This is a genomic window from Kitasatospora sp. NPDC054939, from assembly GCF_053610105.1.
This window is the reverse complement of record NZ_JBSGXP010000034.1, coordinates 1-56193: the sequence shown is the minus strand read 5'-3', so window position 1 is coordinate 56193 and position 56193 is coordinate 1. Positions and strand designations below refer to the sequence as shown.

The 56193-nt window shown below is 71.3% G+C and carries 53 protein-coding genes and 3 pseudogenes (1 of these 56 only partly in view); 24 read left to right on the top strand and 32 right to left on the bottom strand.

The features are described from left to right. The 11 genes from ACWGB8_RS12985 to ACWGB8_RS12935 all read right to left on the bottom strand — a co-directional run. A protein-coding gene (locus ACWGB8_RS12985) for an HORMA-1 domain-containing protein (RefSeq protein ID WP_452213038.1) crosses the window boundary here: on the bottom strand, positions 1-367 show its 5' portion. Its footprint begins 143 nt before the window's first position; 367 of the gene's 510 nt are visible here — the first part of the coding sequence; its start codon is at positions 365-367; its stop codon lies beyond the left edge, outside the window. 2 nt (positions 368-369) lie between these two features. After that, positions 370-1374, bottom strand: coding sequence for a CBASS oligonucleotide cyclase (locus ACWGB8_RS12980; RefSeq protein WP_452213036.1), 1005 nt, complete (start codon positions 1372-1374; stop codon positions 370-372). A gap of 300 nt (positions 1375-1674) precedes the next feature. Next, on the bottom strand, positions 1675-1962 hold the full coding sequence (locus tag ACWGB8_RS12975) for an ATP-binding protein (RefSeq protein ID WP_452213034.1): 288 nt from the start codon (positions 1960-1962) through the stop codon (positions 1675-1677). Between the two features lie 516 nt (positions 1963-2478). Then, on the bottom strand, positions 2479-3810 hold the full coding sequence (locus ACWGB8_RS12970) for a Helicase associated domain protein (protein WP_452213053.1): 1332 nt from the start codon (positions 3808-3810) through the stop codon (positions 2479-2481). 216 nt (positions 3811-4026) lie between these two features. Then, entirely contained in the window at positions 4027-4656 is a 630-nt protein-coding gene (locus ACWGB8_RS12965) for a hypothetical protein (protein ID WP_452213032.1), read from the bottom strand. A 92-nt stretch (positions 4657-4748) separates the two neighbouring features. Next, positions 4749-5771, bottom strand: a complete 1023-nt coding sequence (locus ACWGB8_RS12960) for a hypothetical protein (RefSeq protein ID WP_452213030.1) — start codon at positions 5769-5771, stop codon at positions 4749-4751. Next, positions 5738-6139 carry a replication-relaxation family protein gene (locus ACWGB8_RS12955; RefSeq protein ID WP_452213051.1) on the bottom strand — a complete coding sequence of 134 codons (402 nt, stop codon included), beginning with the start codon at positions 6137-6139 and terminating at the stop codon, positions 5738-5740. The genes ACWGB8_RS12960 and ACWGB8_RS12955 overlap by 34 nt, the downstream gene beginning before the upstream one ends. Before the next feature lie 861 nt (positions 6140-7000). Continuing rightward, complete coding sequence (locus tag ACWGB8_RS12950) at positions 7001-7528, bottom strand: hypothetical protein (protein WP_452213028.1); 528 nt, start codon at positions 7526-7528, stop codon at positions 7001-7003. Between the two features lie 16 nt (positions 7529-7544). After that, positions 7545-13028: an RHS repeat-associated core domain-containing protein gene (locus tag ACWGB8_RS12945; protein ID WP_452213026.1), complete on the bottom strand. Its 5484-nt coding sequence runs from the start codon at positions 13026-13028 to the stop codon at positions 7545-7547. A 98-nt stretch (positions 13029-13126) separates the two neighbouring features. Further along, the gene (locus ACWGB8_RS12940) at positions 13127-13681 is read right to left on the bottom strand and encodes a hypothetical protein (RefSeq protein WP_452213024.1); all 555 of its coding nucleotides are present in this window, start codon (positions 13679-13681) and stop codon (positions 13127-13129) included. Then, positions 13681-15618, bottom strand: a complete 1938-nt coding sequence (locus tag ACWGB8_RS12935) for a polymorphic toxin-type HINT domain-containing protein (protein ID WP_452213022.1) — start codon at positions 15616-15618, stop codon at positions 13681-13683. The genes ACWGB8_RS12940 and ACWGB8_RS12935 overlap by 1 nt, the downstream gene beginning before the upstream one ends. Positions 15619-15645: 27 nt before the next feature. Here ACWGB8_RS12935 and ACWGB8_RS12930 point away from each other — a divergent pair, with 27 nt between their 5' ends. From ACWGB8_RS12930 to ACWGB8_RS12910, 5 genes are all read left to right on the top strand, one after another. After that, the gene (locus ACWGB8_RS12930; RefSeq protein WP_452213020.1) at positions 15646-16074 is read left to right on the top strand and encodes a hypothetical protein; all 429 of its coding nucleotides are present in this window, start codon (positions 15646-15648) and stop codon (positions 16072-16074) included. A 638-nt stretch (positions 16075-16712) separates the two neighbouring features. Next, positions 16713-17777, top strand: coding sequence for a D-alanyl-D-alanine carboxypeptidase family protein (locus ACWGB8_RS12925; RefSeq protein WP_452213019.1), 1065 nt, complete (start codon positions 16713-16715; stop codon positions 17775-17777). Positions 17778-18010: 233 nt separating this feature from the next. Then, a complete protein-coding gene (locus tag ACWGB8_RS12920; RefSeq protein ID WP_452213049.1) occupies positions 18011-18871 on the top strand; it encodes an endonuclease/exonuclease/phosphatase family protein in 861 nt (286 codons plus the stop codon). A gap of 266 nt (positions 18872-19137) precedes the next feature. Then, positions 19138-19923 (top strand): response regulator transcription factor, encoded by a 786-nt coding sequence (locus ACWGB8_RS12915; RefSeq protein WP_452213017.1) that lies wholly within the window; start codon positions 19138-19140, stop codon positions 19921-19923. Between the two features lie 4 nt (positions 19924-19927). Further along, on the top strand, positions 19928-21211 hold the full coding sequence (locus tag ACWGB8_RS12910; protein ID WP_452213015.1) for a sensor histidine kinase: 1284 nt from the start codon (positions 19928-19930) through the stop codon (positions 21209-21211). Positions 21212-21569: 358 nt separating this feature from the next. Here ACWGB8_RS12910 and ACWGB8_RS12905 read toward each other — a convergent pair whose 3' ends face one another. Then, positions 21570-21953, bottom strand: coding sequence for a hypothetical protein (locus tag ACWGB8_RS12905; RefSeq protein WP_452213013.1), 384 nt, complete (start codon positions 21951-21953; stop codon positions 21570-21572). 195 nt (positions 21954-22148) lie between these two features. On the opposite strand from ACWGB8_RS12905, the gene ACWGB8_RS12900 reads away from it, so the two are divergent. Beyond that, complete coding sequence (locus ACWGB8_RS12900; RefSeq protein WP_452213011.1) at positions 22149-22541, top strand: hypothetical protein; 393 nt, start codon at positions 22149-22151, stop codon at positions 22539-22541. A 242-nt stretch (positions 22542-22783) separates the two neighbouring features. Continuing rightward, the gene (locus ACWGB8_RS12895) at positions 22784-23554 is read left to right on the top strand and encodes a hypothetical protein (RefSeq protein ID WP_452213009.1); all 771 of its coding nucleotides are present in this window, start codon (positions 22784-22786) and stop codon (positions 23552-23554) included. Positions 23555-24208: 654 nt separating this feature from the next. Here the strand turns inward: ACWGB8_RS12895 and ACWGB8_RS12890 are convergent. Then, positions 24209-24541 carry a hypothetical protein gene (locus tag ACWGB8_RS12890; RefSeq protein WP_452213007.1) on the bottom strand — a complete coding sequence of 111 codons (333 nt, stop codon included), beginning with the start codon at positions 24539-24541 and terminating at the stop codon, positions 24209-24211. Positions 24542-25385: 844 nt separating this feature from the next. Here ACWGB8_RS12890 and ACWGB8_RS12885 point away from each other — a divergent pair. Continuing rightward, positions 25386-25571 (top strand): hypothetical protein, encoded by a 186-nt coding sequence (locus ACWGB8_RS12885; RefSeq protein ID WP_452213006.1) that lies wholly within the window; start codon positions 25386-25388, stop codon positions 25569-25571. A 299-nt stretch (positions 25572-25870) separates the two neighbouring features. Here ACWGB8_RS12885 and ACWGB8_RS12880 read toward each other — a convergent pair whose 3' ends face one another. Further along, a complete protein-coding gene (locus ACWGB8_RS12880; protein WP_452213004.1) occupies positions 25871-26173 on the bottom strand; it encodes a hypothetical protein in 303 nt (100 codons plus the stop codon). 411 nt (positions 26174-26584) lie between these two features. On the opposite strand from ACWGB8_RS12880, the gene ACWGB8_RS12875 reads away from it, so the two are divergent. Further along, entirely contained in the window at positions 26585-27202 is a 618-nt protein-coding gene (locus ACWGB8_RS12875) for a hypothetical protein (RefSeq protein WP_452213002.1), read from the top strand. Between the two features lie 498 nt (positions 27203-27700). Here the strand turns inward: ACWGB8_RS12875 and ACWGB8_RS12870 are convergent, their stop codons facing one another. Continuing rightward, the gene (locus ACWGB8_RS12870) at positions 27701-28576 is read right to left on the bottom strand and encodes a LysR family transcriptional regulator (protein ID WP_452213000.1); all 876 of its coding nucleotides are present in this window, start codon (positions 28574-28576) and stop codon (positions 27701-27703) included. Between the two features lie 93 nt (positions 28577-28669). Between ACWGB8_RS12870 and ACWGB8_RS12865 the strand changes: the two genes are divergently transcribed. From ACWGB8_RS12865 to ACWGB8_RS12840, 6 genes and pseudogenes are all read left to right on the top strand, one after another. After that, a complete protein-coding gene (locus tag ACWGB8_RS12865) occupies positions 28670-29407 on the top strand; it encodes an SDR family oxidoreductase (RefSeq protein WP_452212999.1) in 738 nt (245 codons plus the stop codon). 625 nt (positions 29408-30032) lie between these two features. Continuing rightward, on the top strand, positions 30033-30236 hold the full coding sequence (locus ACWGB8_RS12860; protein ID WP_452212998.1) for a cold-shock protein: 204 nt from the start codon (positions 30033-30035) through the stop codon (positions 30234-30236). A gap of 195 nt (positions 30237-30431) precedes the next feature. Beyond that, positions 30432-30584, top strand: a pseudogene (locus ACWGB8_RS12855) (IS3 family transposase); the annotation flags it as partial. Next, positions 30527-31381, top strand: coding sequence for a DDE-type integrase/transposase/recombinase (locus ACWGB8_RS12850; RefSeq protein ID WP_452212996.1), 855 nt, complete (start codon positions 30527-30529; stop codon positions 31379-31381). The pseudogene ACWGB8_RS12855 and the gene ACWGB8_RS12850, both read left to right, overlap by 58 nt. Before the next feature lie 47 nt (positions 31382-31428). Next, entirely contained in the window at positions 31429-31770 is a 342-nt protein-coding gene (locus ACWGB8_RS12845) for a VOC family protein (protein WP_452212994.1), read from the top strand. A gap of 92 nt (positions 31771-31862) precedes the next feature. Beyond that, entirely contained in the window at positions 31863-32114 is a 252-nt protein-coding gene (locus tag ACWGB8_RS12840; protein ID WP_452212993.1) for a hypothetical protein, read from the top strand. 955 nt (positions 32115-33069) lie between these two features. Here the strand turns inward: ACWGB8_RS12840 and ACWGB8_RS12835 are convergent. The 4 genes from ACWGB8_RS12835 to ACWGB8_RS12820 all read right to left on the bottom strand — a co-directional run bounded on the left by ACWGB8_RS12835 (position 33070) and on the right by ACWGB8_RS12820 (position 35395). Beyond that, complete coding sequence (locus ACWGB8_RS12835) at positions 33070-33876, bottom strand: class I SAM-dependent methyltransferase (RefSeq protein WP_452213047.1); 807 nt, start codon at positions 33874-33876, stop codon at positions 33070-33072. A gap of 246 nt (positions 33877-34122) precedes the next feature. Further along, positions 34123-34344: a helix-turn-helix domain-containing protein gene (locus ACWGB8_RS12830; RefSeq protein ID WP_452212992.1), complete on the bottom strand. Its 222-nt coding sequence runs from the start codon at positions 34342-34344 to the stop codon at positions 34123-34125. Continuing rightward, a complete protein-coding gene (locus ACWGB8_RS12825) occupies positions 34344-34835 on the bottom strand; it encodes a DUF2975 domain-containing protein (RefSeq protein WP_452212990.1) in 492 nt (163 codons plus the stop codon). The genes ACWGB8_RS12830 and ACWGB8_RS12825 overlap by 1 nt, the downstream gene beginning before the upstream one ends. Positions 34836-35188: 353 nt before the next feature. Next, complete coding sequence (locus ACWGB8_RS12820; protein WP_452212989.1) at positions 35189-35395, bottom strand: hypothetical protein; 207 nt, start codon at positions 35393-35395, stop codon at positions 35189-35191. Between ACWGB8_RS12820 and ACWGB8_RS12815 the strand changes: the two are divergent. Further along, positions 35374-35571 (top strand): annotated as a pseudogene (locus ACWGB8_RS12815) (IS5/IS1182 family transposase); the annotation flags it as partial. The gene ACWGB8_RS12820 and the pseudogene ACWGB8_RS12815 overlap by 22 nt on opposite strands. A 15-nt stretch (positions 35572-35586) precedes the next feature. Here ACWGB8_RS12815 and ACWGB8_RS12810 read toward each other — a convergent pair. Together ACWGB8_RS12810 and ACWGB8_RS12805 are read right to left on the bottom strand one after the other, a co-directional pair. Continuing rightward, a complete protein-coding gene (locus ACWGB8_RS12810; protein WP_452212987.1) occupies positions 35587-36492 on the bottom strand; it encodes a S8 family serine peptidase in 906 nt (301 codons plus the stop codon). A gap of 347 nt (positions 36493-36839) precedes the next feature. Continuing rightward, complete coding sequence (locus ACWGB8_RS12805) at positions 36840-37841, bottom strand: cyanobactin maturation protease PatG family protein (RefSeq protein WP_452212985.1); 1002 nt, start codon at positions 37839-37841, stop codon at positions 36840-36842. A 715-nt stretch (positions 37842-38556) separates the two neighbouring features. Here ACWGB8_RS12805 and ACWGB8_RS12800 point away from each other — a divergent pair. After that, complete coding sequence (locus ACWGB8_RS12800) at positions 38557-38841, top strand: hypothetical protein (RefSeq protein ID WP_452212984.1); 285 nt, start codon at positions 38557-38559, stop codon at positions 38839-38841. 471 nt (positions 38842-39312) lie between these two features. Here the strand turns inward: ACWGB8_RS12800 and ACWGB8_RS12795 are convergent, their stop codons facing one another. After that, complete coding sequence (locus tag ACWGB8_RS12795; RefSeq protein WP_452212982.1) at positions 39313-39660, bottom strand: deazapurine DNA modification protein DpdA family protein; 348 nt, start codon at positions 39658-39660, stop codon at positions 39313-39315. Positions 39661-39762: 102 nt separating this feature from the next. Here ACWGB8_RS12795 and ACWGB8_RS12790 point away from each other — a divergent pair, with 102 nt between their 5' ends. Next, entirely contained in the window at positions 39763-40827 is a 1065-nt protein-coding gene (locus ACWGB8_RS12790; RefSeq protein ID WP_452212981.1) for a helix-turn-helix domain-containing protein, read from the top strand. On the opposite strand, the gene ACWGB8_RS12785 is transcribed toward ACWGB8_RS12790, so the two are convergent. The 5 genes from ACWGB8_RS12785 to ACWGB8_RS12765 form a co-directional block, all read right to left on the bottom strand. Continuing rightward, positions 40758-41414, bottom strand: a complete 657-nt coding sequence (locus tag ACWGB8_RS12785; RefSeq protein ID WP_452212979.1) for a S26 family signal peptidase — start codon at positions 41412-41414, stop codon at positions 40758-40760. The two genes, ACWGB8_RS12790 and ACWGB8_RS12785, sit on opposite strands and share 70 nt — an antisense overlap. 93 nt (positions 41415-41507) lie before the next feature. Continuing rightward, complete coding sequence (locus tag ACWGB8_RS12780) at positions 41508-43385, bottom strand: ABC transporter ATP-binding protein (RefSeq protein WP_452212977.1); 1878 nt, start codon at positions 43383-43385, stop codon at positions 41508-41510. Continuing rightward, positions 43385-43933, bottom strand: coding sequence for a TlpA family protein disulfide reductase (locus tag ACWGB8_RS12775; RefSeq protein WP_452212975.1), 549 nt, complete (start codon positions 43931-43933; stop codon positions 43385-43387). Before ACWGB8_RS12775 ends, ACWGB8_RS12780 begins: the two co-directional genes overlap by 1 nt. Positions 43934-43945: 12 nt before the next feature. Then, the gene (locus ACWGB8_RS12770) at positions 43946-44566 is read right to left on the bottom strand and encodes a MauE/DoxX family redox-associated membrane protein (RefSeq protein ID WP_452212973.1); all 621 of its coding nucleotides are present in this window, start codon (positions 44564-44566) and stop codon (positions 43946-43948) included. Between the two features lie 57 nt (positions 44567-44623). Then, complete coding sequence (locus tag ACWGB8_RS12765; protein ID WP_452212971.1) at positions 44624-44824, bottom strand: hypothetical protein; 201 nt, start codon at positions 44822-44824, stop codon at positions 44624-44626. A gap of 832 nt (positions 44825-45656) precedes the next feature. On the opposite strand from ACWGB8_RS12765, the gene ACWGB8_RS12760 reads away from it, so the two are divergent. The 3 genes from ACWGB8_RS12760 to ACWGB8_RS12750 all read left to right on the top strand — a co-directional run bounded on the left by ACWGB8_RS12760 (position 45657) and on the right by ACWGB8_RS12750 (position 48533). Beyond that, positions 45657-46070 (top strand): hypothetical protein, encoded by a 414-nt coding sequence (locus ACWGB8_RS12760; RefSeq protein ID WP_452212969.1) that lies wholly within the window; start codon positions 45657-45659, stop codon positions 46068-46070. Positions 46071-46710: 640 nt separating this feature from the next. Next, entirely contained in the window at positions 46711-47757 is a 1047-nt protein-coding gene (locus ACWGB8_RS12755; protein ID WP_452212967.1) for an alpha/beta hydrolase, read from the top strand. Continuing rightward, a complete protein-coding gene (locus ACWGB8_RS12750; RefSeq protein ID WP_452212965.1) occupies positions 47754-48533 on the top strand; it encodes a helix-turn-helix transcriptional regulator in 780 nt (259 codons plus the stop codon). Before ACWGB8_RS12755 ends, ACWGB8_RS12750 begins: the two co-directional genes overlap by 4 nt. Before the next feature lie 9 nt (positions 48534-48542). Here the strand turns inward: ACWGB8_RS12750 and ACWGB8_RS12745 are convergent, their stop codons facing one another. The 3 genes from ACWGB8_RS12745 to ACWGB8_RS12735 all read right to left on the bottom strand — a co-directional run bounded on the left by ACWGB8_RS12745 (position 48543) and on the right by ACWGB8_RS12735 (position 50538). Beyond that, entirely contained in the window at positions 48543-49076 is a 534-nt protein-coding gene (locus ACWGB8_RS12745) for a hypothetical protein (protein ID WP_452212964.1), read from the bottom strand. 104 nt (positions 49077-49180) lie between these two features. After that, on the bottom strand, positions 49181-49624 hold the full coding sequence (locus ACWGB8_RS12740) for a hypothetical protein (protein WP_452212962.1): 444 nt from the start codon (positions 49622-49624) through the stop codon (positions 49181-49183). A gap of 257 nt (positions 49625-49881) precedes the next feature. Next, entirely contained in the window at positions 49882-50538 is a 657-nt protein-coding gene (locus ACWGB8_RS12735; RefSeq protein WP_452212960.1) for a hypothetical protein, read from the bottom strand. 392 nt (positions 50539-50930) lie between these two features. Between ACWGB8_RS12735 and ACWGB8_RS12730 the strand changes: the two are divergent. Then, a pseudogene (locus ACWGB8_RS12730) lies at positions 50931-51083 on the top strand (glutamate--tRNA ligase); the annotation flags it as partial. A gap of 137 nt (positions 51084-51220) precedes the next feature. Here the strand turns inward: ACWGB8_RS12730 and ACWGB8_RS12725 are convergent. Continuing rightward, on the bottom strand, positions 51221-51709 hold the full coding sequence (locus tag ACWGB8_RS12725) for a hypothetical protein (RefSeq protein WP_452212958.1): 489 nt from the start codon (positions 51707-51709) through the stop codon (positions 51221-51223). Between the two features lie 711 nt (positions 51710-52420). On the opposite strand from ACWGB8_RS12725, the gene ACWGB8_RS12720 reads away from it, so the two are divergent. After that, positions 52421-53461: an LGFP repeat-containing protein gene (locus ACWGB8_RS12720; RefSeq protein WP_452212956.1), complete on the top strand. Its 1041-nt coding sequence runs from the start codon at positions 52421-52423 to the stop codon at positions 53459-53461. 326 nt (positions 53462-53787) lie between these two features. Further along, the gene (locus ACWGB8_RS12715; protein WP_452212954.1) at positions 53788-54570 is read left to right on the top strand and encodes a VOC family protein; all 783 of its coding nucleotides are present in this window, start codon (positions 53788-53790) and stop codon (positions 54568-54570) included. Between the two features lie 302 nt (positions 54571-54872). Here the strand turns inward: ACWGB8_RS12715 and ACWGB8_RS12710 are convergent, their stop codons facing one another. After that, positions 54873-56057 (bottom strand): zinc-dependent alcohol dehydrogenase, encoded by a 1185-nt coding sequence (locus tag ACWGB8_RS12710; protein ID WP_452212952.1) that lies wholly within the window; start codon positions 56055-56057, stop codon positions 54873-54875. Positions 56058-56193 lie beyond the last annotated feature (136 nt).

Sequence of the window (56193 nt, the reverse complement as noted above, 5' to 3'; positions counted from 1 at the left end):
CGCTGCTGGTCAGCAGCAGGAACTTGGTGCTGTAGGTGAGGAAACTGTGGAAGCTGTAGCTGGTGAGGTCGGCGGAATCCGGGAGATTGCCGGCGCGGGCGTCGGTGAGCTGGCCGCCGAGTGTGGCCGTGTACCGCAGGCGCAGCTTCCAGCTGTTGGTGGCGGAGTCGCGGAAGCCGTAGTCGACGGTGTTGAGGTAGCCGTCCCGCAGCAGGAGCGCGACCTCCTCGACGTACTCCTCGATATGGGTGAGGGAGGGCTTCCCGTAGTAGTTGTGCAGGATGCGCAGATCCGCGCCGATCTTCCCGCCGACGTAGCGAGCGTCGGTGATCGTGAAGGAGGCGGATCTGGTGTACGAGCCGGTCATGGTCACACTCCGGGGAAGGCGGGACCGAACAGCTCGCGCCAGCAGTCAAGGGCCGCACCGTTCGAACTCGCGTAGGCAGCCAAGACGAGGATGTCGAGCGTGCTCTTCGCGTGGTTCACCAGCCGCTGGCGGTCGAGCTCGGTGTAACCGCGCGCGACGCTGTTCTCCGGGTTGACCGGGTCCCAGACCTGGATCGGGTCCGAGGAGGAGGCGACGGCGTCGGTGCCGTAGTAGTCGGTGAACACGATCGGGTTCTTCAGCCCGGTGCGCGTGATGTAGGCGAGTACCTGCTCGATTGCCCGCGGGTAGTCATCGACCTGGAGCTTCTCGCCGTTCCAGCCGTTGTCCCACAGGTGAGCGACCACGAGCTCGATCAGGAACGACTTGCAGCGCAGGTCCGGGTCGGCGCTCTTGCTCTCGCGGATCCACGCCTTCAGCAGACGGATCAGCTCCCGGTAGCCGTCGCCGGCCGCGCCCTTCCGCTTCTTCATGAACTGCAGGTGCAGGGTGACGGAGGTGAGCACCTGGGTTCCGTCCCGGGTGACCAGGTAGCCGCGGTCGTCCGGCTCGCCGGTGTAGAGCACCGGCACCACGTCGATCTTCAGTCCGCTGCCCCGCATGGTGATGCCCACCGCGTGGTTCGAGATCACGAAGTCGTCCGCGACCTTCGTCTGGCCGTAGACCTCGATGCAGCGGTCCCGCAGCCAGGTCAGCATGGTCGAGACGTCTATGTCGGTGCTGGTGGTGCGCAGGTAGGCGGCGACGTCCGCGTCGGAGCCCTCGCTCTTGCGGCGGCGGATGGCGGTGTGCTTGGCGGTACTGCCGGACGCCCGGAGCTTCACCAGGTCGAAGTCCGGGTGGTCCTTGATGTGGCCCTCCAGCCGCTCCCGCAGATGTTTGACCTGCCGGCGGCGTTCCTGAGCCTGGTCCTTCGGAACGTTCACCTTGTTCTGCGCGAAGGCCTTGAGGACGTCGTGATCGACGTACCGCTCGCCTGCCATACTCATCCACCCTTCGCTAGCGGGGCGGCCCAAACGGGTCGTATGACAGGGATACCACCCACCACCGACAAACAGGGCACGAGCTTGACAGTGGCGCACCCGTTCTATCAGCCAAGGTAGTTGGCGTTTCCTGAACTGAACATCTCGCAACGGACAGCGACAGCTGCCGGGTTGAGCGGAGTCGGCAGGGCGGCCTCGGCCCACACGCACTTCCCGGTGCTGGCCGGAGCGGTGCCCCACCGGGCGGCAAGAACGACCACCATCAGCAGGCCCGGCCGCCAGCAGCCTCGTCGTCGCTGGGGCCGGTCACCTGGCGGGGGCGGCTTGGTCGTCCACCTCGATGCGCAGTCGGTCACCGGCCGGGCCCAGCCACAGCCGGACTGGGGGCCGGTAGGAGCCCGCGTGCAGGGCTGCGTTCGCGAGCAGCTCCCCGGCAACGGTGACCAGGTCGTCCAGCACGGGACCGGTGGCGCCCCAGTCGGTGATGACGGTGCGCAGCACGGCCACGGCCGGGGAGATGCAGGCGGCCCGCTCGGCCGGGTCGGCGGCGGTGGCGGACACCGTGAGCCGGTAGAAGCCGACGGGGCCGGTCACCGTTCCTGGCCCTGGTTCTCGACCGGGGGCTGGGTGCAGGTGGCGCCCGCCGACAGTGACCAGAGCGATGCCGTACCCGGCCAGGCGGGCCGGTGGCACCGATCATCGGCCGGGTGATGGTGACGACCGCGCCGATCCCGCCGCAGGCCGCCAGCGCGATGACGCGCTGCCGGCCGGGCCGCTCGTCCTGCGGCTGCAGTTCGTCGGTGTCGGCAACGACCGCGGTGAACGCCCAGCCTCGGCGGCCGCGCGGTGCGCGCGCCAGTTGGCGAACAGCTCGTCGGAGGCCCCGTCGGGCTCGGCACGGACGTAGCCGACGGCGGCCGCCGGACGGGGGGTCCCTGCTCGGGTAAGCCGCGTGGCTTCTGCGCCGGGGATGGCTCCGGCTCGGCGGGTACGTTCACGTCGGCTTGGGGTGGCAGCAGGCACTCTGCGGTAACGGATTCTCCATCCTCAGCAGGGCTTGCCGTTGGGGCCTATGCCCTCCCTCAGCTCGGTTCAATTCGACGCGGTGCGTTACAGACGGAAGGTGACGGCACGGGTGGTGGCGTCCGGCTGGCGGTTCAGGCAGCATCCGGGAGTTCTGGTTCCAGGAACCGCGGCACGACCGGCAGGCCAAGTGCATGGAGTGCCGCAGCTTGTTGCGGGGTGAGCTGGGCGGCGTCGCTCCGGCGCTGGTCGATCCAGGTGTCCAGTCTGACGTGGTCGACGTCGACGGTCTCGACGTGTCCGTTCGGGGACCTGAAGGTGGCCTTCGCGGCGGAGGAACTTGCGCGCGGCGCGCAGGCCGCGCGCGAAGCTCATCGCTGGCCCGGTGGTCTGCCGCGACAGCAGCAAGGCGTGGGGGTGGAGGTCCGGGTGATGGCGTGCCAGGAGGGTGAGTTGGGCGAGCTGCCCTGGCTCCAGGGTGTGTTGCCGTTCGATCTGGCGGTCCAGCCAGGCGTCCAGCGAGGGATCTGCTTCATCATCGGCGGGCTGGTAGGCGGGGCGCCAGGTGCTGGTGGCAAGGCGGTGACGCAGTCGGGCGCAGGTGTACTGCCAGTCGATGCTCCAGGCCGGGTTCCAACAGGGGTCGACGGCATTGAGTGCTTCGAGGCGCTCAGGGGGCAGTTCGTCCTCACGAGTCAGGGCTCGCACCTGGTCGAGCCATTGGGCCAGGCCGGAGTCCACGTCGGGGGTACCGGCGTGGACTGCGAGGGTGTGGTGGGCGGTCGCGAAGTCGCGGGCCAGGGCGAGGTAGTGCTCGAAGCTGACGGGTGGGTGGGGCCAGGAGATTCGCAGCGCGTACAGGGCGAAGGCCTGGTCGGGGTCGAGGGTGCCCTCGGCGTAGCGGTTGCGCTGCTCGCCGATCCAGGAGCCGAGGTGGACGCCAGCGGAGTCCCGGTGGTCGGTGGGGACTTCGAGATGGCCGTGCTCCTCGTAGAAGCGCATGGCGGCCTCGTAGCCGCTGTTCCAGCCGTCGCCCTGGAATTGGTGGGCTCGTAGGGAGAGTACGCCGGCGATCTCGTCGGGGCGCTCGGGCTCGGTCAGGACCGGGTCCTCGGAGCGGCGGCCGGAGCCGCGGCGCAGGCGGGTGTAGAACTTGCTGTCAGCGGTGCGCAACCCGTCCAGGATGGCCCACAGGTCGCGGAAGTCGGAGGATTCCATGGCCTCGCGGGTGGTTTGTCCCGGGCGGATGTACACGGGGATGATCAGTGTGGCGATCTTGCCGCTGCCTGGCGGCTGGCGCAGGGCGCGGCCGAGGGTCTGGATGATGTCGACGACGCTGCGTTTGGGGTCGGCGAACAGCACCGCGTCGGCTTCGGGCATGTCGACGCCTTCGCCCAGGCATCTGACGCTGCTGAGGATGTGTGTGTGGGTCTGTCCGGGCAGGAGAGCGGTGCGGCTCTGCCAGGCACTTCCCGCGAAACGCCAGAGTATTGGTGTTGCGCTCAGAACGGGGCTGGCGGCTGTCGACAGCGGCAGCCCACAGTTTCATCGGCTGGTCGCCCTGGGTGAAAGCCGTGGCGGTGCGCGGCAGGGTGCGGGCGAAGGTGCGAGCGGCCGCGATCAGGCGGTGGAACGTCAGGACGCGGCTGAGGCGGTAGTCCTGTACCGCGCGCAGCAGTCCCACCTGCATGGCTGCCAGGCGCAGTCCGTCCAGGTGAGGGGTCGTCTCGGCCGTGGTGAGGATGTCGTACAGGTCCTCCGCGGTACGCCAACTCCTCGCAGCAGGTTCAGGATCCGCTCGTTGCGCTCCGGATAGACGTCCAGGGGTGCCTGGACCAGCTTCGCCTTCTTCTCCATGCTCGCAAGGTCCGCGAGGTGCATGGTCAGGCAGCGGCGCACCCGTTCGCTCCGGGCTGCCGGGCCCAGCAGCCAGACCGCGCGAGCGGCGTTCTCGAGCGCGGCGCGCAGCAGGGTGAACGGGGCGTAGGAGTGCAGCTGCATCTCGCGTACGCCGTCCTTCTCGGTGCCGCGAACCAGGGCGGCGAGGGCCTGAAGATGGTCGGCTGCCACGACGAGGGCATGGTGTGCGCTGTGGGAGAGCTGGTGGGGGTCGGTCTTGGCGTCGTCGCCGGCAAGGGGACTGCCCGGGGCGACCCTCCAGTGGGACGAGTTCGTCATGGTGTGCTCGGCCAGCACATCCACACGCTGGAAGCGAGCAAGCAGAGCGTGGAGGAAGCGATCGTCGGTGGTCTCGCTGGTGGTCATGGCGCATGAGGCTAGGGTGCTTCGCCTGATCGTCACCACCGGGTTTCCGCCAGTTCCCGCCGCCGGGGTAGGAGGAGAGGAGCCACGGGTGCTCATACTCGGTCCTTGGCCGGGTAGAGGGTGGCGTGCTGCACCCGCAGGTTCCACCACGGGTCGGCCGGGGCCGAGACCCGGGCCGCCAGCAGCTCCCACCGGGTGGGCAGCGGCAGCACCAGCGGGCCCAGCTTCTTGTCCGCGCGGGTCTTCTCGCAGTGCGGGCACTCCAGCCGGTTCGGGCCGGCCTTCTCGATCAGCTCCAGGAACGAGCCCGCCTTCCCGCCAATCGAGCCCCGGCACGTCCAACACGGGCGCAGCGCGGCGTTGGCCGTGCGGGCCGTCTCCAGTTGGGCCTGGGCCTTGGCCTCCTGCTCGTCCTTGCGGCGCTGTTGGTCCTTCTCGTGGCAGGTCCAGCAGCGGCCGCCGGGGCGGCGGGTCCGCCTGCGGTGGATCGCGTACACGTAGGTGCTCTCCTCCTTGGGGATGTCGCCGCAGTCGGTGCAGGCCAGGGTGAGCATCAGCTCTTGGTGGGCCTGCTCGGCCTGCTTGTCCCGGGCGTCCTGGCGCTCGGCGTAGGCGTCGCGGGTGAACGGGTTGTCCAGTGCCTCGATCAGGGAGTGCCGCCCGGCGCGGCCGTGCCGCCACCAGACGGGGCCGAGCGGGCCGTGCTCGGCCAGCAGCTGAAGGGTGGTGGCGACGACGGGCACGGCGTCGTCGTAGGTCCGCCAGCCGTCGTCCGTGTCGTCGCGGTCGAACCCCCACCACTGGCCGCGCCAGCAGGGCGCCGACAGGTCGGCCACGGCCTGCTGCCGGTTGGCCAGGGCGAGGGGTCCGGCCCCGGTGAAGACCAGGGCGACGGGCGGGTAGCCCTCGCGGGTGTGGCCGGGCCAGGTCCGCCGCCACCAGTGGACCATCCGGTCGGCCGCGTCCTCATCGGCCAGAGCCGGGTCGTTGTCCTTCACCTTGACGCGGAACAGCTCGCGGTAGGCGGTGAACTTCTGCGCGACCCGCTCCGGCGACATGGTGGAGCGGTCGACCTCCACCATCAGCACCGGCACCCCGATCTCCGGGGCCGCCACACCGCATCCGGGCGCACCTTGCGCCGGCCGCCCGGCAGAACGAACTCCACCTCCGTCGCCCAGTCCGCGAGCGTGCCGACCCCACCCGGCGCGCCCGGCGCGGTGCCGCCCAGGACGAACGCGGCGATCGTCTCGTTGACCGCCATCGCGTGCTGCGCACCCGAGCGCCCCGTGCCCCGCGCCGTGGAGCCCATCTCGGAGCGAGGCAGGCCCAGCACCTGCCCGGCCGCCTCCAGCCCGGCCGTGCCCTCCAACCGCCACGTCTTGTGCCCCGCCCGGGTGTTGCCGTCCGAGGCGACCAGGCCGTGCCCGGCGAGATCACGCAGCGCCTGGCGGATCACCGTGTTCGATGCCGCACCGGGGCGCAGCAGGCGCTGGAGCTGGTCGGCGGTGGCGACCTTGAGAACGCCCAGCGCGCCGAGGACGTCCGAGCGCAGCCGGGCCGTGGAGCTGTTGGGCCAGAGCCTGCCACGCCGGTAGGCGGTGCGGCCCAGCGGGGACCGCCAGCCCAGTAGGCCGGCTCAGGCTCAGCCGACGCGTCCGGCTCGGCCGGCTCGGCGGCGTGCTCCTGGCCGTCGTCCTCGCGGTCGCTGTCGGCTTCCGCCACCGCCTGCGCCAGGTCGTCGTCAGGGGCAGCGAGGGCATCACGCAGCGCGCCGAGCCGCAGCAGGTCCTGCCGGCCCCCCGGGACGTCGAGCAGCTGCACCAGCTCCCGGCCGCCGCGATCAGCGCCAGCACACCCGGCCCGCGATCACATCTGCCATTGCCTCGGGCAGCGCGGCGCGCACCCGCAGATACGCCTCGTAGAGCACCCCTCGCCGTCCAGGCCAGCGGCCAGCGGCGCGACCGGCTCCTCGCGGTCCTCGCCGGGCGCGGGACGCAGCTGGAGCAGCAGGGCATCCTCCAGCCTGCGCGCCGCCCTGGAACGCCCCGGCACGCTCGACAACGCCGCGTTTTCCGCATCATCGCGGCCAGCTCCGCACTGTGCGCCCGCGAACGCGAGATCGCCGACCACGCCGAGACCGCCCTCGCCGCCACCTCCTCGCTGGCCGCCCCGCACCGCGGACGGTGCCATCGCCACCGACCCGGACACAGAATGACCCTCAGTCTGGCGGGTTACGGGACAGCTCTCAAGCATCGGCAACAGTTCCGCACGGGTTCGATACCAGGTAGAGGAGGAACGTCAGCACACGCTTCGGCGCTGAACGGCAACATCCTCAGCCTTGCACTCAATTCCGCCGAGGGAGGAATGAAAATGAATCCATCCTTCCACCAATATACATGCCACCCATTTGCCCATCCGTCATAACCCGATACAGAAATTCAGGAATGGACATCTCGTAAACTAGCCACGTAAACTCACCCTCCTCTTTTACTACAATCTCCCACTTGTCGGGATTTCGGCTACTAGTATTCCAGAAGAAGCTATCCCCAATCTCGGATGCACCCCATTCGATCAAGCCCCCTCGATTCGGGTAGACCTTATAGGGTTCATACAAGTCGGCAATCCAGGCATTTCCAGCCACTCGATCGGCAAGGTCCCTGACCTTCTCCACCAATCCGCGCGTACTGCCAGCTGACTCCGGGACATAAACGTCAATCAATCCACAGAGGCTGCCTGGACCGAATACCTCCGAATATTCTTTATACGAGTCAGGAAGAGCGATTCCAAGCTGCCCCTCCACCACTTCCCAGTCAATCGAAGTGCGGAGACCACGCCACCCCACCACATCCTGCAACTGCGCCAGCCAGTCCAATTGGCCACCTCCACACTTAAGGAACATTGCGTATCGGAATATCGACTTCTGTGCCACGATTGCCTACGGCAGTAATGGCGATGATGTCAGGCAACGGATTCCTTCCATCATAATCAGGCCGAGAGGTGAAGTATATCGACTCCCCGGAATTGAGCGCCGAAAAGATTCGAGCCTCTACTGCCGCCATGTCCACCCGGTTCGGCCTAGAATACATTACAACAAGGTTTCGCCGATCCTCACCGTCCCCGCCCAGGATCCTCGCGAGGAGGTGGCCTCGATTTAGGTCGGCACCGCCCTTGTAGCCCGGAGGGACATTCCAGTGATTCTCGATTGGCCACTCAGTGGGAGTGCCTATAATATTTGTCGGACCCGTAGCCTTCGGATTCTCCAGCTCCCCGGTCACAAAGGTCTTCTTCTTACTCGCCCAATTTATACTAGATATATTTAGACACGCCTGGACGCCCGTAGCGCGACCAACCTTATCCAGGGGCTGATAGTAGACGGCAGTCGGGCCCCCGTTAAGGCAATCCCTTTGAGCTTTACTATCATCAAAGCTCACATTCTCCGCCAAAGTCTCAGAATCCCGATGCAGGAGAAGCCCTGATGAATTCCTTGACCCGGCACTGAAGCGCTCCACTGGCTGCCCACCGAACGCAGTGGTCTGATCCATTGTCGGCTCGGCATTCGGCTCCGACTCCAACAGGTCGAGCAGGGTCGCGGCATGAATGACAGCACTAATGATTCTGATGACATCGCCAGGTTTTGGCGGCTGCCAGTCAGGCTTCGGAGTCGGGCGCTCGACTACAGGCCTCGCCTTGTCGAATACAGGCTTAGGGTCGATCTTCGGCTTCGTTACGCGTGGCGGCTTGGAAGCCACCTTGCACACGGTCATGCAGCCTTGGGGGGAAGGTCCGGGGCCGGGGCCGGGGCCGGGGCCGGGGCCGGGGCCGGGGCCGGGGCCGGGGCCGGGGCCGGGGCCGGGGCCGGGGCCGGGGCCATCTTCAGCACGAGGGCGATTTCGCGCACGGTCACGCGCAGTCTGCTTCTCCGAACCAATACTGTCGTAAACACCGGAACTGACCGACACGGTTTGCGCCCCTGTCGCGGCTTCGGGTGTAAGAAGGTCGATCGTTGAAACCGCGATCGTCGCGCCGGCTGCCGCGCTCGACACCCCCCACGATACGATCCGCGTTCCGGTCGGACTCCATACGCGCATGCTGCCACCAAGCATGCTGAGATTGACCTTTCCGATATTGGGCCCAATTGCCTCAGCACCGATGAATGCCATATGCCCCGTCGGGTCGGTGCCGGTGAGGGGGCTGGCGTTGGCGTAGGTGTAGCGGTTGGCCTGGGCGGAGGGGGTGGGGTCGAGCTGCCAGGAGTCGCGGGCGGTGAAGCCGCCGGTGCCGGGGCGGTACCAGCGGGCGTGCATGTTGACGTCGCCGGTGGCGGGGTCGGTCCAGCCGGACTGGTAGCCGAGGCTGGTGCGGGTGCCGCTGGTGGTGACGGGCTTGCCGAAGGGGTCGTAGGTGGTGGCGCCGGTGACGCTGGTGCCGTTGGTGTCGAGGGTGGCGGTGGCGTCGGTGTGCTGGTCGGTGCGCAGGCGGTGGCTGCTGGTGCCGTCGGTGGCGGACAGCAGGGTGCCGTTGCCGTCGCGGGTGTAGCGCCAGGTGCCGTCGCCGGTGAGGTTGTTGCTTCCTCCGTCGTAGGTGAAGGTGGCGGCGTTGCGGGTGCGCACCCGGTCGAGGCCGTCGTAGGTGTAGGTGATGGAGCCCTCGGTGATCAGGCGGTCGAAGGCGTCGGAGGTGCGCAGGGTCTCGGCGGCGCCGGTGGTGGTGGCGGCGAGGGAGCCCCTGGGGGTGTAGCGGTAGGTGCTCGTGCCGTCGGTCAGGACGCGGTTGCGTTCGTCGTAGGTGGCGCTCTCGGCGCCGTTGCCGGTGCGGTTGCCGGCCGCGTCCCAGGTGTAGGCGACGGTGGTGGGCCCGGAGGTCCAGGAGGTGAGCCGGCCGGCCTGGTCGTAGCCGTAGCGGTTGTCGGTGACCGGGTCGGTGGCGGTACCGGTGACGGTCTTGCGGGTGAGGCGGTCGTCGAGGTCCCACTCGTAGGCGGTGCCGGTGAGCGGGGTGCTGGTGCCGACGCCGGTGAGGACCTGGTCGCCGGTCAGGCGGCCCATGCCGTCGTAGCTCAGGCGCCGCTCGGACATGGCCTTGAGCTTGCTCGCGTCGGCGGGGTCGGGGGCGACGTACCACTGCTTGGACAGGCGGCCGTTGCCGTCGTAGCCGTACCAGTTCTGGGACTGGGTCTGGGGGTTGTGCGCCCAGTCGGCCTGGCCGTCGGCCTTCCAGCCGAAGAAGGTGGAGCCGGTGTCCTTGTCCCAGCGCTTGGTGACGCGCCCGTCGTCGTCGTACTCCCAGGTCTGGTCGGCGGTGAGTTCGGAGCCGACGCGCAGCAGCTGGCCGCGGTCGTTGTAGCTGTAGGACTTGGCGGTGGGGCCGGGGGCGTCGTGCTGGAGCAGGCGCCCGGCCTTGTCGTAGGTGAGGATGCGGTCGGCGGTGGCGGCTTCGGCGCCTTCGCCGCTCTCCTTGACGAGCCGGCCGAGGGGGTCGTGGCTGCGGGTGCGCACGACGGCGCCGGGTTCGGTGAGCTTCACGGCCTGGCCGGCGATGTCGTAGGACGTGGTCCAGGTGCGGTCGCCCGCTGCCGGGTGGGCGGCGGTGGACGGCTCGATGGTGGATTCGGGCAGGCCCCAGGGGTTGAAGGTGTAGACGGTGGTGTTGCCGCGTCCGTCGGTGAGGCGGGTGCGGTTGCCGGTGGCGTCGTGGCCGAAGGTGGTGGTGATGGACTGGCCTGCGGCGACGGGCTCGGTCAGCTTCACCGTGCGCCCCAGTGCGTCGTACTGGGTGCTGGTGACGGCGCCGGTGGTCGGGCTGGTCGAGCTGACGACGCGGCCTTCGAGGTCGTAGGCGGCGGTGGTGGTGCGCAGGACGGTGCCGTCGGGGGCGAGGTTGTCGGTGGCCACGGGGTTGCCGAGGGCGTCGAAGCGGGTGCGGGTGGCTTCGCCGGCCGGGGCGAGGGCCTTGACGGCCCGCCCGAGGCCGTCGTATTCGATCCGGCTGACGCGGCCCAGCGGGTCGGTGCTGGTGACGACCTGGCCTGCCGTGTTGTGGGTGGCGGTGCTGGTGTGGCCGGCCGGGGTGGTGGTGGCGGTGCGGTTGCCGGCGTCGTCCCAGGTGAGTTTGGTGGTCAGGTTGCGGGCGGTCGGGTGGCGCTCGACGACGGTGGCGGTCAGGGGGCGGCCGAGCTGGTCGTAGGTGGACTCGGTGCGGGCGCCGACCGGGTTCGTCGCGGACAGCTGGAGGCCGGTGGGCGTCCAGGTCGCGCTCCACGTGGGCGGGTTGTCGTCGATGGACGGCTGGAGGTGGCCGAGGGAGTTGGGTTCGGTGCGCCGGATCTCGTGGCCGAGGCGGTCGTAGCCGTAGGTGGTGCGCCGTCCTGCCGGGTCGACGGCCGCGGTGACGCGGGAGAGCTTGTCGTACTCGGTGCGGCTGACGGCGGCCAGCGCCGTGGTGGTGCCGGGCGGGGTGTAGGCGGGCAGGTGGGTCTCGGTGGTGCGGCCGAGCTTGTCGAGGGTGGCGCGGGCGATCCGCCCGAGCGGGTCCTTGACGCTGGTGCCCTCCCCGAAGGCGTTGTAGCCGACGGTGGAGACGGGGCGGACGTTCGCTGCCGGCTGCCCGTTGCTCTCCGCTGCGACCTGCGGGCCGGTGGTGCTGATGCGCCGTCCGAGCAGGTCGTACTGGTGGGTCGTGGTGTGGGCGGCGGGGTCGGCGCCGGCGGCGTTGCCGTTGGGCGTGGTCTCGGAGGTGAGCAGGCCGCGCTGGTCGTAGGTGAAGGTGGCGGCGGCGGTGGGGCCGCCGGTGGAGGAGGCGAGCTGGCTGCGGGTCAGGCGGCCGGCGGTGTCGTAGGTGAGGGTCTGGACGCTGTTCTCGCCGTCGCCGACCTTGAGGGTGGTGGAGGTAACGCGGTCGTCGGCGTCGTAGCCGGTGGTGGTGGTGCGGCCCAGGCCGCCGGGGTCGAGGACGCTGGTGGTGACGCGGCCCGCGGTGTCGACGGTGTTGGCGACCGTGGTGCGACCGCCTCCGGTGGTGCGCTTGGTGAGGTGGCCCGCGCCGTCGTACTCGTTGGCTTCCAGTGTGACGGGCCTGGTGGTGCCGTCGGCCTGGGTGACGGCCTGGGCGGTGACCGTGGCGGGCAGGCCGTCGTCGTAGTAGGTGTAGGCGGTGGTGGCGCCCATGGCGTCGGTGACGGAGGCCAGGCGGCCGGCCGGGTCGTAGGCGCGGGATTCGACGGTGAGGTCGCGCGGGGCGCCGCCGTCGCCGTTCCAGCCCTCGATGACGGTGGTGGCGGGCTGGCTGCGCGGGGTGTAGGTGTGGCGGGTGACCTGGCCGAGCGGGTCGGTCACGGTGACCAGGCGGCCGAGGGCGTCGTAGGCGTAGCGGGTGGTGGCGCCCTCCGCGTCCGTCTCGCTCTCCACCCGGCCCGCGGTGTCGAAGACGGCGGAGGTGGTGCGCGCACCGTCGGGGCCGACGATGTCGGCAGTGGTCTCGCGGACGGTGCGGCCGTCCTCGTCGTAGGTCAGCGTGGTGCGGCTCTGGTGCTCGGTGCCGGTGACGGCGTCGGTGACCTTGGGCCCGGTGCTGGTGAGGAGGCGGTTGCTGTCGTCGTAGGTGTAGGTGCTGGTGACCCCGGCGGGCTGGGCGTCGGAGGTCTCGGTGGCCGAAGTCCGGCGCCCGGCGGCGTCGTAGGCGAAGGTGATCTTCAGGCCGCTGGGCATGGTCGTCGTGGCGACGTCCCCGGAGGCGTGGTAGGCGTAGCTGGTGACGGCGCCGCCGGCGGTGGTCTCCGAGGCGAGCAGGCCGGGCGGAGTGGTGCCGCCGCCGACGGCGGGCTCGGTGCCGGTGGTGTAGGAGGCGCGGGTGGTACGGCCATCGGGGCGGGTGGTGGACTCGGGCAGGCCGAGTGCGTTGTAGGCGACCTTGGTGCGGTAGGCGGTGTCGGCGGGGCCGGTGGATCGGGCGTCGCGGGTCTCGACGGGCTTGTCGTTGCGCGGGTCGCGCGGGTTGTCCTTGTTGAGGTGGTAGCTGGTGTAGGAGGTCCAGCAGGAGTTCTTGTCGCGGCAGGTGGTGAGCGAGACGGTGTTGCCGCGCGCGTCCTGGCCGCTGACGGTGGAGTGCCCGTTGGGGTCGGTGACGGTGTGGACGTAGCCGCCGACGTCGTAGGTGTAGCTGGTGGTGCCGCCGGCGGCGTCGGTGCGGGCGATCAGGCGGTTGCCGCGGGTCACGTCGTGGACGTCGGTGGAAGTTTTGCCGTCGGGGTCGGTGAGGGTGACCAGGGAGGCGACCTCCGCGCTCGCGGAGAAGGCGCGGGCCTGGTAGTGCGCGGCGATGCGTTCGGCGCTCAGCGGGTGCTGGTAGAACGCGACCTCGACGAAGGGCCCGATCACCCTGCACCCCCCACCAACTCCCACCCCAGTGGGGCCCCGCCGGAACATCATTCGGGCGGGGCCACACTGATTACCTATATGACCATTCCATGCAGCCGCTACAAATATTCTTGCTGCATTATCCAGTTTATCGAACTCTGCACGTCCAGCCGACTGGCCGAAACCGCCCCTGCAACATAGACGAGCCATCGAAGATTATGAGAGGCAATCACAGGTTCGCCATTAGTGTCAACCCAAATGACTACCTTGTCCTGCGTGACTACGCCATCCCACCAGGCCCAGGGGCGCCGCTCAGGATCGAACGAGAACAGCCATTCTTGCAGCTCCCATGGGTCTTCATCATGAGACTCCTGATACCTACGGGCGGCGCGAATAGCAATCTGTCCAGCAAGCTCTCCAAAGTTCGCATCTTCGCGCGAAACATCAGCGAACCACCCAGGGATCGAATCCTCAGGGAGTTCCTCGCTATCGAAGTCGCTTGTTTCCGCCATGGACACGGCGGCAGCAAGTACCGCCTTTACCCGAGCCAGGTACTCGGACGGACTGACACCCTGGTCAACCGTTACCTCAATCGCAGCGAGGACCTGGGGGGGCATCTGGTCGGATGCCCCATCACGGATTCGACGCAACTCGCCACTGACCGACTCTGACATCACGACCCACCTCCAGCAATAATTCGACCAGACCCAGGGATGATCATACCCTCAAGCTCATCGAGCATACTGCCCGGTATTCCATACAAGCCGGGCTCGTCCGATTTCTGCACGCTCGACGATACATACCTGTTCCAGTCGCGCGGAGATCCGGGCCAGCCACGTGGCTTGCGCTGCGGGGCAACAGAGGAGGTGATCCTGTTCGCATAATCAGAAGGAATATCGAAGGCGACGATATCGGACCTGCCTCCCCTGAATCCGAGCGAATGGCGAATGTCGCCAGACATATTCAGATACAGGTAGCCATCGCCAGAGATCGAGACATTCCCTGAATCATCCACAGCCAGCCGCTGACTATCCGGATGACTGGTCTGAGCCCGATACACAGTCACCGTATTGTCTGGCCCACAGGAATTGTGGACCAAGATCGGGACGCCGCCTGCCAGCACATAGTACGTGTGGAGTTCCGCGACCGTCAGGTTGTACATCCGGGCTTCGCCGCGGACCGCGCGCACGGCCGTGACGGTGACGGACTCGCCCTTGTCGGTGGTGAGGGAGTGACCTGGTACCAGCTCGCCGGCGGGGACCCACTTGTGGGCGGTCTTGTCCCAGAACGGGTGGTTGGCGGTCGTCTTGACGGTGCTGGTGACACCGCCCGCCTTGAGGCGGAGGTCGACGAGGTTGTTGTCGTTGTGCGCCCAGGTGGCGGTGACCTTGCGTCCGCCCTTGTCGGTCCCGGTCCACTGGTCGGCGGCCTGGACCTGGTCGCCGGACTTGATGGACGATATCGCCTTGGTCGAGCCGTCGGCCATCAGGACCGGGGCGTCGGGTGTGAAGCTGCAGGACCCGCCGACGGGCTCCGCGGGTGATGTCGGCCTGGCCGTGGGCGTGGCCGGGGCCTTGGGATCTGCCGGGCTGGTCTTGGGAGCCTGGGGTCCGGACGTCGGCCGGCCCCCGCCGCCGGGCTTGGGTGAGCCCTTGGTGGGCAACAGCTTGGTGAGGGCGTTTTTGATGCCGCCGGCGTTCTTGACGCCTGCGGTGGCGGCCTTGATGCCCTTGGCGGCTACCTGGACTATGCCGACGCCGCCGGTGAAGACCGATGCGACGACTGCCGTGACGCGGCCGACGGTGTAGGCAGGGTCGTTCGTCGGGATACCGAAGAAGTCCGCCATCGGGGTCGGGCTGGCCTGCATCGGAGTGATTCCCGGGAACACCTGCACCCCGGTCTGCTTGCCGATCGCCCCGTTGACGCCCGCGAGGGTGTTGTTGCCCGCCGCATAGAAGTTGTTCTCGTGGATCCAGCCGATCTTCTCGTCCACGAATCCGGCGACCGCCTTGCCCACGGAGGAGCGCACCGAATTCCAGCTCGGCAGCTTCGGCAGCGGAATCGGCACCGGCCACAGGCCGTCCGGGTCCATCTGGTTGATGGGGTCGTTGTTGGCGTAGGTGTAGCCCCCCATCTGGTCGGGGTCACCGGCTATCAGGACCGGGTCGACGCTGAGGAAGCGGCCGAGTGAGGCGTCGTAGTTGCGGGCGCCGAGCAGGTTGAGGCCGCTGGCTGCGTCAAGGGGCTTGCCGAGGTAGCCGCGGTTGTCGGACCAGGCGGCGGGGCTGGGTCCGCGCGGGGCGCCGTACGGGTCGAAGGCGCGCCGGGTGACGGCCTTGGTCGCGGCGTCGATCTGCAGGGTGGAGGTGTTCTGCGGGTCGCGCAGCTGGTAGGTGAGGGCTCCGCTGCCGGCCCGGCAGGAAGCGACCGCCAGGGCGACGGCGATATGGGTCTTGCCGACCCCGGGCGGCCCCAGCAGGGCGGCGTTGGCCTTGGCCTCCGCGAAGGAGAGCGTGGCGAGGACCTGGACACGCTGCTCGTCACCGAACGGATCTTCGGCCCCCTCGGCGCGGCCGTGCAGGCATCCCGATTCATCGCGCTGGCCACCCATCCCGAACTCCGGTCCGACTCCGACCGGGTGGACGCCGTCGAAGAAGCACTCGACGACACCGTCGCCGTCGACGACCCGCGCGTCGCCGAAACGGCCGCCCAGCGCCACGCGTTCGAGAGGACCCTGATGACGGTCCTCGAAGAATCAGGGATCGAGGAGGCGGAAGCGGCCCTCCTCGACGCCGCCCTGTTCACCGCTCACCCGCAGGCCACCGAGGACAATGCGGAAACGGATGCCAGGGACGGTGGCATGAGCGTGTTCGAAGCCGTCACCAAGCTGCCCCACGGCCTCTCCCCCGCCCGGGTGCGCTGCGCAGAACTGGCCCCTCGCCGACCGCGGCTGACCACCCACCCACGGGTCGACCCGGCGAAGCCCGGGGGCCGCACCGGGCGCCACGGCTCCCGGCCGCGTCCTACCCCCACACGGCGAGCCGGATCCCCGGCACTCGGGCGGTAGCAGGATCGGCAGCCCGGGCGTCCACCTTCAGCCGAACCACCCCTCACGCTCCGGCGGACGGTACGGGGACCCCTGCGACCAGGCGCAGCAGCTGCCCGCCCGCGTCACGTCGACCCCTCGGTCCCCGGTTCACCGACCGGCCACAGGCCTGCCACGGGACCCGCCGTCGCGACGGTGTCCTCGACGCGGACATGCGGCGGGAGGTCAGCGACGCTCACCTGTGGACGAAACCGCGGGGTGCTGTCAGCAGACGGTCCTGCCCCCTCCACGCTTCAGGCCGCCGGCACGACGGCCGGGCCCGTGTCCACCGTCCGCCGCGGTACCCGCGACGCGGGCGCTGGGAGGCCGCCGTTGGCAGCCCGTCAACGCCTGCGGGCGCGGGCCGGTTCGGAGGGCGAGGCGGCCGCGCAGGCGTGACCAGCCACCCCCACGTCGACCGGCCGCCCCTGCGCTCGTGGGGAGGACGCTCGTGCCCCTGCGTTGCGCGTCACCGGTACGTGGTTGATACACGATCGCGTGCTTGAGGAAGTCCGGTGACGACCGGCTCGAAGCAGCCGTCCAGGAGTCTGTGGGCACACCCCGGGTGGCCGTCCGTACCACCGGGGCTCCGTGTTCCTCTGCTTCGGGAGGCAGTTGCCGTGTCCGCCGTGACGAAACGTGAAGACCACGACCCCCGCACTGTGCCGGGCCGTCGCCCGGCGCCCCGCCGCAGGGTGCTACAGCTGCTGGCCGCGGTGCTGGTCGCGGGCGTCGGCGGTGGCATGGCGGCGGCCCTGCCGGACGGGCCTACGGCCGGCGGCACCGGGAAAGGAGGCGTGCGGGTGGAGGGGCCGCCGACGCTGCCGGCGCCGGCGCCCGTCGTCGATCTCGATCTGCCGTGGCCGCAGGAGGGGCAGTCGGCGATCGCCGTGACCAAGGTCGGCGTCCTGGGGGTGAACGGGCCGCAGCAGCCGGTGCCGATCGCGAGTGTCACCAAGGTGATGACGGCGTACGTCGTTCTGCGGGACCACCCTCTGCGGGAAGGCGAGGACGGCCCGACGATCACGGTGGACGCACAGGCGGCGGCCGAGTCGGCGTCGACGAGCGAGTCGACAGCTCCTGTGGCTGCGGGCCAGCGGCTCACCCAGCGCAAGCTGCTGGAGGTGATGCTGCTCCCGTCCGCGAACAACGTGGCCCGGCTGCTGGCCCGTTGGGACGCAGGCAGCGAGGAGGCGTTCGTCAAGCGGATGAACGCGGAGGCGGCCCGGCTGGGGATGACCGCGACGACCTACACGGGGGCCAGCGGGATCGAGGCCACGACCGTTTCCACGGCCGCCGACCAGCTGGTGCTGGCCCGCGAGGCGATGAAGGACCCGGCGCTGCGCGCCACCGTGGCCCTGCGCAGCACCGCGCTGCCGGGCCGCGCGGCGCCGTTGCACAACACCAACGCGCTGCTCGACCGTCCCGGGGTGGTGGGGCTGAAGACCGGTTCGAGTACCCCGGCGGGCGGCAACCTGATGTGGGCCCTGGAGGTGCCGGAGAGCGGGGCCGGAACGGGACGTCGCCTCGTCCTCGGCGTGGTGCTGGGCCAGCGCGCCGGTACGACGCCCGCCGAGGGCATGCGGGCGGTGTTGGAGAACAGCGGGCGGCTCGTCGACGCGTTGCGGCAGAGGTTGCCGCAGGTCCTGCCCGCCCTCGATGGCGGCCGCCGGGAGTGGGCGTGAACACGAACACGGACATGGACACGGACACGGCCCCGCCGGCCGCCGCGACGGGGCGCCCCGGCGCAGGGACGTCCGGCTCCGGCGCGTCCTCCCGCTGCCGTCCCCGCCGCTCCCTGCGCCCTTCCCCTGGCCCCCTCCCGCGCCGTCCGGCCCGCCGCAGCCCGGGGCGGCGAGGACGGTACGGGCCGCGCGGGTGGCTGATCGCCGTGGCCGCGCTGCTCGCGGCCGCTCCCATGGCCCTGAGCTCCCACCTGCCGAACGCCGTCGGCAACCTCGGCAGCCTCTGCCAGACGATGCTGCCGTGGTCGGGGCTGGGCGCCCTCCTGCTGCTGTGCTGCGCGGCGGTGCGCCGCTCGGCCCTGGCGACGGTCGCCGTGCTGGTCCCCGCCCTGGTGTGGACCGTCCTGTTCGGGCCCGCTCTCGTCGACAAGAGGTCCGACGGCGGGGACCTCACGGTGGTGAGCCACAACGTGAACGAGGACAACCCCGACCCGGGCCGCACCGCCCGCGCGCTGGCGGCCTCGGGCGCCGACGTCCTGGCGGTGCAGGAGCTCGCGAGCCGGGCACAGGAGACCTTCCGGAACGAACTCGCGGCCGCCTACCCCTACTCCCAGGTACGGGGAGGTGTCGGAGTGTGGAGCAAGTACCCCGTCGAGGAGGTCGAGCCGGTGGAGATCATGCCCTGGACCAGGGCGCTGCGCGCCACCGTACGGACGCCGAAGGGACCGGTCGCGCTCTACACGGCGCACCTCGCCTCCGTCCGGGTGCACCCGGCCACCGGGTTCGCCACGGCCCGCCGCAACGAGGCGGCGGCCCGACTGGCCGAGGCCCTCCGGGCGGAACGGCTTGGGCGGATCGTGGTCCTGGGGGACTTCAACGGTTCGGTCGACGACCGTGCGCTGCGCGGGCTCACGGGGTCGCTGCGCTCGGCGCAGCAGGAGGCCGGCGACGGCTTCGGCTTCACCTGGCCCGCATCGTTCCCGGTGGTCCGGATCGACCAGATCCTGGTGTCCGGCGTCACGCCGCGCGCGGCGTGGACCCTGCCCGCCACCGGCAGCGACCACCTGCCGGTCGCGGCGTCCCTGCGGCTGTGACCGGTCCGCGCGGCCGTCCGAGGGCCCGTACGACCGCGGGCCTCACCCGCCTGCCTGCCGGCCGCATGCGACCCCTGCCCCGCCCGCCAACGTTCCGGCCGCATCCAGGGCCCCGACCCCGGACCCTGACCCCGGGCCCGGACCCCGACCCCGGGCCCGAAGGCCGGTCCTCGGCCCCGGTGCCGCCCCGTCGCCCGTACGGTTACGATCGATCACCCGCGGACCCGGACGGGTGTGGCTGCCCGGGCGAACACATCGGAGAACTCTTGTCCGCCATTCGCGTGCCCGACCCGGTCGGCGTACTGCTCGTCGAGGACGACGCGGTCATCCGCCGCTCGGTGCAGCTGGCCCTGGAACGCTACGGCTACCAGGTCGACGTCACCGGCGACGGACTCGACGGCCTGGACGCGTTCCGGGCGGGGGCGCACGACGTGCTGATCCTGGACGTGATGCTCCCGGGCCTCGACGGCATCAGCCTGTGCCGACGGATCCGCGAGGAGAGCCTGACCCCGATCCTGATGATGTCCGCCCGCGGCGACGCCCTCGACGTCGTGGCCGGACTGGAGGCCGGCGCGGACGACTACGTGGTCAAGCCCGTGGACATCCCCGTCCTCGTCGCCCGCATCCGCTCCCTGCTGCGCCGCGCCACCTTCCACCGGGGCCCCGCCCCGCAGCCCACCCACGACGAACGGGCCGCGGACGCGCCGGCCGCCCCCGCTGGAACGGCGCCGCCCCCGGAACCCCCGACGGCCCCCTCCTCACCCGACCTCCTCGTCTTCGGCACCCTGAGCGTCGACCTGCGCGGCCTGGAGGTGCGCCTGGACGGGCGACCCGTCCCACTGACACCCACCGAACTGCGCCTGCTGCTGGCCTTCGCCGAGAACCCCGGCGCGGTCCTGGACCGCCGTCGTCTGCTGCGCGACGTCTGGGACTACGGCTGGGAGGGCGACACCCGGGTCGTCGACCTGTGCGTGGTGCGGCTGCGCAAGAAGATCGGAGCGGACCGGATCGAGACCGTCCGGGGCTTCGGCTACAAACTCGTACGGAGCTGAGCGGATGGCCACGCGGCTGTTCGACCCGCGTTCCCTGCGATGGAAGGTCGCGGCCCTGGTCGCACTGGCCTGCTGCGCGGTCGCCGCCGTGATCGGGGTGCTCGTCCACCGGGCGACCGCCCAGAGCGGTGAGCGGGCCGGCCGCGACCTGGCGGCCGCGCAGGTGGCCGCCGCGCAGAAGGAGTTCTCCCTCACAGGCCGCCGCCCGGCCTTCGCGGACCTGCGGACCGTGGCCGATCTGCCGGCACCGCTGGCGCAGGCCGTCGCCGGCCTGGAGGCACCCGGGTCCGGGTCGTATGCGCTCTGGTACGACGTCAAGGAGCCGAACTGGTACTGGCTCTGGGCAGCGGCCCCGGTCGGCGACGACCAGGTGATCGTCGTGCGGACCGACAGGAGCGCCGAGGTGCGCCGTCTCCAACTCCTGGACCGCAGCATCGTCAAGGCCGCGCTCGCCGCGCTCGTGGTCGTCGTGCCCGCGGCTGCTCTCGTCGCGGAGCGGATGAACCGGCGGCTGCGCCACGGTTCCCGTACCGCCCGGCGGATCGCGGACGGGGACCTCGACGCCCGGATCGGCAGGCGGGGCCGGGCCCGCGACGAGATCACCGAGATGTCGGCGGCGGTGGACGCGATGGCGGCCGCACTGCAGGCGCGGCTGGCCGCGGAGAAACGCTTCACCGCCGACGTCGCCCACGAGTTGCGCACTCCCTTGATGGGCCTGGTCACGGCGGCTGGCCTGCTCCCGGAGGACGACGAGGCAGCGGGCCTGGTCCGCACGCAGGTGCGCGCGCTGCGGGTCCTGGTCGAGGACCTGCTGGAGGTCTCACGCCTGGACGCCGGTGCCGAGCGGGCACGGGTCGACGAGGTTCCCCTCGGCGAACTCCTCGCCCACGCGGCCGGACAGGCCGACGGCGACACCCGGCTTCGACTGGAGGCCCCCGCCGTCGTCCCGACCGACCCGCGCCGGGTGGAGCGCATCGTCACCAATCTCGTGGCCAACGCCCACCGGCACGGCGCGCCGCCCGTCGAGGTCACCGTCACCGGCGCCCGGATCACGGTGCGCGACCACGGCCCCGGCTTCCCGGACGACCTCCTCGCCGACGGGCCGCAGCGCTTCCGCACCGGCGCCGCCGAACGCGGCCGCGGCCACGGCCTGGGCCTCACCATCGCCGCCGGCCACGCCGCGGTGCTCGGCGCCGTTCTGACCTTCACGAACGCCCCGGACGGCGGCGCCCTCGCCACCCTCGTCCTCCCCCATCCACCCGCCCCGCCCCAGGCGCAGGACACCTGAACCCGCCGTTGAACCCGCCGCCCGACACCCGAACCCTGACACGCTCCACCGAAACGACACCCCGCCGGAGGCACGAACCACCCACCACCCCCGAGCGGGTTCAGCAGGATCGCGAAGGCTCTGCCCACCCGCCCACCCGGCCAACCGCCCGTCCACCCGGACGAAGCAGCCCCGGGCCGGTGAGAACGGCACCGGTCCCGTTCTCATCGGCCCCTGGCCTGTGCAGATCTCCGGGGCTCGCTGGCCGGTGGCCGCCCGGGCCGGGCAAACTCACCGATCCCGGACGCAGAACCCAGCGACTGGACGGCGAAACTCACCACCGCAGGTCAGCGGGGGTGCCCGAACTCCCCGCCGCAGGTCAGCGGGGGTGTGGCGGGGAACGATCGGTCAGGGGCGGCGCTGTCGTGTGAGGACTCAGGACATCTCGTACCCTCGGGAACCAGTCGGTCTCCTCCTCCTCGAGCAGGAAGACCGACGCGAGGTGGTGGGCGTCCTGGACCTCCGGCACCCGCCCGCCACGCGCTCCCTTCTCCAGCAGCATATTGCGCCCTTTCAGCCACTGGGTCAGGAGAGAGCCGTCGATTCTCGGCTTCACGTCCCTGAGCCGGGCAAGAACGGCCTGGCGAGAGGGCAGGCGGTCCTGGAGCACCCCTCCAAGGCAGGACGCCCAGGCGTCGAGAGCCTGGACCAGTGCATGGGCCGAGTCGATGAACTCCGTCTCCCCCGCCGTGCGGTCCTCCATACGACGTTCCCCCTTCCGCGCGACCTGTTGCAGTCCGGTGGTGAAACAGCAGGTCGCAGATGGTGCAACTGGCACTGCAACCGACCGTCCACCGCAGGGTCTGGAGAAGTCCCCTGCCTGGGATCAGGGTTGATCGCAGCGGGCAGCACGCACTGGTCCACCATCAATTCCCTTCTCGCAGAAGGAGATCCTCGCATGTCCCGATCGACGTTCCGAACGCGTCGCACAGTCCTGACCGTCCTCGCCGTGGCGCTCTCCGGCGCAGTCGCACCGGTGATCGCCGCCGGCAGCGCCGAAGCCGCCGGCGGCGGAAAGGTGTGCCTGATCCTGGCACCCAACTCCGTCGACCTCGACGGCCGCCTCCCCGCCCGCCCGGTCGGCCACATCGGGTGGGCCTTCCGCTCGGCCCGCCTGCCCGACCCGAAGCCCGCGGGCATCTCCCTGTTTCCCGAACCACTACTACAACAACCTCCTGCCGAAGGCCGGCTGGAGCGGCACCGTCAACCTGTGACAGCACCGAACCGGGCGTTCGGGAACGACCCGGCCACCACCCGATTCACCAACGAGACGAGGACTGACCATGTGTAAGCGCTGCAGCGGCAAGGGGAAGTGCACGACGTGCGGGGGCTCCGGCTTCCGCGGTGTGTGGAAGTGCGACAGCTGCCGCGGGAGCGGCGACTGCAAGGCGTGCGACGGCCGCGGCCGCTGAGCCGGCCGCCTCATTGCGACCTCCCGGGGCCCCGCCGACAGCGGGGCCCCGGCCCACCCCCGCACTGTCGTCGCTCCCGGCCCCCGCGGGTCCGGAGCCCTGAGATGGGAGAGAACAAGCGGTGGCGAACCTCGCCGAGAACGCAAGTCTGCTGCCGGACCCACTGCAGGTCTGGGACATCATCCGCGGCCTCACCGGCTCCTGGCTGGGGGCAGGCAGCATGATCGCCGTAGTCATCGCCACGGCGATCACGGCCAGGATGTGGTACCTGAGCTGCCGTGACGGCTACCGGGCCGCACGTCGAGGCGGGCGCACGATCACGGCCGCCGTCCGTTTCAGCGTCCGGCACCTGGGTCGCATCCCGGTACACCAGAAGGTCTTCGCGTCGCTCACGACGGTGTCGGTCGTCCTTCTTCAGGCCCTGTGGCTGGCAGCGACGTACTTCTTCGTCAGCGTCCTCGCCGCCAACCTGCGGTCCATCTTCGGTGGCCCGCCTGTCGGCGACGTGCCGGACCTCCTGCGCTGGAACGGCGCCAACAGCTCCTACACCACCGCATGCGCGCTGCTCCTGGCCGGCGTCTACATCCTCTCCATCACGAGGAACGACGAGTTGAACGTGCTGCTCGGTGTCCTGCCCGGGATACCGGCCGCGGTCTGTGCGGTCCTGATGGCCGTCATCGCTGCGATCGCGACCGTCGTCAGTTCACTGGCCTCGCTCGTCGGCGCCGACGCCTATTGGGGCGACACCGGCTTCTTCTGGCTCACCGCCCTTGTCCTGATGCTCTACTCCGCGTCGGGCTTCTTCGCTCTGGGTGCCACTTCCCTGAGCGTCCACGCATGGCGGGAACAGCCGACCGCCACGCACACCGCCCCGGCCGAGTCCCTCCCGTGAGCGGTGGACCCGCGCCCGGCCGTCGCCGTACTCCCGGCCGCCGTCCCCACCGACACGCCCCGCCTCGAGGAACCCGGACCAGCACGGACTGCCACCCCCGTCCGGCACCCACTCGGCGCCGAAGGCCGACGCGGAACTCACGGCGTGACCCGTGCGGGGGCCGGTGAGTTCACCGGGCGTGACGAATGTGACCGCACCGCCCCTGCCCGAGCCCGAAACCGAGGAAGACCAGGCGCAGCGCGGGCTGCGGCAGGCGGTGAACGAGGTGCTGGCCGAGACGGCGGAGGCGGGTCGGCGGGCTGCGGGGTGGGTGCGTTCTCTTGCCGGGCGGTAGGAGGAGTACGGCCACCGCGCGGTGCTGGAGCGGGCCGCCGCCGCGATCGAGGCGGCCCCGGGGCGCGAGATGGTGCCCGGTGGCGACGGGCAGCTCTACCCCAAGCCGGCGTACAACCTCGGCCGCGAACCCGGTGACCGGCAGCGTCCGGGGCCGCAGTTGTTGCCCTGCAGCCCGTCGGTGACGGCGGTGAAGCGCAGACCGTAGCCGTCGGGCAGGACCGGCGCGGGGGTAGTACAGGTCGCCGCCGGCGCAGCCGGCGGGCCCGCCACAGCGGCCGACACGGCGCCCGGGGCGGCAGGCGGGCCCGGGGCGGCGGGTCAGCGCCTCCAGTGGGGGCTGAGGGCGATGGCGCGCAGCTGGTCGACGGTGAACGCGAGGTCCGCCCGGGTGGGGGGAAGGGCGGTGGGCGAGTGGAGCCGGTCGGTGTTGGCCACCTTCACCCACACCTCGCGGCCGTCGTTGCGGCGCACGACCACTCGCAGGGAGCTCGTCGTGTTGACGGCGTCGATCCGCTGGACCTTGGCGGCCGTCCCGTCGTCGAGCAGTTCGGGGCAGGTCCGCGACTGGGGGTAGCAGGCCCACTCCTCCTGGCGCACGTCGTCGGTGACGCCCACCGAGACCAGCACCTTGCCCCGGCCGTCGTCGTACACGACGCCGCCCTCGGCCAGGTGGCCGGAGGGGTTCGCGGAGGTGATGCGCCCGTCGACGAACGTGCCGAGGTTGTAGGGGGAGCCGGTCGTGCCGGGCGGCAGGAAGAACGCGAGCTGCTCGGCGACGGTACCCGACCTCGGGCCGCCGGCCGGCGGCTGCGCGGAGGGGGTGGGGGCCGGCGGCGCGCTCGCGGCCGGGGAGCCGGCCGGGGCGAGCGGGGTCGGGGTCGGGGCGGCGGTGAAGGCGATCGCGCCGGCGGCGTACGGAGACGAAGGTGCGCACCAGGACGGTGTGGGCGTAGGCGACGGGCGCCTGGGAGCGGTCCGCCAGGAGCTGAACGTCTTGGCCAGGGTCTCCTGGACGAGGTCCTCGGCGAGGTGGCGGTCGCCGGTCAGCGGGCAGGCGTGCGGTACAGCTGGTCGCTACGGGCATGGGCGAACCAGGAAGTCCGCGGGTACATCCCCCACCGGGCGGTCCCCTCTTCTCGAACGTGTCATCGTCCCAGGCACGCGATGGCGGACACGACGCGTTACACCCGCACCCGCGAAGGTGACCACCGTCACAACACGACACGCGACAGCACTCAACGCGACAGGAGGATGACAGCCCCCGCGACAGCGGCGATGCGGCCGGTCACGGGGTGCGGTCCTTCACCGGGTAGAGCTCGGGCGTGGCGCACCCGGAACTCCCAGGCCGAGCCGTGGTGCTCGGCACCCAGGCTTCCGCGCAGCAGGGTGCGTGCCAGGGTGTCAGCCACCGCGCACCGGCGGGCCAGGGCCGGCCGAACCGGCCCCGCCGGCGGTAGCGGCAATCGAGGCGCTGCGCCGGGCTTTCTGTAGCGGCATGTTGACGTTAAAGAGGACCAAGGACCACCGCACCGCCGACCTTGTCGCCACCTTCTTCCTGGCATGCAGCGACCTGCTGATCATCTGCTACTACCTGTTCTTCGGGGCGGACGGCGTCTGGACGGCCGACTGGATGGGCTACCCCGGCATGGCGAATCCGGACGGAGCCTCCTACCAGGGCTAGGCCGTCTCCTTCCTCGCCTGGTCCTGTGCGGCCTCCGCGCTGCTCGCGACCGTCCTGCGGGCCTGGGTCTGCGCGATCACCCAGGTGGTGCTCCTCGGCGGCGGCGGCCTGTTCCTGGCCTCGCTGCCGACCTATTGGAACAACTGAACCGGCAGGCGCCGGGAGTAGCGGCCGCCGGACACCGGCCAGGTCGGCAAGCCACCGAACCCGCCACCCCACCCGCTGTCCGGATCGCCCCCAGCGCCCGGCGGCGAAACAACATCGCACCGACCGACAAGGCCTGCAAGGGGCTGTCCGGGTCAGTACCCCTCACGCACCTCGAAGACGCCGCTGTCCCAGTACACGGACGGCTCGTCGGCCTCGCTCGGCCAGTCGCTCTGCAGATGGCGGCGGCCGTGTCCCAGGGCCCCGACCCGGTGCGGGCCCAACCGCCCCGCCATCAGGTCGTCCGCCTCGGCGTCCGTGATCGGCAGCACGGTCCGGTACTGCGCATCCCGTGAGGCGACCCAGTCGACGTACTCGGTGAAGACGCTCACAAAGGCCTGCGAACAGAGGCCGCAGCGCTGGACGGAGACGATGAAGTGCGAGTCGTCCTGAATCACCCTCTCGACCCGGACCCCGGTGTGGCTCCGGTGGTGCGCCCGCGCCACCACGGCGTCCTCGGCGCAGCATGCCGCGCACCCGAAACCCGCGGACTCCGTCACGTCGCCCCCCATGATCGCGCCCCCTTCGGCCGTGGGCCTCATTCTACTCTTGCCCCCCGTGCCGACCTCCGCGGTCCTCCGCCCCGGGGCAACCCCCTCCGTCCGGGGCCTGTCACGCCGAACTGTCGCACCCCGACCACAAACGGGAGATCGCGGGTATCCGCGCAGGTCACAGACCACGACAGCACCCGACGCGACAGGGGGCCGCGACAACCCCCCGCAACAGCCTCCGGGCACCGCAGCTCACGCTGTGCGGTTCTTGACCCGTCTCATCGAACTTTGACATCGCAGGTCAGGTACGGTGCCGGCATGATCGAGGGTCTTCCTTCCGGCGTCGACGTGCCCAGCGAGATGCTGCTCGCCGGCTACTTCCTCGCGGTACCCGAGCCGATCAAGGGCTCGGGTGTGCCCCGTACGGAGCGGCTGACCACGGCATCCGACTGCCTGATCGACCGGCTTCCGGAGGACGGTTGCCGGTTCGGTACCGCGCCGGAAGCGCTGACGGCCTGCTTGTCTCTCCAGGTGCCTGTTGGGGCCCGCCTGTACGCCCTGATGGTGCCCTCCGACCATGTCAGTGGCTTCGTCGCCGACATTCTCACGGCCGGGACGGAGGAACCGGTGCTGCTCGCGCACCTCGACAGCCGGACGGGCAGGCCCGGCCGGGAGGTGGCCGAGGACGCGCGCGAGCTCGGCTGGGAGGTACTCGGCTACGCCACGGCCTGCTCCACAGCTGGCTCTGTAACGACCTGTACGAGGAAGGCCTGCTGGAGCTCGGCGTGGGGACCGACGAACGCGGCCTGCTGGAGCTCGGCGTGGGGACCGACGAACGCGGCCTGTTGCCTGGCCGGGAGGCTGCCGTACGGGCCGCCGCCTGGGCCAACGCACGTGGTGACACCAAGCCGGTCACCTGGTTCCCCGGCGCTGTGATCGAGTGGGACGTCCCGATCGAGGGCTGCGTCGGCCCCGCCACCACCGAAGCCCTTGCGTCCCCTGTCGCACGGTCCTGGTGGCGCCGGATCCTCTAGCGGGCCAAGGCCAAGCTGCATGATGGCGGCACCGGTCAAACGTCGTTGAGACACCGTCAAAGTTCGATGAGACGGGTCAGTTCCCGGCCGCATCCGGGCGGTCTACAGGACGCCCTCAAGCTGACCGATCCCGTGGTCCACCGAACGGGCCACGGCATCCTCGAAGATCGTGATTCGACGCTGACCGTCGATCTCCTGACGCTCCACTGTGACCGCGCGCCGTTCAAGCCCACCGAGTCCGCCCGGAACCGCCGGCGCGCCGTCAACACACCCCACCCGGCCGCCCCCGCTCGGGCCGGGGCCCGCTTCGATCAAGGCATGCCCGTCGAACGCGAGGAGGCCGGTGCGCCCTGGCCAGGCTCCGCGCCGGGCGTCAGGAACCGTCCGCCCCCACCGGCGGCTACCGGGAGGATGCGAGCTGTACGGCGGTCCTGACCAGGCCGGCCAGGGCCGGTGAGCGGCTGTGCGCGGGCCAGGCGATATGGGTGACGACAGGGGGCGCGTCGGTCACGGGGACGGCGGCGTGCTCGGACCACAGCCAGGCACGCGCGGAATCCGGCACGACGGCGACCGTGCGGCCCAGGGCGACCAGTTGCGCCAACTGCGTCTGATCGCGGATCTCGGGACCGGGACCGGCCGCGTAGACGCCGTGACGGGGCCAACGCGCCGGTGGGAGGCCGGGGACGTTGCCGATGTCGGCCAGGGACAAGGCCTTGCGCGCGGCCAGGGGGTGGCCGGCCGGCAGGACGGCGAACTGCTTCTCCGTCATGAGCTCCTCGCTGTCGAACCCGGCGAGGGAGTTGAACGGCACGTGCATCAGCGCGACGTCGGCACTGCCGTCGCGCAGCCGCGCCTCCTGGTCGCACATGCCGCACTGCAGGACCTCGACCTCAACGGCGCCGGGCACGGCCGCGTAGGCGTCGAGGAGCCTTTGCAGCAGTTCGTGAACCGCGGCGGTCTTCACCGCCAGCACCAGACGGGTACGCCCCCCGCCCAGGCCGTCCGCTCCGCCGGCGCGGCGGGTGCGGCGCGCGGCGGCGGCGGCCGCATCCAGCGTCGCCCGGCCCTCGTGCAGCAGCACCGCTCCCGCATCGGTCAGCGCAACACCGCGGCGGTTGCGTTCCAGAAGGCGCACACCCAGACGCCGTTCGAGCTGCTGGACCGCCCGCGACAGCGGCGGCTGGGCCATGCCCAGGCGTTCCGCGGCCCGGCCGAAGTGCAACTCCTCGGCGACGGCCACGAAATACCTCAGCTCACGGGTCTCCAAGACGTCCACCACGACAGCCTACCCCTGCGATACCCACCGGGTATCACAGCGAACCCGACCGGTGTTGGCCGGCGCACCCACCCGGGAGCGAGCATGGACGGCATGAGCGAAACGAAGACCGCGCTGGTCACCGGCGCGAACAAGGGAATCGGCTACGCAATCGCCTCCGGCCTCGGAGCCCTCGGATACCGCGTGGCCGTCGCAGCCCGGAACGCGGCCCGGCTCGAAAGCGCCGTCGAGAAGCTGCGCGCCACCGGCACCGAGGCCTTCGGCGTGCCGCTGGAGGTGACCGACGACCAGAGCGTCACCGAGGCCGCGAAGCTGATCGAGCGTGAGGCCGGACGCCTCGACGTACTGGTCAACAACGCGGGCATTTCCGGAGAGATGGGCCCGGGTTGGGTACAGGACCCCACGGCCCTCGACCTCGACCTGCTCCGCACTGTCATGGAGACCAACGTCCTCGGCGTCATCCGGGTGACGAACGCCATGCTCCCGCTACTGCGCCGCTCGTCCTCCCCTCGCATCGTCAACATCTCCAGCAGCGTCGGCTCCACCACCCTCCAGGCCGACCCGAACACCGAACTCGGAGCGATCATGGCGGCCTACGCGCCGTCGAAGGCACTCCTCAACGCCGTGACCGTGCAATACGCCCGCAAGTTCGCCGACACCGACATCCTGATCAACGCCGCCTGCCCCGGCCTGTGCGCAACCGACTTCACCGGCTTCTTCGGAAACCGCACCCCCGAACAAGGCGCAGCCACCGCCATCCGCCTCGCCACCCTCCCGAACGACGGCCCGTCCGGCGCCTTCTTCAACGACCAAGGCACCATCCCCTGGTAAGCGACCAAGCACCCCGCACACGAGACCGAACCAAATCGAACCACCGACACGAACACGACAGCGACACCGAGCCACAGGCCAGACCCGCAACAGAACCCGCCCCGCGACCACCCCCTCCAGAACAACACGCACCACGCACCGCACCACGCCCCCGGCCATACCCACACCACCAACACACAACCGGCCCGCCACGCCGCCGAATCGACAACCACTCGCGACCGGACACCGGGACGGCTGACACACCGTCACGACAGCAACCGCCACCGGGACCCACCCGATCCGCCCATTCCTCACCCACCGCCACCCGGGGAAACCAGCCCCGGACCGCCCCAACGAAACGCGGCCGGGCGGCCCTACCACCGGGCAGCCGCCGCCGAAAGGGTGACCCGACAGCCTCCCGGGCGGAACACACCCCGCCCCCGGTGGCCGGGCGGCCCTACCGCCGGGCAGCCGCCGCCGAAAGGGGGACCCGACAGCCCCGGGGGCGGGACGCACCCCGCCCCCGGACACGCGGCGGCGCGTGACGAGGCGCAGGACCGCGCGTGACGGGCGCGCCCCCGGATCGTTCCCCCTACAGGCCGCCCGCAACCAGCACGGCCCACCGACCACCACGCAGGAGAGCACCATGGCAACCGGCAAGGTCAAATGGTTCAACGCGGAGAAGGGCTTCGGCTTCATCGAGCAGGACGACGGCGGCCCCGACGTGTTCGTCCACTTCTCCGCGATCCAGACCCAGGGCTTCAAGGAACTGTACGAGAACGACCGGGTCAGCTACGACACGGTCCAAGGCCCCAAGGGCCCCCAAGCCGAGAACGTCGTCAAGGAGTAGCCCACCCACGGTGCGGAGCCGGACCACAACACCGGCCCCGCACCCCACACCACACCCCCGACAACAACCCGACAGGCCGAACGACAGCCCCACAGCCGCGACGACCGGCCACAGACCCGCCACCAACCAACCGGACAGCCGACAAGCCGGCACACCACCGCAGCCCCCGGCCCCCGCGCGGTCCGCGACGCGGAACTGACCGGCAAGATCACCGAGGTCCACGCGGCCTCGCGCGGCACCTACGGGGGCGCCCCGCGCGTCCATGCCGCCCTCGGACGCGGCGGCGACCGGTGCGGGCGCCGCCGCATCACCCGGCTGATGCGCCAGGCGGGCCCGGCCGGCCGGCACCGACGACGGCGCCACCGCACCACACTCCCCGACCCGCAGGCCGCCACCCGGCCGGACCTGGTCCTGCGCGACTTCACACCCGACCGAGCGGACCTCGATGCGCGCTGGTGCGCGACACCGCCTACATCCCCACCGACGAGGGCCGGCTCCACCCGGCCACCGCCATCGACATCGCCTCCCGCCGCGTCGTCGGCCGGGCCACCGCCGACCACCTGCGGACCGACCTGGTCGCCGACGCCCTCCAGGCCGCCTGCCGCACCCGCCGCCCGACCCGGCCCGTGATCTTCCACTCCGACCGATTGAATCCGCCCAGCACACCAGCCGCGAATTCGCCTTCCTTGCAAACGAGTTCAACGTCCGGCTGCCGGTCGACCGCACCGGCTGGCGCTGGATCACGGGCCGCCGCCCCGAGCCCTACGGCATCCTCACCCGGCGCTTCGGCGACGAGCGCAGCCCCGAGAGGTCCGCTTCTCCCCCACCCCTCCCGCACCGCCCGCCCCCGCACCCGACGCCGAGGGCCAGGTTCACGCCCACCGGGCGGCGGCGGGGCCGTGTGGTCGGCCGCAGCCGGCAGCCGCTGCCCGCGTGGAGGCTCGTGCGTGCACCTGAGCAGCGACCGCGCGGTCACCAGGGCAGCGGGGTGCGGTCCGCGCCCGTGCTCCACGTCCGGGCTCCGCCACGGGCCGGACGCGCCACGCCACTTGAGCCATCCGGTGACCCGAGACGAAAGCGCTGGTCACAGCCGCTCGGGTAGGGCAAAGGCGGCTTTCGGCGGTCGTTGGCCTGCAGGTCTGTGACCGGCTGGCGCCGATCGTTGTCGGTGGTCGCGGCTAGGGTGGCGATCATGAGTCTGGCAGCAGTGATGATGACCGTGGATTGTTCGCAGCCCCAGGAGCTGGCCCGGTGGTGGGCCACTGCGCTGGGGGGCGAGATCGCCGAGGACCACGGCGACTTCGTCATCGTCAGCGCGCAGCCGCTGGCCCTGGGCTTCCAGCGTGTGGCCGAGGAGCGGCAGGGCAAGAACCGTGTGCACGTCGACTTCGCCGTCGCGCCGGGCACGGGCCTGGCGGAGGAGGTGGAGCGGCTGGTCGCCCTGGGTGCGAGCGTCGTCGGTCAGCACAGTCTTCCGGGCCTCACCTGGACCGTGCTGCAGGACCCGGCCGGCAACGAGTTCTGCGTCCACTGAAGGAGCGATGCGACCGTGCCGGTCACAGCCACTCGTCGACGGCTGTGACCGGCACGGTCGTTCCATGGTACTGCGGGCAGGCCTGCCGCCAGGTGGCCCTGCGACAGCGCCGCCCGGCCGAGCAGGCCCCGCTGCTGCGCGAGGAGGCCCGGACGCTGCCGACGGGAATCGACCCGGACCCGGCCGCCGCCGGGCAGCAGGGGCCGAACCCGCCGGACGGTGAGCAGCTCGCCCAGGCCGTCCGGCACGCCCGTGCCGTCCGCGGGCACCTGGCGGCCCCGTACGGGACACTCGGCCGGCCGCCGGACCGCGCGCGCCGGATCAGGGCCAGGCGGGCGCCGTGAAGAAGACCGCACACACCCGCACCCGGACCGGGCCGCCCGCCGCATCGGTGATCACCATCCGGACCAGGCCGGGCAGACGGGTTCGTACCAGGTGGTGCGAACGACAACGCCACCCGCGGTAAGGAGCGAGCGGATCACGCCGGTCACCATGTGCCCGGCGGCCGCAGCGAAACCCGACACCCGTGCCGAACGACCCACAGCACAAGCCGCCCAAGCCGGCAGGCGCGACGAAGGCCGCCCGGCCGCCCGAGTCGAAGGCCGCCGGCCGAACCCCGCGGGAACCGCACCGTAGCCGCCCGGATCCGGGCCGCGCCACCACCGACCGCAAGCCCGCACCCCCGCGCGCGATCCCGGCCGTGCCGACCACCGGGCCGTACCGCTGAACACACCGAGCACTACCCGCCAGGGGTCGGACCCACCCCGCAAACGGTCAAGAACACCCGCCGCAGGCCAGCCCTTGCCCCCTCTGCGCGGAGTTCGACCAGACCCACCGAGGTCCGGCCCGGCACAGGACTCCCATCCGAGGCACAGCCCCAGTGGGCGACCTCGACTGGTAAGCCGTCCCGGTACAGCACTGCGCACCGGCCGATTCCGCAGTCGACCGGGTCGAGCAGCGGTCGCCGGCGATCTTCGGGGTGGCGGTGAAGTACAGGCGGCACAGCGCGGGGACGTTGTCGTCCAGGAAGCCACCGGCCGTCAAGGCTCGGCGGCGAACGGCCAAGATCCAGCGAAGCAGGCATACCCGGCACTGGGACCCCCTGGCGAAACGGGCGTACCGGGGTGCGCTGGGACGGTGCCAAGACACGGGCCCCCCAGCGGCCTTCTGTCCCCTGACACGCGATCCCGACCGATTGGCAGGCGGCCTTGACGGGTCGCCCCGGGGCGTGGACGCGAACGCGGGCGTGGAACGGTCGAGCCCGGTCAGCGGTCGAGCCCGGTCAGCGGTCGAGCCGCATCAGCGGCCGGCGCTGACGAGCAGGGCCGCGTGGGGAAGGCGCAGCAGGCCATCCTCGTCGAGCAGGTCCCGCGACAGGGCCTCGAAGTGCCGCTTCACCTCGGCGCGTATCTCTTCCGGCTGGCTCAGCAGCAGCTGCCCGATGAAGGCCACGCCCGCTGCCGGGCCGCTCCACCACTCCTCGGTACTCGCCCGGTGGTCCCAGCGCAGCAGCCGGCAGGACGGCTCGCGCAGTCCGGCGCCCGCCAGCAGCGCTCCCAGGCCCTCCGGGGTGCGGGGGAAATCGTGTTCGGCGGCGAGCGGGGGCAGGTGCGGCGGGCGGGTCACGCCCGCCGCCTCCACCGCCCGGCCCAGCAGGGACTGACCGGCCGGCGCGGGGTCCGCCCAGATCGTCAACGCGATCCTCCCGCCCGGACGGACCACCCGGCGCAGCTCCGCAAGAGCATCCCCCGGGCGTCCCACATGGTTGAGGACGAAGTTGCCGACCACGGCGTCGAACGCGCCGTCCTCGAAAGGCAACCTGGGCAGGACCGCCGTCAGGACCTTCGCGCAGGGCACGGCCCGCCCCGCCAGCTCCACCATGCCCGGCTCGGCGTCGACCGCGGTCACCCGCGCACCACGCTCACAGGCCGCCGCGGCCGCCGTCCCCGTCCCCGTCCCGACATCGAGAAGCCGAATCCCCTCCCCGACCCCCGCCGCATCCAGCAACCACGGCACCGGATACGCACACAACCGCGCGAAACTCCCCCCGAACGCCTCGGCACGCCCCGCCCACGCCCGCCGCTCGTACTCATCGAAAGCCGTCACCACACCACCCCACCCCCCGCCGAACACCCACGACACCGCGCTGCCGTACACGAACCCGGCAACCACCACCGGCCAACATCACACGACAGAACCTACCCGCGGTCAAAATCACCTGACAATCCGTCAAAGCCACCCGCCGGAAAGCAACGGCGGGTACGGCTGACCCGTCTCAAGACGATGGATCACCCAGGTCACGCGCGCCGAGCGGTCCCGGAGGTCGCTCGCGGACGCGTCGGCAGGCACGGTTCAGTGGCCCGCGGTGTCCTCGGCCTCCCAGCGAAGCAGGTCGCCCGGCTGGCACTCGAGCACTTCGCAGAGCGCAGCGAGCGTCGCAAAGCGCACCGCCTTGGCGCGGCCGTTCTTGAGCACCGCCAGGTTGGCGGGCGTGATCCCTACGCGCTCCGCGAGCTCGCCCACGGACATCTTCCGCCTGGCCAGCATCACGTCGATGTCGACGGCGATCGGCATCAGATGACCTCGTCCAGCTCGGCCTGCATCTGTGCCGCCTCGACGTCGCGGGCGACGGCCTGGGCGAGCAGCATCCGCAGCACGAGCACGATGAGCGCGACTCCCAGGACGGCCACGCCGATCCCGCCCATGATGAGGGTGACGCCCGGGTCGTCCCGCTGGCCGGGCGCGTTCAGGGCCGTGACCGAGAACCACATGAGAGCAGCCGCAACGATCGCGCCGATGATGACGTCCACGTACCGGAAGGCGGCGTGGGAGAACACGGTTCCGCGTCGCACCATCGTGACCAGTCGCCATACACAGACCAGGGCGACCTGGGTCGTCCCGATGCCAAGGATCGTGATCATGCGCAGCGGGGTCAGCGGCAACGAGCCGTCCTCCGGGTCATTCCCGCTGACCAACGTCCACACCATCAAAGCCTGTACGAACACGGTGCCGGTGAGCACCACCGCGAGCACGGCGCGCAGCGCGCGCACTGTCAGCTTTCCCACGACCCATCCTTCCATCGAGATGCGATGGGAATCTATCGAATCTCGATAGGCTGAGCAAGGGCTGGACTGCGCGCACCTCGGGGTCGCTCGGCGCGCGCTCGACCTGGGTGGTCCCTCACCGGTGACACAAGCGCCGTCGGTCAACCTTGATGAAACCGGTCAAGGTTCGGTGGCACAGCACACTCGCAGTGCACCCCGCGCTGTATCCGGGCCTGTCGCGCCGAGCTGTCCCGCCCCGACCACACACGGGGGAACGCCGGTATCCGCGCAAGTCACAGGGCGCGACAGCACTCAACGCGACAGGGGCGCTACGGCCCCCGCGACAGGGCGACGCGGCCGCTCACGGGGTGCGGTTACCGGGTGGAGCCCGGCGTGCCGTACCCGGTCCTGCTGACGCCGGTCCGCGGGGCCGAGACGCGGGCGGCCAGCAGCTCCCGCCGGGTCGGGGCGGGCACCACCAGCAGCCCCAGCTCCTGCGCCTCCCGGCCGCCGGTGCACTGCGGGCACTCCAGCCGGCCGGGGCCGGCCTTCTCCCGCCGCCCGCCTGCGCAAGGGTTCACGCGGCGGACGACCCCCGGGCTTCGACGAGGAGCGGTACAAGCGACGCAACACCGTCGAACGGGCCATCAACAAGCTCAAGCACGCCAGAGCGGTCGCCACTCGCTATGACAAGCGCGGCTACGTCTACCTCGGCACGGTCACCGCAGCCGCCCTCGTCATTTGGCTTCGCACATGATCGACCGGACGAGCTCTAGGCGCCGCGCCGGTGCCGCGCGGCCAGCAGGGTGTACGACGCCCAGGCGTCCAGCAGCGGCGGAACGACCGTCCTGCGCGACGCGAAGCCGGTACCCGGCCCGGAGCCGGTGCGCAGGACGGCCGACCGGACGTCGGCCGGCGAGGCCCCGGGGAACTCCGACAGCAGCAGGGCGACCGTGCCGGCGACGAACGGCGCGGCGGCGCTCGTGCCCGTGAGCGTCGCCAGGCGGTCCCCCGAGCCGAGGCCCAGGATGCCCTCGCCCGGTGCGCCGAGGCCGCTTCGTCCGATCGATCCGCCCAGGTTGGAGAAGTCCATCGGCCGTCCGCGTCCGTCGCACGCCGTCACCGGGATCGTCCACGGATGGCGCGTGATCACCGACGTTCCCAGCACGCCCTGGTTCCCCGCGGCCGCGACCGTGATCACGCCGCGGTGGGCCGCGTGGTCCAGCGCCCACTCCAGCTCGCGGTGTCCCGCACTGGACGGCGACTCGGGCGCGACGCTCAGGTTCAGCACCCGGGCACCCGCGTCGACGACCTCCACGATGGCGGTCGCGAGGTCCTCCACCCGCGCGGCAGGAGCCGCACAGGCGCCGGACCGGTCGGCCGGGAAGATGGGCCGGACCAGCAGCGTGCAGCCCGGGCAGATGCCGGGTACCCGCGATGCCCGGCCGGCGCAGAGGAGACCGGCGACGAACGTGCCGTGCCGGCAGGAGGGTCCGCCTCCCGCCCGGCCGCACGCGCCGCCGTTCCCTCGCCCGGGCAGGACGCGCAGGCGTTGGCCGGCGAGCCCCGGATGGTCGACGGCCACAAGGCCATCGACCATGCCCACGGCGATCTCCGGTCGGCCGGTGCTGCGCGCCATCAAGGGGGCGAGTCCGGCCTGTTCCAACGGCGCCGCCATCGTCATCCTCTGGGTGTCGTCCGTCCGCCCCTACCCGGGGCGCGGTCCGATCCGGTGCGGATCAGCCGATGGGGTCAGATGTCGCAGAGCTCCATGCAATCTCTGCGGCACTCCTGGCAGCGGAAACTATGGGGTTCCCGGCATGAGTCGGCGCAGGCCCCGCGGCACTCCAGCGCGCAGAGTCCCTGTAGTTCCACGCCTTGCTGCGCGATCACCCGGCCACTGCTCCCGGAGCCGTACCGCGACGCCCGGTAGTGTCCGCGCGTCCGGTAAACCGTGGATTCGGCGGTGAAGCCCGGAATTCGCATTTCTCTGCACCTCCTTCTCGCCGTGCCACCTCGGCACGGTCAACGGTCGTAGTAGGGAGACAGACACTTGATCAGGAAGGGCCACTCCTCGGTGACGTCCACGCGTACGAAGAACTTCTCGGTCACGTCCGTCCGACGGCCCGTGTAGCAGAACAGGACGTCGATGACGGTGCGGACACCGCTCAGCCGGGACTCGCGGAAGCTCACCGCGCTCAGCGAGGAGTCCTGGGCGAAGGCCTCGACGGTCTTCTCGTAGATGCGCGGGTAGCGGACCGTGAGGTAGTTCAGCGCACGGTACGGGTCGGTGTCGCCGGCGTTGTCGCCCAGTTGCATCACCCTTCGCAGCAGCTCCTTCGAGGAGGACTCGAAGAGCTCCCTGGCCATGCCCTCGGGCGGTTTGATCGCCGCCAGCAAGTGCTCGCTGGCGAAGGAGTAGACCTGGTCGTAGTCCACGACGGGGATCGTCAGGCCGTTGCAGAGGCCGGGCGGGGCCAGCGGCCCCCGGCGGCCGATGACGACGTCCAGGTCGGTGGCACCGGGCTCGGGGCGAATGGCTTCGACCAGACGGTCGAACTCGACCGGGTCACTCGCCCGGAGGACGTACGCCTCCATCCCCTGCACGCTCAGCACATAGCACAACTGCCGTGCGAGGTAGCGGTTCTCGGGCTGTGAGATGACCGCGTGGATTGCCTGGCGGTCCGTCATGTTCTCCGTCTCGGCCCGGGCCACGGCCTGGGCGACCTCCTTCTCGACCCCCAGGCTCGGGAACCGGAAGTCGATCTGGCCGATCACGTAGACGAAGGGGTTCACGCGCTCCGGCATCCCGCCGGGGGCCTGCGGCTCTCCTCCGCAGCCGCAGCCCGACGCCATGGGCGCGACGGTGGCTGCGGCGGTGGCGGTGCCGGTGGCGGATCCGGCCGGCCGGAGGGCCGGGTCGGGCCGACCGGGATCGGCCGCCGTCCCGTCCTCCACCGGCACGGGCTGTTCCCGGTACTCGGGGTGTTCCGAGTACTCCGGGTACTCCGGGTACTCCTGCTCCATCGGTGACTCCTCGCGCCTCGCGGGGCGTGGTCGTCGCGGAGTTCGTGTCACGGTCGGTGACCGGACCCCCGCGACAGCACCAGCCATCGGTTGAGTGCGGCCGCCCGTCGTTCACAGCCGCTGCAGGGCTTCCTGATCCCCATCGTGCTCGTCACGCGCCTGACCGCGTCGCCGAGGCCGATGTCCTCGTCCGTGACGAACCCGGGAACGCGCACTCTGCGCCGGCGGTCCTCGCCGCCGGGGGCGGGATCGTCCCGCTGTTCACCCTTGGTCATCTCCCTCACCCCTCCGGTGACGCTCGGTCACGGCGGGCGGCTGGCCGCCCCGGAGCTTCCAGGAACGGACAGTCATGGACGGTAGCGGGCAGTTCTCACGCGAGGAACTCATCACTCGCGAAGGGGAAGCCGGGGACCCCCCACCGCACGGGATCCCGCGGTCATCCGCTTCTTCCAGGCTGCTCCCCTCCCCCCGGTTCCGCACCCCGGCGGCAGGGGCCGTCCGGGAGGGCCCGGGCCGGGTTCGGGGCGGCCCCGGGGCGGCGGTCGAAGCGGCTTCGGGGGCGGCTTCGGAGCGGCTCCGCGAGCCGGTCCGCGGCGTAGGCTGGAGACAGAGGGCCGCCGCCCACCCGGACGGCACTCGGGGGCCCGCGCGGTGACGCCGGCCGACCGGTGACCGACGGCTTCCGCGTCCGGACCACGCTGACGGGAGCACCACCATGACGATCCCGGGCTTCCACGCCGAGGCATCCCTTCACCGGTACACGGGCGGGTACGCGACGGGTCGCCATCCGGCACCCACCCGCGCCCGCACCGCCGGTGACCGGATCGTCCCCATGCTCACCGAGGAGGAGCTGGAGCTGATCCGCACGTGCGACCGGCGCTGGACCGGCTGCCAGGAGGGTTGCGAGCCCCTGCGCGAGAACTACGACGCGTGGCAGCCGTGCAACGCCGCCTGCAACCACGACTACAACATCTGCATGCACCCGGAGACGTCCGGGTAGCCGTCCGGGCCGACTGAGGAGCCTGGCCACAACATGCCTTCCGGCCGGGGTGGTTGACCACCCCGGCCGGCTTCGCGAGACGACGGCCGGGGGCCGGATCGGCTCCGGCTGGAGTTCCCCGCTCGCGTGCGCCTCCTCATGGTGCGGTCACCCGCTCGGCGGCGGGCACGGCGGTCCGGATGCGTCGATCCTGGGTCGGCCATCGATCGATGCGCATCGGCTTGGAAAAGCCTGCTGGATCTCATTCCGGTACGTGTGCCGTGCATCTGACGGCGTTTCGGCCGCATCGCCGTGGATCTGTCGGTCCCGTCGCCCTGGGGCGGGCAGCGCACCGCGACTCCCTGCCATCGGGGGCCGTACAGCGACCATGCCGGAGGGGGTCGCACGAACAGAGCCGCCCCGGGGTCCGGGTCTGCCCGTCATTCCCCGAGTGCGGTGCGCGGCTCCGGTTCCACGTCACGTCCCGTCCCGTCACGTAGGCGGACATCGCGGGCCCAGGACGACGGGATCCCCGGCGAGCTCCGCCAGCAGGGCGTCCGGCTTCGCCCGGCCGACCGACGGCATCAGGAGGATTCGGCGCAGGTGCTCGCCCAGGCTCAGGCCGGTCTTGGCGGGCATCCAGGGTTTGCAGACCCAGTCCTGGGGGCTGGCCCATTCCAGGTTGCCGATCTCCTCTCCGTAGCGGGTGACAGCGGCCGCGTACTGCTTTGCCGCGGTCTGCCACCGACCGTAGAGGTCGATCTCGCTGAACGCCCCGCTGTCGAGAGCCCAGGGACCGATCGCCCGCGGGAGGGCCTTGCGGCCGGGAGCAGTTGACATCGGCAGGCTTTCGTGTACGTAGTTCCGCCCCCCACTCGGCTATGCCATGCTCAGGACAACTTTCTGTCTGCGCACGGCAGTTCGGAACACAAGGGGGAACACGTGAGAGACGAACGGGACCGGTGTGAGCCCGAGAGCATCACCGAGGTGGCCGCGTTCATGGCGGGCCTGCGCCGCCTGCGCGTGCTGTCGGGGCTGACGTACCGCGAACTGGCCCGTCGGGCGGAACTGGAGGGACGCGTCCTGCCCGCCAGTACCGTCGCCGCCGCGCTCGGCCGGGAGAAGCTGCCGAGGGCAGAGCTCGTCGAGGGCTTCGTCCGGGCCTGCGGCTGTCCGCCGGACGCCGTCGCCGCGTGGCTGGCGGCGCGCAGCAGACTCGCCTGTCCCCCCGCGCCCGAGGCCGCCGTCAGCACCGAGGCCGTTCCGGTGCCCGACCGGAGAGTCCCGGTCGAGGAGGAGACGGCGGTGCGGCCCCGGGGCACAGACCTGCGCCGACGTGCCGGACTGTACATCGGTGCGGCGGGAGCCGCGACGAGTGTGGTCCTGGGACTGGTTCTGTGGATACACCCCGCGTCCACGGCCGGTGGGGTCGACCACCAGCGGGTCGCCCATCCGGGCGGAGCCGCCGCGGGTCCGGTGGAGTCGGTGCCCGTCCCCGAGGGCAAGTACCGCATTCGCGTCGCGTACTCGGGGCTCTGCCTCGCGGAGCGGGCCGGCGAGGGGACGGGGCAGGTCCACCAGGCGGAGTGCGCCGACGCGATCCCGGACTACGCCCTTGAGAAGTTCCCCGACGGCACCTACGAGATCCTCTCCAACCACCCCGAGTTCGGACCGGGCTGCATGGGCGTGACGGAAGCGCGGACAGCCGATCTCGCCCAGGTCACCGACGACTTCTGCGGCCGGCGCGGACCGGCCGAGCGCTTCGTCCTGGAGCCCGCCGGCACCACCGCGACCGCCGCCGGCCCCGGGGTGGTCGCGAGCGGTGGGGACACCCCGCCCACCGGCGCCCTGTACCGGCTGCGGCCGCGCCATTCGCAGAAGTGCCTGGGCTTCCCGCTCTCGGCAACGCCGGGCCGGCACGAATGGCAGCCGCTGCTTCAACTGTCGTGCAGCCCGGCGTCGGAGCGGCAGCTATTCGCGTTCGAGCCGGTGACCGGTCGCGGGTGACGGCGCAGCCGGCCGGGGAGTCTGCGCGGTTCGCGATGGTGGTGCGGTTCGGGGGAGCGGCGACGCCGTGCGGACCGGCCGAGCGGCCGGACGACGACCCCCAGCACCTCCGCCGCCGCGTAGTAGCCGAACCGACGTGAGTCGAAGCTCTGCGTCGGATTGTCCCCGAGCAGCACCAACATGCCCGGCGGAACGGTGCCGCCGGGCGCGACCGCCGACGGCGGAACGCTGCCGTGCGGCACCGCGTCGCCGGGCATCGCGGCGACCCGCTTGATGATCCACTCGAAGTATGCGGGCTCGTCGGGGCCCATCACGGCACGCCCGAGCACTGCGATGTCCCCGACGGCCCGGACGGGGCCGCGTCGGACGAGGAGCCGGTCGCCGGCCCGGAGCGTGGGCTGCATGCTCGCTCCACGGACGGTCACGACCACCCAGCGGCCCCGCAGCAGTGCACGCGCGGTGGCAAGCGTCATCCAGGAGAGGGGCAGCAGGACGAGGAGCCACACCAGCGGTGCGGGTCGACGCACCAGTGCCGGCAGCACGACCGTGGCCGGCAACGGCAGCCCGAGGAGCAGGGGGCCGCCCACCCGGCGGGCGAGCCCCCTGCCGCGGCGGCAGGGTGCCGGAACACGTGGTGGTGCGGGAACACGTGGTACGGGAGCGTTCACGATGGTGTGTCCTCAGTCGGGTGCGGCGGTTTGGTAGCCGGATGCCTGGAGCGTGAACAGTCGTGCGTACGCCCCGTCGAGTTCGAGCAGTTGTTCGTGGCTGCCCGTCTCGGTGACGCGGCCGTTCGCCAGGACGACGATCCGGTCGGCGTCCCGGAGTGCGCCGAGGCGGTGCGAGACCAGCACTCGGGTCCGACCCGCGTGCGTGCGCCGCAGGGAGGCGTGGATCTCCGCCTCGGCCTCGGCGTCGAGACCGGCCGACGGCTCGTCGAGGATCAGGAGTTCGCTGTGCTCCCGGAGCAACGCCCTGGCCAGCGCCAGCCGCTGGAACTGTCCGCCGGACAGGACCACGCCCGTCTCGGGGTTGTCCCGGTCCTCCTCCATCATGAACGTCCGGGACAGCAGGGTGTCGTACCCGGACGGCAGGCGGCTGAGGAACTCGTGGACCCCCGCCCGACGTGCCGCGCGGGTGAGGCGCGCGCGGTCGCCCAGGGCGCGCAGGTCGCCCAGGGCGATGCTCTCGGCCGCGGTGAGGTCGTAGTTCATGTAGTCCTGGAAGACGGCGCCGATCCTGTGGCGCAGCTCCGCGGGATCGACGTCGCGCAGGTCGACGCCGTCCCAGCGGATCGCGCCCCGGACCGGGTCGTAGAGCCGGCAGAGGAGCTTGACCAGAGTGGTCTTTCCGGCGCCGTTCAGGCCGACCAGCGCCACCGACTGTCCGCACGGAACGCGGAGGCTGACGCCCCGCAGGATCCAGGGGTGGTCGGGCGAGTAGCGGAACCACACGTTCTCGAACTCGATCGCCCCGCGCAGGGCCGGCAGCGCGCGGGGTTCCGCGGCAACGGGAAGGTCCGCCGGCGCGGTGGTGACGGCGACGAAGTGACCGAACATCAGCAGCGACTGGTGGGTCCCGGCGATCGCCCCTGCCAGACCGCCCAGCGCGGCCTGCACGGCGACGACGGCGGTGAGGAACATCGCCACGTCACCCATCGACAGTATGCCCCGACCGGTCGCCGCCACGGCCCAGACCAGGCCCCCGCCCGAGACCGCTGCGGCCAGGACGCCCAGGCCGGCCTGCCAGACGACCTCCCTGCGGTCCACCGTCCGTCGCGCGGCATCGGCCGTCCTGCGCTCCGCCAGCATCCGGCCCCGCAGGTGAGGGGCCGTACCGAAGAGCCGGATCTCCTTGGCCGCTGCGACGCTCGACAGCAGGTGGCTGTAGAACATCTCGCGGCGCTCGGCCGGTCCGACCGTGACCGCGACCCGCGCGCGCTGCCGGGACAGCGCCACCTCCGCGACCAGGGTCGGGGCGCCGGCGACGAGCACCAGGGCCGTCATGCCCGCGCTCAGGGTCCACAAGGAGACCAGGAAGCCCGCGAGCGTGATCGCCGACTGGGTGAGCCGCAGCAGACCGTCCACCGCCTGGAGGGGCATCGTCCCGCCGGCCTGTTCGGCCAGGCGCAACCGGTCGAGGAAGGCGGGGTCCTCGAAGCGGGCGAGGCCCACGAACCGCTCGACCGCGCGGAACAGCCGGTCCTGGGCCCGCAGGCCCACCGCGCGGTCGAGTTCGGTCCTCAGGTACTCGCCGCACTGCGGGGCAAGCGCGAGGGCGACACCGGTCAGGGCGAACCCGGTCGCCCACCACTGCGGGTCCCCGGCGGGGTTGCGGCCCGACAGCCCGTCGAGGATCAGCTTGGTCAGCCAGGCCGCCGCGACCGGCAGGACGCCGCCCACCAGCGTCGTGAGCAGGTACAGGCAGAAGACACCGGGCGCCGCCGTGAACGCCAGGCTGCAGGCCGTCCGCAAGGCCTGCGCGCCGCCGTCCGCATGCTGTTTCGAGTCCCCGCCCCGGTCGCGGCCTGCGGAGGTGACCACCGCGGGCTCGGCCATCAGATCAGCGTGCCCACCGGCCGGTCCAGGTCGATGCGGTTGTCGCTGACCCGCATCCGACCGAGCTCGTCCCGGGCGACCCGCAGCAGCGTCGGGAAGGACGACACCTTGAACGCTCCGGCGACCGGGCCCATCCCGTCGGTCACCACCACGCGCGCAACGGGGGCCAGCGCCGCGGCGAACTCCCGCTCCCTGCCGTCGTCCTCGGCGACCACCACGAAGGTCTGATCCCTGCCACCGGGCAGCCTCCTGGCGTACTCGGCGAAGCGCGGCATCTTCTCCTGACACGGTGAGCAGTCGTGCATGAAGAAGGCCACGAGGCAGTCGTCGGCGAGGTCCTCGCGCCCGAGTTCCTCGCCTTCGAGCGTCACAGCGGCGAACTCGCCGACTTCCAGTCCGACGGGTACGTCCGACTCGGTCGGGCCGCCGCGCCGGGCCAGCAGTTCACTGTGCTCGCGCAGGCGCTTGACCACACCGATGGTCAACAGGGTGTTGAGGCAACACACCATTCCCACCACCAGGACGACAACCACAGAAATCGCACTCATGACTGACTCCGTTCAGATTCCTGGACGAACAGGTCGCTCGACCGACGACGACGACGGAGGTGACGGCGAGCGTGGACGTGACGGGGCGGGAGCGGGGCGGACCGGGTTCCGGACCAGCGAGACGATCTCGTCGAGCACGGTCACCAGGCCGCCCACCACGGCTCCGGCACACGCCGCGGCCGCCACCCCGGCCCACACCGGCGGGCCGTGCGCGACGTGCGTCACGAATGCACCGGCGCCCGCCGCGGCGGCGAGCAGCAGGTTGCGCAGGACGTGGTGCGGCGCGAGCACCGCCGAGGAGCCGCCGAAACAGCGGCAGGGTCGGCGGGCGCCGCGACGTAGCAGGAGCGCGATCACGCCCGCGAAGACGAGCAGCACCAGCCCCGCTCCGGCGAAGCCCGCGACGACGACCCGGCGGGCGGGCGCGGCGAGGCAGGCGACCAGCGCCAGCTCGACCGCCACGACGCACGCGGCGGCAGGACCGACCAGGCGCTCCGGCAACAGGCCCATGGCCCGTAGCGACGCGCGGAACTCGCGGTGGGACGACGGGCCCAGCTTGCTCAGGGACGCGACGAGGAACACGACGCCGACGAGCAGGCGCAGGCCGACGGCCAGGTAGAGCACGACAGACACCGACCTTTGCTGACGCGGGGGCGGCGCCGCGCGGGCGCCGTCCCCTTCCGGACCCGGTCAGCAGGACCGTGCGTTGCACCAGGTGCTCTTGACGACACAGCCCTGGCCGTCGCAGCAGTACGCCTTGCACTGCTGGTTGCTCGGGCACTGCCAGCACGCCCTGAACCACTTGCAGCCGCACTGGGCCGCGGACGCCTCGATGCTGGGCACGAACCGCTCCAGCAGGCCGGCGCCGATGGCCTCCAGCTTCTTGAGCACGGGGATTCCCCTCTCCTCCGGTTCGCCCGGTCCTCCGGTGGGCCGGGCCGGAACGAGGTTCACCGGCGTCGGGAGGGCAGCGCAACCGAACCGGCCGACCGGCACGGTGCGGATCCGTCCCGTCCCCGTCCCGAAGTAAAGGCGCAGGTCGGACGGGTGTTCCGGACTGTCCCGAACAGTCCGGAACACGCCTGCACCGCAGCGGGACGGCGCCGCGGATCGTGTCCGGCCTCCGGCGGGCGGTTGCGGCGCTTCACGGATGCGCGGAGACCGTCGCGCTCCGGCCCGCCGCTGCCGGACTCGGCATCGGCACCGGGGTCGCGCTTCCCGGGCGTGACTCGGCGGCGGCGCCGAGGCCGCCGCGACGGCGCCGCCGTCGGCGCAGGTCGGCCCACACGGCTTTGCCGACACGCCGAGCGTTGGGCTACTGGTGTCGGTGCCGCCGCGCGTCTCGGGAGGGCCCTGCCCGCGGGACCGACGTCGGCAGGTCGGACCGACCCCGTCCGGACGGGGGTCGGCGATCTGTCACGGCGTCCGCCAGCAGCCTCGCTGGGCGGCAGCACGTACAGCGTCAGAGCGCACCGTCGTTCCAGGGCAGGAAGGCGACGAACTCCAGCGGATCGTCCTGCGGATCCAGGCGCCGGCTGGGCCCTGTCCGGCTCCCGTCGGTGTCCCGGTTCGGTAGCAGGGATCACCGCCGGAACCGGTGGCTGCTCCCCGCCCCTACAGTGGGCGGCAGGGGAGAGGAGTGGTCCTGGGGGAACACGAACTGCCACGCAGGTATCAGGCGACCGGGCGGACGGCCTGGCCGGCAGTAGCCGGCCTGGCAGTCATGACACTCCTGCTGATGTCCTTCGTCTGGGTCGAGAGCGACCTCCTCGGTATCCCGGACTGGGTGAAGATTCTGACGACCGTGGCGGCGTTCCTGTTCGACGCCACGGTTCTCCTCCTCCTTCCGGCGTCCGGCACCTACGTGGACCGCGACGGCATCCGGGTCCGGGTCCTCCGGACGCGCCGACTGGCCTGGGCGAAGATCGAGGACATCAGGATCGAGCCGATGCCGGCCTTGTCCAAGAACTCCGGAGTCACGCCGAACGTGGTCGTGTACGCCTACCTGACCACCGGCCGACGCGTGCTGCTCGCCCACCTGAACGACCTGCACCAGGATTCGCTGTTCCGCGTCGAGCGCGAGGTCGAGTTCCTGCTCACCATCCGCGACGAACAGTGCGGCGCCGACGCCCGCTAGTTGTACTCCACGAATGGGCCTTCGCGGCCCTACCGCAGCGAGCAGGAACGCCGGGACTCCTACGCCGACTGGCTCCGCCTATACGAGTACCGGGTGGCGTCGCCCGGTGGACCGTGTGGCCGGCCGCAGCCGGCAGCCGTTGAGGATCACGGGCACGGCCGGAACCGGGTTCATCGCTGGCCGTCACCCCGTACAGGAAGCGGGCAGACCTGCCCAATCGGCGGTCGCCGGGCCGCCCGGCGCGACTGAGATCGCCGGCTCGGCGCCGGGTGTCGCCCGGCGCCAAGCCGCCCACAGGACTGTGCTTCAGCCGGCTTGACGTCCTATCGCCCCGAGAGGACGTTGAACCGGGTCCGACGGGGCGGCATGGACCACCACGAGGTCGGGCTCCTCGGGCTGCTCCATTCCAGCAGCGGGAAGCAGCAGTTCAGGTCGGGCGCCACCAGGAGCCGGTGCGTTTCTCCTCGGCAGCCGTCAGCGGCGGTCACGGCCCGCCGGAGGGCCGCGGCCCCGACATCGCTCGGCGCGCCGGGGCCGGCCTCATCCTCCCCCCGCCACGGGTACCGGGCCCGCCATGTGACGCAGCTCTCGGGGAAACGGTGACAGGACGTTGTCGCGAGTGGCTGCCAGCCTGTGCGGTATGACGATCACCGATGAGGACTGCCTCGCCGAGACCCTGGCCTTCAACGAGGCGTTCGAGGCCGCCGCCGCGAGCCGCCCGGCCCGTGAGGAGGCCCCCGACGCGGCCCTGCTGGCCGCGCTGCGACGCAACCGGCTCGGCGGTGACACCCCGCCGGTGCGCCTGGCGCAGGGCCGGGACCGCGTCGTCGACGACGTCCCGGTGCGGGTCTTCGTACCGGACCGCGTCGACGGCGTGTACCTGCACATCCACGGGGGCGGCTGGACGTTCGGCTCGGCGGACGGACAGGACGAGCGACTGTGGTCGCTCGCCGAGGCGGCTCGGCTGGCCGTGGTCAGCGTGGAGTACCGGCTCGCACCGGAGCACCCGTTCCCCGCCGGGCCCGACGACTGCGAGGCGGCGGCCCGGTGGCTGGTGCGACACGCGGCGGCCGAGTTCGGCACCGACCGGCTGCTGATCGGCGGCGAGTCGGCCGGCGCCCACCTCGCCGTCCTGACCCTGCTGCGCCTGCGCGACCGACACGGCATCGTCGGGGCGTTCCGGGCCGCCCACCTGCTCTTCGGCCCCTACGACCTGTCGATGACGCCGAGCCAGCGCACCTTCGGCTCCCGGCGGCTGCTCAGCAACACCGACTCGCTGCGGCGCACCTACGAGCTGTTCACCCCGGGTCTGACGGCCGAACAGCGCCGGGACCCCGGAATCTCGCCCCTGTTCGCGGACCTCACCGGTCTGCCGCAGGCCCGGATGGTCGTCGGCACCGAGGATCCGCTGCTGGACGACTCGCTGTTCCTCGCCCGGCGGTGGCGGTCGGCGGGCGCGCCCGTGCAACTCGGGGCCGTGGCCGGTGCCATGCACGGCTTCACGCTGTACCCGTCGACCGTCACGGAGCGCGAACACCGGCGTGCCCGGGAGTTCCTGTCCGCGGCCCTCGTCGATCCCGGCGGCGCGGGCACCGTCCCCTCCCGCGGACCGGCCGCCGGCCGCCGACCGCCAGCCGCAGGTGGCCGGCCGCCGGTGGCCGATCGGACGGTAGCCTCGCCCGCATGAACCGCACCGACCGGCTCTACGGCCTGGTGGAAGAACTGCGCGCGGCGGCGCCGCGACCCCTCACGGTCGCGGCCCTCGCCGCGCGGTTCGGGGTGAGCACCCGCACGGTCCAGCGCGACCTGCAGGCGCTGATGGCCACCGGCGTCCCGGTGCGCACCTCCTGCGGGCGCGGCGGGGGCTGGTCGATCGACCCGCGGGCGACCCTTCCCCCGATCCACCTCACCCCCGACGAGGCCTCGGCGCTCACGGCCGCACTGGCCGCGGCCGACGCCGCCACCCCGTACGCGGGCGCGGCCCGCACGGCGGCCCAGAAGATCGCGGCCGCCGTGACCGGTCCGGCCTCGGCGGCGGTGCGCCACCTCGCCGCACGGATCGTCGCCCTGCCCGCACCGGGCGACACCGCGGTCCGTAGCGCCGTGGAGCACGCCCTCGCCACCGACACCGCCCTGCGGCTGTCCTACCTCGACGCGGCGGGGCGCCCGAGCGAGCGGCTGGTGGAACCGGCCGGACTGCTCACCGCCGACGGCCGGTGGTACCTCATCGCCTGGTGCCGCACCCGGCAGGCGGGTCGGGGCTTCCGGCTGGACCGGATCACCGCAGCGACAGCGAGCACCGAGCGGGTCCGGCCCCACGACCTGGCCGCGCTGCTGCGCGGCTCGGCGGCAGCCGGCGCCGTACCACCCACCGCACTGGCCCCCCTCACACACGCCGTCGGTACCCCAGGGCCCGCAGGCCCCGCACCGGCCGGTCGCACTCCCCACCCCCGAAGGACCTGAAGCCCCGGATCACACGGTGCGGCACGCGACCAGGGCCTCCACCACCTTCCGGGCCGGTGCGCGATCGGTGGCGTTGGCGCGGTAGTCGACGAAGGCCTGGCGGAACGGGGCCTTCTTCCGGAAGGTGCCGTCGGCATTGTTCTTGCCGAAATCGTGATCGTCCCACGTTGCCCACACCGGCATCGAACTGACCAGCCTGTCGATTCCCGGCGTGGCCAGGAAGTCCCGGTGATGCCTGCGCGCCTGCGCCAGAGGACCACCGATGCCCGGTATCGCGATGTCGGCGTACGGGGTGTCGCCGAGCATGACGAAGCCCTCGCAGCCCTTGGCGATGATCTGGTTCCACACAGGGTTCGGCACGCTGTGCGCACAGGAGCCGAAGCCCAGGGTGACCGGGGTGGCCGCGGTCGCCGGCGCGGTCCTGAACGACCCCGTCAGCGGGACGAAGGACACCGCCGCGTCCGGGGTGATGGTGAAGGTGTACGCCGTGTTCGCCGTCAGCCCCGCCACGTCGAACAGGACGGTGTCGTCGTTGGCGGCCACCGTGTTCCCGGTGAGGGTGGCTCTCACCGCAGCCCCCTCTCTCACCTCGCACTTCCAGGACCCGGCCCGGCCGGGCCCAGGTCCGGGCCGTGGACACGCCCACGTCACCGACGAGCGGACCGGCCTTGGGCGACGGCGTGGCGGTCACGGGATCCGCGCTCCCCCTCCGCACCGAATCGACGTACTTCGCCAGGGCGTGGAAGAACTCGTGACTGTCCTCGATGGCGGCAGGGGACTCGACCGCCGTCGTGCCGTTGCACAGCCGGAGCCGGGACCAGCCCGTCCTTCAGCCGCACCGGCTGGTTCGGGTTCAGGGCCACCACGGTGAAACCGGCGTTTCTCAGCAGCCTGGTCAGCCCGCGGGCGTTCGTGACCACATCGGTGTCATCCAGCACCGCCGCGATCAGCCCCGTGTGGGAGTTCGAGTGCGCCACCGCGGTGGTGCCGCTCAGGGCGGTACCGGCGGCAGCCGCCACCGCGCCGGAGCCCAGCAGCTGGACCACCCTGCGGCGGCTGATCTCGGAGGGGGTGTGGGAAGAGTCGTCCATGGTCTTCTCCTGACGCGATGGGTGTCGGCCGATGCTGTCGAACCACGGCCACGTTCGGGCGTGGTCGAGCCGGAAGCGCGACGGAGTGGGGCAGGCAGCCCGCTGGTTGGGGTGGTCGGTGCGTGGCACGCCGGGCGGCCGCCCGCGCCTGGGTGGGGGCGTCGCAGGCCGGCCGACTGCGGCTGTGTCTCCGCTTCGACGGGCCGGTCCGGTGGTACACCGGAACCGGAGAAACGAAGCGGGGTGATGGAAGGGAACTACGGCGCCGACGCAACGGCGCTGTCAATACTCCTGCACCCGGAAATCTGCCCGCCGAATCCGGACGGGCGGGTGAAATACGGGCCGGGTGAACGGGACTCCGCCCCGGGCTTCGTCTCGACTCCGGCGGCGGCGGTCGCCTCGCGGATGCGCTGCCGCTCCTCGCGGACGGCCGCGGCGTGGGCGAGGGCGCCCTCGCGGCCGATGCCTTCGGCCAGGGCTGCGGCTTGCTCGTCGTCCCGGGCCATCTGCGGGACCTGCTCGATGGCACAGAGGGTGCGCCCGGCTGTCCGGCGGCGGACCCGGGTCCGGATGTCACTGAGTAGGCCGTAGTCCTTGCCGTCGGGTTCGTCCTCACCGACGGCCAGGTCGTCCTCGTCGTCGGGGTTGGCCGGGTGCTGGGCGAGGGCGGTGTGCAGCGCCGGCCCTGCCTCCCACGCCTCGGCGTGCGGAACCGGTTGCGGCAGGCCATCCGGGCCTCGGCTGACCACAAGACGGCCTTCCACCAGAGCCGCCCAACCCACCATGCCGTCGATGCCCTTTCTCCACCCCGCCGCGGGCAAGGCCGGACCCGTGGTGCTCGACCTTGCGGACGTCCGGGCACAGGAAGACATCCCTGGAGCACCGCGTCCGGGCGCCTTGCGCTTGCCGTGCACCTGTGTTGTGTCTTACCGCTCAAGGAGATCACGAGCGCCAGCGACGGGTGGTGCATATCTATACGAACCATGGCAAAATGGTCGTAAGTGATAGTGCTCTACAGAGGAAGATCACCCATGCCACATGGAGCCCACCCCCACGCTCCCACCGTCCGCGCGAACATCGACCGGGCCCGAGGCTGCGAAGAATGCCGCAGCTGGGGCACCGTGATCACACCCGAGGGCCGCCACGAGCTGTGCCCAAGGTGTCAGTACCCTGGTTAACACACGACCCCCGATCCCTGGGCCGGCAACCCCCAGGCCACCTTCGACGGATTCGGCCGGCAGCCGACCCCGCCCCCGTACACCCCCGGCCCAGGAACCCCGAAACCGGCGCCCCGAGCCGGACGGCCGAGCACGGCCTGAAGCTGGGCAAGGCCCAGGCACCGGTGCGGGTCGCGGTGACCGGCCGGACCATCGGCCTGCCGCTGTTCGAGTCGCTGGAGGTCCTCAGCCGCAAGCGGACCCTGGCCCGCCTGGACGCCGCCCTGGAGCGCCTGGCCTGACCTCGTCCCACGACCTGCTGCCCGTACCCCACCGACCGCGGGGTACGGGCAGCAGCCGTTCGGCGCGGTCCGCGGCGGTGGCGTCGGCGGCATCGTCGGCCACAACGCGGCCCGGGCGGTCCTGGACGATCTGGCGGCTAGCCCATGCTCAGGTCGTAGCTGCCATGGCTCTCCAGCCTGAAGTGGGCCGTGCCGCTGGCTCCGGAGTACGCGTAGGCGCCACCGGTGACGGACCCGTCGAACTCCTTGGGAGCGCCGTCACCCGTGGGCACGAGCACGGACAGGGAGACCTGGTTCTCGGGACCGAGCTTGAGAAGTGTGTGGCAGAGCACCCGGTCGGGGCCCGTCTCGACCTTGGTGCAGGTGGAGTAGGCCGTGCCGGCGGCGGCCCCCTCGTCGTCGGTGAGGCCTGCCCGGGTCGCGAAGACGTTGCCCACCTCCTGCGGGGCGCCGCCGAGGCTGGTGCGGAACGCACTGTCGATGATGACGGCGGGGATCGGAGCGCTCCGGCCCGCGCGGGGGCCGCCGTCCGGGGTCCGACTGTCGGCCAGGGCGGGAACGGTCAGGGCGGCGGCCGCGCCTGCCATCGTCCCGGCGAGGACGAGGGCGAGGGCGCGCTTGGTCATGGATGTCTCCTCGTGCACGTCGGGCAGGTTGCCCGAATTCGAGGGAAGTTGAGCATGTCCGCCGCGCCGCTGCAGTCGCCGCGGAGGCGCCGGCCGGGAGCCGCTCCCGCGTTCGAATACCTTGCCCTGTGCCGCAACCAGTCGTCAACGAACCCTTCTGGCTGGTACGTCCGGGTGGTGACGGCCTTCACCTGAACGCCTGGCGAGGATCACCCGTCCGGTCGTCCTGCGCCGTCCGCGACGAGGAAACTCGGCAAGGGTCGGACAAGTGAGCGAGCTTCCCACCCGCCACCGTCACGATCGCCACCTGAAGTTCAGGGCCCCGATCAGTGGTCTCGCTGCCCGGGCGCGCTGGCCAACAGCGGCTCCGACGTCGGCCGCGCATGCGAGGCGGCGGGCCATCAGGGTGATCGCGGCCCTGTCGAGGTGGGCCTCGGAGTGCTCGGGCAGCCTCTTGTAGTCCCGGCCGACACGTTCGTGCGGCACGTGCGGTTCGGCATGGCCCAGGCGGAGCTGACGACCCGTACGTACGCCGGGCACGTCGCGCCGTACCTGCGCTGGTGCATACGGACGGGCCGCGACTGGCGGGTGGTGGCCGAGGAACTGGGGCTGTTCGTCGCCTGGTTGAAGTTTGGCTCGAAGGCGGTCACGGGCATCGACCGTCCGGCCGGCAGGAGGTTCGTACACCCGGGGCCGGGGCAGGAAGTTGACATGCATCCTTCCCTCGGACGTATCGGAACGCTCCTGGCGGCCCCGGTCGTCGCCCTCGCCCTGGTCACCGCCAGTCTCACCGTCGGCGCCACCCCCGCGTCCGCCGAAGTCTTCTGCGGGTCCCACTCCGTGGACGGCGCCATCTGGACCGAGTACACCCAAACCCCTGGCGTCCAGCGGTCGCTGGGCTGCCCCACCACCGACGAACTCGGCACCCCCGACGGTATCGGCCGCTTCCAGGTCTTCGACAACGGCTCGATCTACTGGACCCCCGGCACCGGCGCACACGCCGTGTGGGGCGCGATCCGCCCGTACTGGGCCGGCCTGGGCTGGGAGCGCGGCTATCTGGGCTACCCCCTCACCGACGAGATCACGAATCCCGACGGCTACGGCGTACGCCAGCAGTTCCAGGGCGGCACCGTCTACTGGAGCCAGTACAGCGGCGCCCACGCCGTCCACGGCATCACCGGCTGGTGGTGGGGAGAGAACGGGTTCGAACGCGGTTTCTACGGCTACCCGACGTCCGACGAATACCGAGAGGACTACGTCGGAGGCAACGAAGGCAACAACACGGGCGTACGGCAGAACTTCCAGTCCGGCCGCTACATCCTGTACAGCGGCGGCCAGTCCAACGCCTTCGAAAGCTGCCACACCGCATGCGTCGGCTACGGCGGCATCACCAACTCGAAGTGGGTGAAGAAGACCGAGGTGTACATGAACCTGGCGGACCAGAACAAGCGCTCCACACATGTCACCCCGACCGACGCCGCGTTCGCGAGTACCTCACACTCGGACACCGCTTCCAGCGACTCGGCGGACAACTGGAAGCAGGTCTGGTCCAACACGCTCAGGTTCCCGCACGCCACGCAGGGCGAGTTGCACTCGACCTACGAGCAGCTGTACTGCCACGCGTCGTACTCCTACTCCAACGGCGACGGTGGCCACTGGGGCGGTGAGACCTGGGACCTGGAAGCCTGGCGCTACGACATGGTCCCCTACGACGCGGGCAAAGCACTCCAGACCAAATGCAACTGGGAGTGACCCCCGCCTGACCACGTCCCCCTGCCCGAGCCGGCGGGGGGACGTCGCTGTTGCCGCGTCAGCCCGGCATCCGCGCGAGCGCCACGACGTCCGGCACCACCGCAGATCGCCGTGACAGCCGACGACGTCCGCAGCGGGCGGCCCGTGTCTCGATTCCTCACTGCTCTCCCCAGGACAGCGGACTGCCGGCTGGGCGGGCTCGGTGTCCGACGTGGTGGTGGTGATTGGGCAGACGGCGGGCTTCCTACGTCGTGGTGGCGTGTCGGACGGTTCGGGTCCGGACAGGGACGAGAGGGTTACGGGAGACCTCGATCGAAGGAGCGAGCATGCCCGAAGTTGTCACCCCCTCCACGACCGGCACGCCGTGCTGGGTCGATCTGATGGCGAAGGACCAGCAGGCGGCGCTGGACTTCTACCGCGACCTGCTGGGCTGGCAGGGCAGCCCCGGGCCGGCCGAGTTCGGTGGGTACGCGGTCTGCGAGCTGAACGGCAGGGCCGTGGCCGGCATCGGTCCCGCAATGGCGCCCGAGGGGATGCCGGATCCGCCCACCGTGTGGACCAGCTACCTGGCCAGCACCGACGCGCAGGCCACTCAGGAAGCGATCGTCGCTGCGGGCGGCACACTGCTCGTACCGACGATGGACGTCGGCGACCTGGGCCGAATGCTGGTCGCCTCCGACCCGCAGGGTGCCGTGTTCGGCGTATGGCAGCCCGGCGAGTTCTTCGGCGCGCAGGTCGTCAACGAGGCCGGCGCCCTGACCTGGAACGAACTGCACACCAGCGACGTGCCCGCCGCCACCGCGTTCTACGGTGAGGCGTTCGGCATCGAGATCGAGCTGCGAGACGGCGCCGAGTCCTACTGGGAGCTGCGGGTCGGCGGCCGCGCGGTCGGCGGCGTCACCCTGCTGTCCAACGACCCGCCCGGCGCCCCCGCGCACTGGCTGACCTACTTCGCCGTCGACGACATCGACTCCACCACGGACGCCCTGGTCAAGCAGGGCGGCATGGTGCTCGCCCCGCCGGTCGAGCTCATGGCCGGCCGCACGGCGGTAGTCGCCGACCCGCAGGGCGCATCCTTCGCCATGATCCAACCGCAGCCACTGCAGTAGGCCCGCCGACCGCTCCACCGGAGATCTCCGCCGGCCGCCCGGCTCCTGAGAGCCGGGCAGGCCCGCCACACCCCACGCGACGGGGGACGCGACAGGGGCCCGGGCGCCGGCGCCCACGCGGTGCAGTTCGTCACCCTGCTGGGTATTCGAACCCGCAAGTGAGGAATTGTTGCCTTGAGTTCCGGCAATGGTCCGGTGACCGCTGGGGCGGCTTCACACAACCGCAGCCCGCGCCGGAAAGCGATGCTGGTGAAGGCAGCCACGGAATGCGGGGATCTCGTCGGCAGCAGGCTGCGTGGTGTTCACGGCTTGAAGAGCACCTTCACGGCGCCGTCCTGCTTCTTCTGGAACATCTCGTACGCCGAGGGGGCGTCGTCGAGTGGGACGTGGTGGGTGGCGAAGGTGTCGACACCCAGCGGGTCGTCATCGGTGAGCAGCGGGAGGATGTCGCCGACCCATCGGTGCACGTTGGCCTGGCCCATGCGGAGCTGGATCTGCTTGTCGAACATGGTCAGCAGAGGCAGCGGGTCGGTCTGGCCTCCGTAGACGCCGGAGAGGGAGATGGTGCCGCCGCGCCGCACGAGCTCGATGGCCAGGTACAGGGCGTGGAGGCGGTCGATGCCGACGTGTTCCATCATCTTGGCGGCGAGGGCGCTCGGCAGCAGGTTGGTGGCCTGGGCGGCGAGCTTCGCGGCGGGCGAGCCGTGGGCTTCCATCCCGACGGCGTCGATGACGGCGTCCGGGCCGCGTCCGCCGGTGAGGCTGCGGATGACGTCGGCGAGGCGTTTGCCGTGCTCAAGAAGATCCAGGACGTGCACGCCCCTTCGCCGGGCCCGCGTGAGGCGTTCACCGACGAGGTCGACGCCGATCACCTGACCGGCGCCGCGGTGGAGGGCGATCCGGCAGCTCATGTCGCCGATCGGTCCCAGGCCCAGGACGACGAGGCTGCCGCCCTCGGGCACGGCCGCGTACTCGACGGCCTGCCACGCGGTGGGCAGCACGTCGGAGAGGAAGACGAAGCGGTCGTCCTCGGGACCGTGCGGCACCTTGATCGGCAGGTTGTTCCCGAACGGGACGCGCAGCAGCTCGGCCTGCCCGCCGGGGACCTGGCCGTAGAGCTTGGTGTAGCCGAACAGCGAGGCACCGGTGCCGTACTCCCGCACCTGGGTCGTCTCGCACTGCGAGTGCAGGCCCCGCGTGCAGGTGTGGCACGTCCCGCAGGACACGTTGAACGGGATCACCACCCGGTCGCCCACGCGCACGGCGGTGACCTCGGGCCCGGCCTCCTGGACGATACCCATCGGTTCGTGTCCGAGGATGTCGCCGACATCGAGGAAAGGCCCCAGAACCTCGTAGAGGTGGAGGTCGGATCCGCACAGTCCGCTCGTGGTCACCTTGATGATCACATCGGTCGGATCCTCGATGGCCGGATCGGGAACAGTGTCGACACGGACATCTCGCCTGCCGTGCCAGGTCAAGGCCTTCATCGTCGCTCCTCACGGGGCCGTACCGAGGCTCACCTCCCAGGCGTCTCTCCACGGCTCATGAGGCGAAACGGGCACATCCGCCGGCGGCTCGGGGCCGGGGGGGGCGGTTGGGGCGCGCCCCGGCCCGCAACGTCGC

What these genes read in the sequence shown, in the direction of transcription:
- ACWGB8_RS12980 (WP_452213036.1), bottom strand. Translation starts at nt 1,374, where the DNA reads ATGAGTATGGCAGGCGAGCGGTACGTCGATCACGACGTCCTCAAGGCC.
- ACWGB8_RS12965 (WP_452213032.1), bottom strand. Translation starts at nt 4,656, where the DNA reads ATGACCACCAGCGAGACCACCGACGATCGCTTCCTCCACGCTCTGCTT.
- ACWGB8_RS12940 (WP_452213024.1), bottom strand. Translation starts at nt 13,681, where the DNA reads ATGTCAGAGTCGGTCAGTGGCGAGTTGCGTCGAATCCGTGATGGGGCA.
- ACWGB8_RS12935 (WP_452213022.1), bottom strand. Translation starts at nt 15,618, where the DNA reads ATGGGTGGCCAGCGCGATGAATCGGGATGCCTGCACGGCCGCGCCGAG.
- ACWGB8_RS12920 (WP_452213049.1), top strand. Translation starts at nt 18,011, where the DNA reads ATGGCCCTGAGCTCCCACCTGCCGAACGCCGTCGGCAACCTCGGCAGC.
- ACWGB8_RS12910 (WP_452213015.1), top strand. Translation starts at nt 19,928, where the DNA reads ATGGCCACGCGGCTGTTCGACCCGCGTTCCCTGCGATGGAAGGTCGCG.
- ACWGB8_RS12905 (WP_452213013.1), bottom strand. Translation starts at nt 21,953, where the DNA reads ATGGAGGACCGCACGGCGGGGGAGACGGAGTTCATCGACTCGGCCCAT.
- ACWGB8_RS12900 (WP_452213011.1), top strand. Translation starts at nt 22,149, where the DNA reads ATGTCCCGATCGACGTTCCGAACGCGTCGCACAGTCCTGACCGTCCTC.
- ACWGB8_RS12885 (WP_452213006.1), top strand. Translation starts at nt 25,386, where the DNA reads ATGTTGACGTTAAAGAGGACCAAGGACCACCGCACCGCCGACCTTGTC.
- ACWGB8_RS12875 (WP_452213002.1), top strand. Translation starts at nt 26,585, where the DNA reads ATGATCGAGGGTCTTCCTTCCGGCGTCGACGTGCCCAGCGAGATGCTG.
- ACWGB8_RS12865 (WP_452212999.1), top strand. Translation starts at nt 28,670, where the DNA reads ATGAGCGAAACGAAGACCGCGCTGGTCACCGGCGCGAACAAGGGAATC.
- ACWGB8_RS12860 (WP_452212998.1), top strand. Translation starts at nt 30,033, where the DNA reads ATGGCAACCGGCAAGGTCAAATGGTTCAACGCGGAGAAGGGCTTCGGC.
- ACWGB8_RS12845 (WP_452212994.1), top strand. Translation starts at nt 31,429, where the DNA reads ATGAGTCTGGCAGCAGTGATGATGACCGTGGATTGTTCGCAGCCCCAG.
- ACWGB8_RS12830 (WP_452212992.1), bottom strand. Translation starts at nt 34,344, where the DNA reads ATGCCGATCGCCGTCGACATCGACGTGATGCTGGCCAGGCGGAAGATG.
- ACWGB8_RS12810 (WP_452212987.1), bottom strand. Translation starts at nt 36,492, where the DNA reads ATGGCGGCGCCGTTGGAACAGGCCGGACTCGCCCCCTTGATGGCGCGC.
- ACWGB8_RS12805 (WP_452212985.1), bottom strand. Translation starts at nt 37,841, where the DNA reads ATGGAGCAGGAGTACCCGGAGTACCCGGAGTACTCGGAACACCCCGAG.
- ACWGB8_RS12800 (WP_452212984.1), top strand. Translation starts at nt 38,557, where the DNA reads ATGACGATCCCGGGCTTCCACGCCGAGGCATCCCTTCACCGGTACACG.
- ACWGB8_RS12795 (WP_452212982.1), bottom strand. Translation starts at nt 39,660, where the DNA reads ATGTCAACTGCTCCCGGCCGCAAGGCCCTCCCGCGGGCGATCGGTCCC.
- ACWGB8_RS12780 (WP_452212977.1), bottom strand. Translation starts at nt 43,385, where the DNA reads ATGGCCGAGCCCGCGGTGGTCACCTCCGCAGGCCGCGACCGGGGCGGG.
- ACWGB8_RS12775 (WP_452212975.1), bottom strand. Translation starts at nt 43,933, where the DNA reads ATGAGTGCGATTTCTGTGGTTGTCGTCCTGGTGGTGGGAATGGTGTGT.
- ACWGB8_RS12760 (WP_452212969.1), top strand. Translation starts at nt 45,657, where the DNA reads ATGACACTCCTGCTGATGTCCTTCGTCTGGGTCGAGAGCGACCTCCTC.
- ACWGB8_RS12755 (WP_452212967.1), top strand. Translation starts at nt 46,711, where the DNA reads ATGACGATCACCGATGAGGACTGCCTCGCCGAGACCCTGGCCTTCAAC.
- ACWGB8_RS12750 (WP_452212965.1), top strand. Translation starts at nt 47,754, where the DNA reads ATGAACCGCACCGACCGGCTCTACGGCCTGGTGGAAGAACTGCGCGCG.
- ACWGB8_RS12740 (WP_452212962.1), bottom strand. Translation starts at nt 49,624, where the DNA reads ATGGACGACTCTTCCCACACCCCCTCCGAGATCAGCCGCCGCAGGGTG.
- ACWGB8_RS12725 (WP_452212958.1), bottom strand. Translation starts at nt 51,709, where the DNA reads ATGACCAAGCGCGCCCTCGCCCTCGTCCTCGCCGGGACGATGGCAGGC.
- ACWGB8_RS12720 (WP_452212956.1), top strand. Translation starts at nt 52,421, where the DNA reads ATGCATCCTTCCCTCGGACGTATCGGAACGCTCCTGGCGGCCCCGGTC.
- ACWGB8_RS12715 (WP_452212954.1), top strand. Translation starts at nt 53,788, where the DNA reads ATGCCCGAAGTTGTCACCCCCTCCACGACCGGCACGCCGTGCTGGGTC.
- ACWGB8_RS12710 (WP_452212952.1), bottom strand. Translation starts at nt 56,057, where the DNA reads ATGAAGGCCTTGACCTGGCACGGCAGGCGAGATGTCCGTGTCGACACT.